Origin of the sequence: Oceanobacillus timonensis (assembly GCF_900166635.1) — a bacterium.
GTDB classification, from domain to species: domain Bacteria; phylum Bacillota; class Bacilli; order Bacillales; family Amphibacillaceae; genus Oceanobacillus; species Oceanobacillus timonensis.
The window spans coordinates 1,799,054-1,856,724 of the sequence record NZ_LT800497.1 but is presented as its reverse complement, the minus strand read 5'-3'; the positions used below and the strand labels follow the sequence as shown (position 1 = coordinate 1,856,724).

At 36.8% G+C, this 57,671-nt stretch carries 57 protein-coding genes and 1 riboswitch (1 of these 58 cut by a window edge); of the genes, 11 read left to right on the top strand and 46 right to left on the bottom strand.

What is annotated here, in order from left to right:
- The 3 genes from B7E05_RS09045 to B7E05_RS09035 all read right to left on the bottom strand — a co-directional run.
- Positions 1 to 534 carry the 5' portion of a TetR/AcrR family transcriptional regulator gene (locus B7E05_RS09045; protein ID WP_080873887.1) on the bottom strand. 93 nt of this gene lie to the left of the window's left edge, so only the first 534 of its 627 coding nucleotides appear in the window; its start codon is at positions 532 to 534; the stop codon falls past the left edge of the window.
- A gap of 171 nt (positions 535 to 705) precedes the next feature.
- Positions 706 to 1,068: a hypothetical protein gene (locus B7E05_RS09040; protein ID WP_080873886.1), complete on the bottom strand. Its 363-nt coding sequence runs from the start codon at positions 1,066 to 1,068 to the stop codon at positions 706 to 708.
- Positions 1,069 to 1,380: 312 nt separating this feature from the next.
- A complete protein-coding gene (locus tag B7E05_RS09035) occupies positions 1,381 to 2,136 on the bottom strand; it encodes an SDR family NAD(P)-dependent oxidoreductase (protein WP_080873885.1) in 756 nt (251 codons plus the stop codon).
- Positions 2,137 to 2,593: 457 nt separating this feature from the next.
- Here B7E05_RS09035 and B7E05_RS09030 point away from each other — a divergent pair, with 457 nt between their 5' ends.
- Positions 2,594 to 3,514, top strand: coding sequence for a hypothetical protein (locus tag B7E05_RS09030; RefSeq protein ID WP_080873884.1), 921 nt, complete (start codon positions 2,594 to 2,596; stop codon positions 3,512 to 3,514).
- A gap of 168 nt (positions 3,515 to 3,682) precedes the next feature.
- Here B7E05_RS09030 and B7E05_RS09025 read toward each other — a convergent pair whose 3' ends face one another.
- From B7E05_RS09025 to B7E05_RS08980, 11 genes are all read right to left on the bottom strand, one after another.
- Positions 3,683 to 4,615, bottom strand: coding sequence for a D-2-hydroxyacid dehydrogenase (locus tag B7E05_RS09025; protein WP_080873883.1), 933 nt, complete (start codon positions 4,613 to 4,615; stop codon positions 3,683 to 3,685).
- 251 nt (positions 4,616 to 4,866) lie between these two features.
- Positions 4,867 to 5,466 carry a short chain dehydrogenase gene (locus B7E05_RS09020; protein WP_080873882.1) on the bottom strand — a complete coding sequence of 200 codons (600 nt, stop codon included), beginning with the start codon at positions 5,464 to 5,466 and terminating at the stop codon, positions 4,867 to 4,869.
- Positions 5,467 to 5,760: 294 nt separating this feature from the next.
- Positions 5,761 to 7,302 carry an AbgT family transporter gene (locus B7E05_RS09015; RefSeq protein WP_080873881.1) on the bottom strand — a complete coding sequence of 514 codons (1,542 nt, stop codon included), beginning with the start codon at positions 7,300 to 7,302 and terminating at the stop codon, positions 5,761 to 5,763.
- Between the two features lie 377 nt (positions 7,303 to 7,679).
- Entirely contained in the window at positions 7,680 to 9,173 is a 1,494-nt protein-coding gene (locus tag B7E05_RS09010) for a tripartite tricarboxylate transporter permease (RefSeq protein ID WP_080873880.1), read from the bottom strand.
- Positions 9,174 to 9,188: 15 nt separating this feature from the next.
- A complete protein-coding gene (locus B7E05_RS09005; protein ID WP_080873879.1) occupies positions 9,189 to 9,644 on the bottom strand; it encodes a tripartite tricarboxylate transporter TctB family protein in 456 nt (151 codons plus the stop codon).
- A 10-nt stretch (positions 9,645 to 9,654) separates the two neighbouring features.
- Positions 9,655 to 10,629: a tripartite tricarboxylate transporter substrate binding protein gene (locus B7E05_RS09000; RefSeq protein WP_080873878.1), complete on the bottom strand. Its 975-nt coding sequence runs from the start codon at positions 10,627 to 10,629 to the stop codon at positions 9,655 to 9,657.
- A gap of 173 nt (positions 10,630 to 10,802) precedes the next feature.
- The gene (locus B7E05_RS08995; protein ID WP_080873877.1) at positions 10,803 to 11,501 is read right to left on the bottom strand and encodes a response regulator; all 699 of its coding nucleotides are present in this window, start codon (positions 11,499 to 11,501) and stop codon (positions 10,803 to 10,805) included.
- Positions 11,498 to 13,081, bottom strand: coding sequence for an ATP-binding protein (locus tag B7E05_RS08990; protein WP_080873876.1), 1,584 nt, complete (start codon positions 13,079 to 13,081; stop codon positions 11,498 to 11,500). Before B7E05_RS08990 ends, B7E05_RS08995 begins: the two co-directional genes overlap by 4 nt.
- A gap of 412 nt (positions 13,082 to 13,493) precedes the next feature.
- Positions 13,494 to 13,892, bottom strand: coding sequence for a PIN domain-containing protein (locus B7E05_RS08985; protein ID WP_245833049.1), 399 nt, complete (start codon positions 13,890 to 13,892; stop codon positions 13,494 to 13,496).
- Between the two features lie 38 nt (positions 13,893 to 13,930).
- Positions 13,931 to 14,095 carry a hypothetical protein gene (locus B7E05_RS22410; RefSeq protein ID WP_245833047.1) on the bottom strand — a complete coding sequence of 55 codons (165 nt, stop codon included), beginning with the start codon at positions 14,093 to 14,095 and terminating at the stop codon, positions 13,931 to 13,933.
- Positions 14,079 to 14,762, bottom strand: coding sequence for a helix-turn-helix domain-containing protein (locus B7E05_RS08980; protein ID WP_080873875.1), 684 nt, complete (start codon positions 14,760 to 14,762; stop codon positions 14,079 to 14,081). Before B7E05_RS08980 ends, B7E05_RS22410 begins: the two co-directional genes overlap by 17 nt.
- Before the next feature lie 429 nt (positions 14,763 to 15,191).
- On the opposite strand from B7E05_RS08980, the gene B7E05_RS08975 reads away from it, so the two are divergent.
- Complete coding sequence (locus B7E05_RS08975; protein ID WP_080873874.1) at positions 15,192 to 16,373, top strand: metal-dependent hydrolase family protein; 1,182 nt, start codon at positions 15,192 to 15,194, stop codon at positions 16,371 to 16,373.
- A 355-nt stretch (positions 16,374 to 16,728) separates the two neighbouring features.
- Here B7E05_RS08975 and B7E05_RS08965 read toward each other — a convergent pair whose 3' ends face one another.
- The 3 genes from B7E05_RS08965 to B7E05_RS08955 form a co-directional block, all read right to left on the bottom strand.
- Positions 16,729 to 17,163, bottom strand: a complete 435-nt coding sequence (locus tag B7E05_RS08965) for a hypothetical protein (protein WP_143833202.1) — start codon at positions 17,161 to 17,163, stop codon at positions 16,729 to 16,731.
- Positions 17,164 to 17,313: 150 nt separating this feature from the next.
- Positions 17,314 to 19,488: a DNA topoisomerase gene (locus B7E05_RS08960; protein ID WP_080873871.1), complete on the bottom strand. Its 2,175-nt coding sequence runs from the start codon at positions 19,486 to 19,488 to the stop codon at positions 17,314 to 17,316.
- Positions 19,489 to 19,557: 69 nt separating this feature from the next.
- On the bottom strand, positions 19,558 to 20,439 hold the full coding sequence (locus B7E05_RS08955; RefSeq protein WP_080873870.1) for a hypothetical protein: 882 nt from the start codon (positions 20,437 to 20,439) through the stop codon (positions 19,558 to 19,560).
- A 436-nt stretch (positions 20,440 to 20,875) separates the two neighbouring features.
- On the opposite strand from B7E05_RS08955, the gene B7E05_RS22120 reads away from it, so the two are divergent.
- Positions 20,876 to 21,025: a hypothetical protein gene (locus tag B7E05_RS22120; RefSeq protein ID WP_179134503.1), complete on the top strand. Its 150-nt coding sequence runs from the start codon at positions 20,876 to 20,878 to the stop codon at positions 21,023 to 21,025.
- 71 nt (positions 21,026 to 21,096) lie between these two features.
- Here B7E05_RS22120 and B7E05_RS08950 read toward each other — a convergent pair whose 3' ends face one another.
- The 4 genes from B7E05_RS08950 to B7E05_RS08935 all read right to left on the bottom strand — a co-directional run bounded on the left by B7E05_RS08950 (position 21,097) and on the right by B7E05_RS08935 (position 27,802).
- A complete protein-coding gene (locus tag B7E05_RS08950) occupies positions 21,097 to 22,329 on the bottom strand; it encodes an MFS transporter (RefSeq protein ID WP_179134502.1) in 1,233 nt (410 codons plus the stop codon).
- A 646-nt stretch (positions 22,330 to 22,975) separates the two neighbouring features.
- Entirely contained in the window at positions 22,976 to 24,232 is a 1,257-nt protein-coding gene (locus B7E05_RS08945) for an MFS transporter (protein WP_080873868.1), read from the bottom strand.
- A 230-nt stretch (positions 24,233 to 24,462) separates the two neighbouring features.
- Positions 24,463 to 25,170 carry a response regulator transcription factor gene (locus tag B7E05_RS08940; RefSeq protein WP_080873867.1) on the bottom strand — a complete coding sequence of 236 codons (708 nt, stop codon included), beginning with the start codon at positions 25,168 to 25,170 and terminating at the stop codon, positions 24,463 to 24,465.
- Complete coding sequence (locus tag B7E05_RS08935) at positions 25,142 to 27,802, bottom strand: sensor histidine kinase (RefSeq protein WP_245833044.1); 2,661 nt, start codon at positions 27,800 to 27,802, stop codon at positions 25,142 to 25,144. The genes B7E05_RS08940 and B7E05_RS08935 overlap by 29 nt, the downstream gene beginning before the upstream one ends.
- Before the next feature lie 327 nt (positions 27,803 to 28,129).
- Here B7E05_RS08935 and B7E05_RS08930 point away from each other — a divergent pair, with 327 nt between their 5' ends.
- Complete coding sequence (locus B7E05_RS08930) at positions 28,130 to 28,855, top strand: hypothetical protein (protein ID WP_080873866.1); 726 nt, start codon at positions 28,130 to 28,132, stop codon at positions 28,853 to 28,855.
- Between the two features lie 98 nt (positions 28,856 to 28,953).
- Here the strand turns inward: B7E05_RS08930 and B7E05_RS08925 are convergent, their stop codons facing one another.
- The 13 genes from B7E05_RS08925 to B7E05_RS08865 form a co-directional block, all read right to left on the bottom strand.
- Positions 28,954 to 30,306, bottom strand: a complete 1,353-nt coding sequence (locus B7E05_RS08925; protein ID WP_080873865.1) for a DUF6612 family protein — start codon at positions 30,304 to 30,306, stop codon at positions 28,954 to 28,956.
- Positions 30,307 to 30,591: 285 nt separating this feature from the next.
- The gene (locus B7E05_RS08920) at positions 30,592 to 31,500 is read right to left on the bottom strand and encodes a sensor histidine kinase (RefSeq protein ID WP_080873864.1); all 909 of its coding nucleotides are present in this window, start codon (positions 31,498 to 31,500) and stop codon (positions 30,592 to 30,594) included.
- 15 nt (positions 31,501 to 31,515) lie between these two features.
- Positions 31,516 to 32,265 carry an ABC transporter permease gene (locus tag B7E05_RS08915; RefSeq protein ID WP_080873863.1) on the bottom strand — a complete coding sequence of 250 codons (750 nt, stop codon included), beginning with the start codon at positions 32,263 to 32,265 and terminating at the stop codon, positions 31,516 to 31,518.
- Entirely contained in the window at positions 32,262 to 33,179 is a 918-nt protein-coding gene (locus tag B7E05_RS08910) for an ATP-binding cassette domain-containing protein (RefSeq protein WP_080873862.1), read from the bottom strand. Before B7E05_RS08910 ends, B7E05_RS08915 begins: the two co-directional genes overlap by 4 nt.
- A gap of 106 nt (positions 33,180 to 33,285) precedes the next feature.
- A complete protein-coding gene (locus B7E05_RS08905; protein WP_080873861.1) occupies positions 33,286 to 33,969 on the bottom strand; it encodes a response regulator transcription factor in 684 nt (227 codons plus the stop codon).
- A gap of 92 nt (positions 33,970 to 34,061) precedes the next feature.
- Positions 34,062 to 34,862, bottom strand: a complete 801-nt coding sequence (locus B7E05_RS08900; RefSeq protein WP_080873860.1) for a GNAT family N-acetyltransferase — start codon at positions 34,860 to 34,862, stop codon at positions 34,062 to 34,064.
- Between the two features lie 28 nt (positions 34,863 to 34,890).
- Positions 34,891 to 36,180: an alpha/beta fold hydrolase gene (locus tag B7E05_RS08895; RefSeq protein WP_080873859.1), complete on the bottom strand. Its 1,290-nt coding sequence runs from the start codon at positions 36,178 to 36,180 to the stop codon at positions 34,891 to 34,893.
- 70 nt (positions 36,181 to 36,250) lie between these two features.
- The gene (locus tag B7E05_RS08890) at positions 36,251 to 36,721 is read right to left on the bottom strand and encodes a GNAT family N-acetyltransferase (RefSeq protein WP_080873858.1); all 471 of its coding nucleotides are present in this window, start codon (positions 36,719 to 36,721) and stop codon (positions 36,251 to 36,253) included.
- Positions 36,722 to 36,961: 240 nt separating this feature from the next.
- Positions 36,962 to 38,077, bottom strand: a complete 1,116-nt coding sequence (locus B7E05_RS08885) for a 5-methyltetrahydropteroyltriglutamate--homocysteine S-methyltransferase (protein WP_080873857.1) — start codon at positions 38,075 to 38,077, stop codon at positions 36,962 to 36,964.
- A gap of 103 nt (positions 38,078 to 38,180) precedes the next feature.
- A riboswitch (SAM riboswitch) is annotated at positions 38,181 to 38,283 on the bottom strand.
- 264 nt (positions 38,284 to 38,547) lie between these two features.
- A complete protein-coding gene (locus B7E05_RS08880; RefSeq protein WP_080873856.1) occupies positions 38,548 to 39,873 on the bottom strand; it encodes a TcaA 3rd/4th domain-containing protein in 1,326 nt (441 codons plus the stop codon).
- Positions 39,874 to 40,398: 525 nt separating this feature from the next.
- The gene (locus B7E05_RS08875) at positions 40,399 to 40,926 is read right to left on the bottom strand and encodes a DUF6141 family protein (protein WP_080873855.1); all 528 of its coding nucleotides are present in this window, start codon (positions 40,924 to 40,926) and stop codon (positions 40,399 to 40,401) included.
- A 23-nt stretch (positions 40,927 to 40,949) separates the two neighbouring features.
- Positions 40,950 to 41,339: a hypothetical protein gene (locus B7E05_RS08870; protein ID WP_080873854.1), complete on the bottom strand. Its 390-nt coding sequence runs from the start codon at positions 41,337 to 41,339 to the stop codon at positions 40,950 to 40,952.
- A 37-nt stretch (positions 41,340 to 41,376) separates the two neighbouring features.
- A complete protein-coding gene (locus B7E05_RS08865) occupies positions 41,377 to 41,577 on the bottom strand; it encodes a helix-turn-helix transcriptional regulator (RefSeq protein ID WP_080873853.1) in 201 nt (66 codons plus the stop codon).
- Between the two features lie 234 nt (positions 41,578 to 41,811).
- On the opposite strand from B7E05_RS08865, the gene B7E05_RS08860 reads away from it, so the two are divergent.
- Positions 41,812 to 42,384, top strand: a complete 573-nt coding sequence (locus tag B7E05_RS08860; protein WP_080873852.1) for a DUF2087 domain-containing protein — start codon at positions 41,812 to 41,814, stop codon at positions 42,382 to 42,384.
- A 95-nt stretch (positions 42,385 to 42,479) separates the two neighbouring features.
- Here B7E05_RS08860 and ltrA read toward each other — a convergent pair whose 3' ends face one another.
- Positions 42,480 to 43,868: a group II intron reverse transcriptase/maturase gene (gene ltrA, locus B7E05_RS08855; RefSeq protein WP_080872025.1), complete on the bottom strand. Its 1,389-nt coding sequence runs from the start codon at positions 43,866 to 43,868 to the stop codon at positions 42,480 to 42,482.
- Between the two features lie 490 nt (positions 43,869 to 44,358).
- On the opposite strand from ltrA, the gene B7E05_RS08850 reads away from it, so the two are divergent.
- Positions 44,359 to 45,588, top strand: coding sequence for an MFS transporter (locus B7E05_RS08850; protein WP_080873851.1), 1,230 nt, complete (start codon positions 44,359 to 44,361; stop codon positions 45,586 to 45,588).
- A 485-nt stretch (positions 45,589 to 46,073) separates the two neighbouring features.
- On the opposite strand, the gene B7E05_RS08840 is transcribed toward B7E05_RS08850, so the two are convergent.
- From B7E05_RS08840 to B7E05_RS08810, 7 genes are all read right to left on the bottom strand, one after another.
- On the bottom strand, positions 46,074 to 46,394 hold the full coding sequence (locus B7E05_RS08840; protein WP_080876262.1) for a MazG nucleotide pyrophosphohydrolase domain-containing protein: 321 nt from the start codon (positions 46,392 to 46,394) through the stop codon (positions 46,074 to 46,076).
- Positions 46,395 to 46,449: 55 nt separating this feature from the next.
- Positions 46,450 to 46,707, bottom strand: coding sequence for a hypothetical protein (locus B7E05_RS08835; RefSeq protein ID WP_080873849.1), 258 nt, complete (start codon positions 46,705 to 46,707; stop codon positions 46,450 to 46,452).
- Positions 46,708 to 46,857: 150 nt separating this feature from the next.
- Entirely contained in the window at positions 46,858 to 47,859 is a 1,002-nt protein-coding gene (locus B7E05_RS08830) for an alpha/beta fold hydrolase (protein ID WP_080873848.1), read from the bottom strand.
- Positions 47,860 to 48,003: 144 nt separating this feature from the next.
- The gene (locus B7E05_RS08825) at positions 48,004 to 48,441 is read right to left on the bottom strand and encodes a GNAT family N-acetyltransferase (RefSeq protein ID WP_080873847.1); all 438 of its coding nucleotides are present in this window, start codon (positions 48,439 to 48,441) and stop codon (positions 48,004 to 48,006) included.
- A gap of 29 nt (positions 48,442 to 48,470) precedes the next feature.
- Positions 48,471 to 49,034, bottom strand: a complete 564-nt coding sequence (locus tag B7E05_RS08820) for a GNAT family N-acetyltransferase (protein WP_245833041.1) — start codon at positions 49,032 to 49,034, stop codon at positions 48,471 to 48,473.
- A gap of 159 nt (positions 49,035 to 49,193) precedes the next feature.
- Entirely contained in the window at positions 49,194 to 49,802 is a 609-nt protein-coding gene (locus tag B7E05_RS08815; protein ID WP_080873846.1) for a transglutaminase-like domain-containing protein, read from the bottom strand.
- Between the two features lie 130 nt (positions 49,803 to 49,932).
- On the bottom strand, positions 49,933 to 50,718 hold the full coding sequence (locus B7E05_RS08810) for a hypothetical protein (protein ID WP_080873845.1): 786 nt from the start codon (positions 50,716 to 50,718) through the stop codon (positions 49,933 to 49,935).
- A 310-nt stretch (positions 50,719 to 51,028) separates the two neighbouring features.
- Here B7E05_RS08810 and B7E05_RS08805 point away from each other — a divergent pair, with 310 nt between their 5' ends.
- Both B7E05_RS08805 and B7E05_RS08800 read left to right on the top strand, forming a co-directional pair.
- Entirely contained in the window at positions 51,029 to 51,238 is a 210-nt protein-coding gene (locus tag B7E05_RS08805) for a helix-turn-helix transcriptional regulator (RefSeq protein WP_080873844.1), read from the top strand.
- Positions 51,235 to 51,633: a hypothetical protein gene (locus B7E05_RS08800; protein WP_080873843.1), complete on the top strand. Its 399-nt coding sequence runs from the start codon at positions 51,235 to 51,237 to the stop codon at positions 51,631 to 51,633. Before B7E05_RS08805 ends, B7E05_RS08800 begins: the two co-directional genes overlap by 4 nt.
- Before the next feature lie 111 nt (positions 51,634 to 51,744).
- Here the strand turns inward: B7E05_RS08800 and fosM are convergent, their stop codons facing one another.
- The 3 genes from fosM to B7E05_RS08785 form a co-directional block, all read right to left on the bottom strand.
- A complete protein-coding gene (gene fosM, locus B7E05_RS08795; RefSeq protein ID WP_080873842.1) occupies positions 51,745 to 52,167 on the bottom strand; it encodes a FosM family fosfomycin resistance protein in 423 nt (140 codons plus the stop codon).
- A 61-nt stretch (positions 52,168 to 52,228) separates the two neighbouring features.
- On the bottom strand, positions 52,229 to 52,666 hold the full coding sequence (locus B7E05_RS08790; protein WP_080873841.1) for a GNAT family N-acetyltransferase: 438 nt from the start codon (positions 52,664 to 52,666) through the stop codon (positions 52,229 to 52,231).
- A 271-nt stretch (positions 52,667 to 52,937) separates the two neighbouring features.
- Positions 52,938 to 53,252 (bottom strand): YfzA family protein, encoded by a 315-nt coding sequence (locus B7E05_RS08785; RefSeq protein WP_179134501.1) that lies wholly within the window; start codon positions 53,250 to 53,252, stop codon positions 52,938 to 52,940.
- Between the two features lie 267 nt (positions 53,253 to 53,519).
- Between B7E05_RS08785 and B7E05_RS08780 the strand changes: the two genes are divergently transcribed.
- From B7E05_RS08780 to ccsB, 3 genes are all read left to right on the top strand, one after another.
- A complete protein-coding gene (locus B7E05_RS08780; RefSeq protein WP_080873839.1) occupies positions 53,520 to 54,254 on the top strand; it encodes a response regulator transcription factor in 735 nt (244 codons plus the stop codon).
- Positions 54,254 to 55,567: a sensor histidine kinase gene (locus B7E05_RS08775; protein WP_080873838.1), complete on the top strand. Its 1,314-nt coding sequence runs from the start codon at positions 54,254 to 54,256 to the stop codon at positions 55,565 to 55,567. The genes B7E05_RS08780 and B7E05_RS08775 overlap by 1 nt, the downstream gene beginning before the upstream one ends.
- Positions 55,568 to 55,781: 214 nt before the next feature.
- The gene (gene ccsB / locus B7E05_RS08770; protein WP_080873837.1) at positions 55,782 to 56,975 is read left to right on the top strand and encodes a c-type cytochrome biogenesis protein CcsB; all 1,194 of its coding nucleotides are present in this window, start codon (positions 55,782 to 55,784) and stop codon (positions 56,973 to 56,975) included.
- A gap of 238 nt (positions 56,976 to 57,213) precedes the next feature.
- On the opposite strand, the gene B7E05_RS08765 is transcribed toward ccsB, so the two are convergent.
- Positions 57,214 to 57,663, bottom strand: a complete 450-nt coding sequence (locus B7E05_RS08765; RefSeq protein ID WP_080873836.1) for an ASCH domain-containing protein — start codon at positions 57,661 to 57,663, stop codon at positions 57,214 to 57,216.
- Positions 57,664 to 57,671 lie beyond the last annotated feature (8 nt).

Genomic DNA, 57,671 nt, shown 5'->3' with positions numbered 1-57,671 from the left:
CACATAACGTGCTACAATATACGATAAAATTGATGTAGCCACGGTGCGTATAATCGTATCCGCCTTCATATCAGCCAGCTGTCCTTTGTCTTGATAATACTTGACGATTTCCCGCAGCTTATCAAAAATATCATTCCCGACATATTCAATAAACTTTTCTTTCAAATCGGGATGAAACGGAATTTCCTGAACTAAAATTTTTAACATCGGCCAATTATTATGGATAAATTCTTTTCGATTTTCGATCATGGCACGAATAAAATCTTGAAAATATTCAAATTCCTGATCAAGCACCTTATTCAGATCTTTTTTTATCATTGGTGCAAGCCATTTTATCATCATTGGTGAAACAACTGCCATCAGCAAGCCTTTTTTCGATTTAAAATGCTTAAAAATCGTTCCTTCTGCCACCTCTGCTTTATTGGCAATTTCACTCGTCGATGTTCCTGCATACCCTTTTTCTGCGAATAAATCTGTGGCTGCTTCTAATATTGCGATTTGTTTTTTCGTTAGTTTGGGTTCTTTGTTTGTCATTTTCACTCGCCTCTTATCACGTTAGACATCTCTATCTATACTATATAGGATAAGCATACGGTTTGTCATGAATAATGAGATGGCTTTATTCTTTTGCCATTACTTTAACTTTCACTTCTTGTCCAGCAGATAAAAACCTGCTGTTCAGAGTGAACTACAGGTTTTATCACTTTATTTTTTAGGTAAATTCTCTATGTCATTATAATTATCTATAAATAAACTTTTATAATAGGGGGTTGGCTCAGTTCGCCTTCTTTGGAACTCATTATAATCAAATGGTACAACTTGTTCTTCTGGCGGTGCAAAGGGATCTTTATCCAGTATCACAGGAGTATGTTTGAAATCTTTTGCAATCTCGAACATGCATAACTCGCATAAAGTAAATTCAAAAAAACAATCATCGTACGGACTTCCATATCCAAAATAGGCGCTAAAATCATGAAAGAAATTCCCCTCCATGTTGTCCATTTCGTATTCCTTATGATAACGTCCGCAACGGTTGCAGTGAAATGTACGGTTTTCTCTTTTAACCATTTAATCCCTCCACAATAGACTTTTCTTAATTATAAGAATAATACTTTTTATTGTAAAGTTTCCAGTCTACGCAATAAGTAAATTTCAATTTAGAGGAAGCGCTGGATATCTAGAAGTTTCAGGTATGCTAAAGCAAGTGCATGATTGAATCTCAAATCCGTTGCAATTATTACTGGTACAGTCTATTTCTGGATGTCGATTATTTTTATTTGAAACAAATCAAAAATGGCTCCAATTATCTCATTTGGACAATCGAAACCATTTTTTGATCAACTATATCATAGTCTCTTCTCTATCGACTGACTCATTCTCCTAAAGCGAGTTTGTAGCCCCGCCATCAATTGGAAATTCTGATCCTGTCGTATAAGAAGAATCATCCGATGCTAAGAATAGCACCGTTTTCGCTACCTCAGCCCGCTTTCCTAACCGGCCAAGCGGATACCCTTCTCCAACTTCATCTGTAGATTTTCCTTGCTGCTCTGCTCCATAATCTGCCATCTGCGTGTCAATATAACCAGGATGGATAGAGTTCACGCGAATTTGATCTCTAGCAACTTCCATCGCAACATCCTTACTCATAATGCGGACAGCGCCTTTGCTTGCGCCATATAAAGCATGTCCAGGTGCTCCGCCGAGTCCTGCAACAGAAGAAGCATTGATAATGGAACCACTTTTTTGCTTCTGCATCACTGGCAATACATGCTTCATACCTAAGAATGTACCTGTCACATTGATATTCATTAATTTATTCCATGTATCTAACTCGATTTCTGTGATTGGCTTGATGATATAAATACCGGCGTTGTTGAACAAGACGTCAATGGTACCAAACTGATCAACTGCTTTTTTAACAACTTCTTGCCAATCCGCTTCCTGACTCACATCATGCTTTATCGAAATAGCCTCTGCTCCAAGGTCTTTGACTTCCTTTTCTGTTTCTTTCACACCATCCACATTGACATCTGTCAAAATAAGCTTTGCGCCTTCTTTTGCAAATAAGTGAGCTGTCTCTTTTCCAATACCTGTTCCAGCTCCTGTGATTAATGTAACTTTATCTTGCAATCTCATCTTAACTCCTCCTTGAACTTATAAAACAAAACATGAATTTTGCTTTCTTCGTATTTATTCCCTGTATTTGCATATTTAAACAAAGAAACAATATTTTCAAATATATTCCAATGTATAATTAAATATTAGAGTGTTCCCTTTTTTCTCATTTATAACATAAACAGGATATGGTAACATGATATCTATCCATGACTACATCAAAAGCAATGGATAACAAGAAGAAACAAAGGAGGAAATCAACATCGAAAATAATCTACATAAACCGATAACAGGTTCAAATCAGCCTCCTCCAGAAACAAGGGATAAGATCCGTCAAAACATAACAATTTCTTTTATCGTTTGTCTCCTTTTTACAGGAGGAGGAATCTATTTTCTATTCTTACATCCAATTAATTGGATATTAGTAAGTATTTGCGCTATTATCAGCTTCCTATCCGGCCTGACTTTTGTTATTTTTATGGAACAGAAAAAAAACATAGAAAGATATGAAATTAACTATGAATTAAATGAGAATGGGTATTTCCAAACTATTATTGATTATAAGACAGGGGAAAAAGAAGAAATAGCCATGTTATTTGATTCTATCCGGGAAGTCATTGTAGGAAATAACATCAAAGAATCTTACTCTAATGAACATCAGCATTATGTAGGAAAACTGATGGTTTTTAAATACATAGATGATCAATATTATATAAGAGAATTTTTTAATGAAGAAGAATTTTACAATTGGGTAGCCCGTTTTCAGGATAAAGGGGTGTCATTTTTTCAAACGGATTATGATCTCCGTCCGGCCTTTTTAAAACGTCAAAAATATCAAACGGACTTTAATCAGTTAGAAGGTGAACCATGGGATGGGAAAAAATTCCCTCAAAAAATAGGAAGAAAAATAGGAAAGAATCGCTTTCTTCCCTGGAAACCTCATGAGAAACAACCTGTGATTACAGTGAAACAACGGACAAGGAAATGGGAGATTAGAATAGGTATACTCCTATTAGTTTATGCATTGATTCTTGGTGTAACTGTCCTTCCATGGCAACCTGTCGATGATGATAATGCTTATTGGGAAATAGGGATATTGTTTATTTTTGGTGTGATTGGCATCAACATACTGCTCCCTATTATCAGTGTTTTTTGGAGGGCTTATACAAAATGGTTTCTTCCGTTCTTTTATTTCCTTATTATAATGGCAGGTCACAGTATTCCAGCATGGATTATATCTTTATTTACCGAAAATCCGCCGATGATTATCTTCATTATTTCAACTAATATTATTATTTTGATTGGATGGGTTCCTGTATATATCCTTCTTAAAGCGGGAAGAGGTATTTTTATTTTGATTAGAAAGGTTATTGTGAAAAAAGATAACCAAATGGCATAAGAAATAACAAAATGGTTTTCTGCAGATTTTGAAAATAGGTTTGCACATTTATTTTCATGTTGCATCTTTTTTGTATAGCTTCCATTTTCAAACAGAGAAAGAATCGAATCATAGATTCTTTCTCTGTTGATTAAAAGGATGATTGGATTGGATATGATAAAACAGCCTTCAATATCCTTTTTGAACATCCACTTTATTTTCCAAAACGTCTCCCGCTTCCACCTTATGCAGCGTATTAACAAAACAATCCACCGCTTCTTTAGCAGTCGTCACAGCGGATATATGCGGTGTAACCGTTATATTCGGATGCTTCCAAAAAGGGTGTGTGTCCGACAACGGCTCTTCACGGAAAACATCCAACACTGCAAATCGCACCTCTTCTCTATCGATTGCTTCTATCAAGTCTTCTTCAACGACGGACTTTCCTCTGCCCACATTGATAAATCCAATATGATCAACTTGATCAAAGAATCGCTTATCAAATAAATCAGCTGTTTTATCGGTTAATGGCAATGTATTCATTACATAATCAGCTTCTTTTATCAACGAGTCATCAGAGTCAACAGCTGCAACTTGGTTAAAAGCAGGCTTCTGTTTCCCGCTTAAAGATACACCATACACCTTCATTCCAAACCCAGATAGAATTGTAGCTACCTTGCTTCCAATTTCCCCGGTTCCATAAATCACGGCGGTTTTCTGATCCAATAACGCAGGGGTCATTTCTCTCCAAACTTTTTCACCCTGCTGTGCTGAAAAAATTGGATGAGCTTGTGCATCCTTAAGAATATAACTTAAACAATATTCACCAATACGCTGTCCAAACGAACAAACGGTCCGTGTTAATAATACGTTTTCATTCCAATCCTGATGATACAAAAAGCCATCAACGCCAGCTCCCAGAGAATGTACCCATTTTACTTTACTATAGTCGGTATCTTTCTGTACTTGAAAGCCGCAAAAAGCATCAGCCCAATCCAAGTCTTCTTCGGTAAGAGCATCTTCGGTTATGTAACGAATGCTTTTGTTCAATTTATATTGTTCTATGTATTCTTTTAACTCCTTCACCATTGGGCTAACAATAACGATGTTTTGAATGTTCATAGGAATGTTCTCCCTTCTTCTTATTTTTAAAATAAAAATTCTAATTTATAATTTCTCCATTCACTTTATCAAATTCCACATGGCAACTGCCTTTTGTATGTTTTCCTGTAACTAGCAGCGAACAGTTCCTCTGTAAAGGGCGAAAGGAAAACGCCCCGTGACCTGCAAATGAACACCTCTTTTCTTAAAAAATTCACTATACTTTTGTAAATGTTTAAAGTAAAAGCACTTTTGTATATTAAACAAACCTGCTAGTAAACCTTATAAGCCTGTCCAGTCTGCGCACCAAACACACTTTTTCGATAAGCTAGGCCAATTCTTTTGGAAGAAACAGGCTCAAATCCTTGGAATAGCTTTCCATACTTTTCTTTCGATTTCTCAAGCATGGATGGACTGACATGATTAATCCGAATTCCGCGCGGCATTTCAATTGCTGCTGACTTCACAAATGCTGATACGCCGCCGTTTGCCATCGCTGAAGAGGAAGCTGTTTTTAATGGATCATCCATCAGGACACCAGTTGTCAATGTAATGCTTCCGTTATCCTTTAGATAGTGTTGGCCTATCAATACTAAATTTACCTGCCCTAGCTGCTTACTATTTACAGCAACCATATTCTGCTCCGGTGTCAATTCATCCACCGTTGCAAAGTGTGCGGAACCTGCTGCACAAATAATAGCATCTACTTGCCCCACTTTTTCAAAAAGCGATTTTATGCTCGCTTCCGACGTCATATCGATCGGGTAATCCGAAGCATTTCTGCTGGCTTGAATGATTTCTGCATCGTCCTTAAACTCTTCATACACAACTTCTCCGATGGATCCGGTTGCTCCTACTAATAGTATTTTCATGTTTAATATCCCTCTTTTCTATAAAGATATAAAGATTTTGTGACTCTCTTCTTTCTTTATTTACTTTTATGAATACTTTCAAACTATTTATATATTATGAAATCAGAATCAGCATTGAATACTGCTTCTTCAATGGAATGAAAATATTCTCTGACGATTCCTTGTTTCATGATTTTTTAAGCATCATTATGTTTGTCTACGCCGGCTGCTTTGACATCTCCATGTTATGCTAGTACCCCATCAATTAGGCCTAAACCAATAATAATAATTTCTTCTTAATCATTGCCCCTTCTTCTATTTCATATCTATATTTGTCGTAACTCCCGGGCCTATTGGAATACCAAGCCATGTAAATAAAGAAAATAAAAGTGTTAAAGAAATCAATAGACAAATGACATAAGGGATAGCATGAGAAATAATTGTACCCAGACCTGCATTTTTATCCCATTCCCTCATAAATTCAAGAATCATAACTATATATGGATTTAGCGGTGACATCATGCTTGTCGATGCATCTCCAATTCGATAAGCCATTTGTACATAAGCTGGGTGATAGCCAAGCTGCAAAAGCATGGGTACGAAAATTGGTGAGAATATGGCCCATTGCGCAGCTCCACTAGTAATCACAAAGTTAATAATCGTCGTGATAAATATTAAGCCTATGATGACAGAAAAGCCAGTAAAATCAACAGAAGTTAAAAATTCTGCCCCATTTACTGCAAACCATGTCCCAACTCGTGTCCATTCAAAATAGGCGATAAACTGTGAAATAAATAAAATCAATACGAGAAAATTCCGCATATTATAAATTGCCTCTCCCATATATCTGCCAGCATCCCGGGTATTTCGAATCCGTTTCATTTTTATTCCATAAGTAACACCAATAACCAAAAAGAACCCTATGATAAACGTAAGGATCCCATTTAAGAATGGAGAGGGCACCAGGCCTCCCGCTTCATTTCGAAGAGGAGATTCAGGTAAAATGATCGCTATTACAACAAGCGCTAGATAGATTATCCCTGCATACATAGACCATTTCAAGGCAATGGTTTCTTCTTTCGTAACTGGGTTCACTTCATAATTAATATTTTCATTATATGGACCCAATCGCGGTTCGGTTATCTTTTGTGAAATAAAACCGCCGACCAGTGTAGCTACCACTGCCCCTGCAACCATAAAATAGTAGTTATCAACTGGTGTAACAACAGGTGCATTGTCACTAATTAATGCAGAAGCTTCATTTGTTAGACTCGCAAGAATGGCCTCATTTCCTTGAATTAACACGCCAGTTCCAATACCGGAAGCAATACCTACAAACGCTGTGATAATTCCGGCGATCGGGTTTCTTCCTAACGAGTAATAGATCATACCAGCAAGAGGAGGTAAAATTAAATAGGCAGAATCAGCTGCTACTGTAGCAAGATTTCCTGTAAATATCGTCATATACGGTAACATAGCTGCTGGAAAAGAAAGCATAATCTTTTTAATACCAGCCTCTAAAAGTCCTACCCCTTCTGCAATGCCAATTCCAATACGAACACTCAATACAACACCTAATGGAGCAAAAGCTGTAAAATTGGTTACTAAACTAGTAACCATAAATTCAATACCTTCACTTGACCATAGACTTCGTATTTCTAACTCTTCCGCTGTTTTAGGGTCGATTACAGTTATTTCAAAAATAGACAGGATTACAGAGACAATCATTAAAATAATGATAAAAAACACAAATAACATATACGGTTCTGGAAGTCTATTACCAAACCATTCTATTTTAGAAAGTATATCGAACTTGCCCTTTAATCTTTTGTTTGTATTCGTTTTAGAGGATTTCATTTAGATTATTTCCTTTGTTATTTGTCCATACTGATGACTTTTCCAAAACGGTTCGTCTATTTTTAATCCTACCATTCCCAATTGTTACATGACGTATGATTGTAAATTGAAACTTCATATTTCTACCTCTTTTCTAAATATTAGTGTTATCATATCCTCTATTTAAATATCATTTTCTTCCTAAAGTCAATACATTCATTCCGATAATCCGCTGTGAAGAATCTAAGAAGATTCCCTGTCAAAAACAGCTCCTTCAGAATAGATGACCCTGCCGCTTTTCTTTTAAATCTTCCGAAGCATCTTCACACTTCATCAAATCTAAAAAAAGCAGCATCTATTTGATAATAATAGATGGCTGCTTTTTCGAATATGATATCTTATTTCGCTGCCTTTCGCTTCCTTAACAACTTCGTAATCAATGGATAACATAAGGATAGCACCGTTAATATCGCCAAGACAATTGCAATCGGAGAAGCAAATAAAATGTCCATAGGAGAATCATAAACAACCATTGCTCTCTGGAAATTCTGCTCCATGTCTCCTCCTACAATTAATGCAAGAATTAATGGGACGACAGGATAATTAAGGATACGCATAAATAATCCAACTACGCCGGCAATCAGTAAAATATAAAAATCAATTGTACTATAGCCCAGCGTATATGCTCCTAAAAAGGAGAGGATAAGGACAATCGGATACAGCACATTAGGCGGTGTTTTTAATATTTTCACAAGCATACCAACCATTAAGATATTAATAACCACCAAAATCAAATTCCCGATAAACATACTGTTGATCAGTGTCCAGATCGTATCCGGACTATTTTCAAATAATAATGGACCTGGAGTAATTCCAATCATCACAAGCGCCCCAAGCATCACTGCTGTAGTCCCTGAACCCGGTATTCCCATGGTCAGCATTGGAATCAGCGAGCCGACGGCAGATGCACTATTTGCGGATTCCGGAGCAACCAGTCCTTCCACAGCGCCTTTACCAAATTCATCTTTATTTTTGGATATCTGTTTTTCTGTACTATAGGACAACAAAGAAGCAATCGTTCCTCCTGACCCAGGTAGTACGCCTAAAAAGAAGCCAATCGGACCGCTTCGGATAATCGGAGCAAGTGACCGTTTCCACTGGTCCTTTGTAAACCATTTGCTCCCGATATTCTGTCCATTTGACGTTTCTGCGTGTTTCGGCTTTAGTAAATTATAAAGCACTTCTCCCATCGCATAGATACCAATAATAATCACAATAAAATCAATTCCATCCGTTAAATGCGGCACCCCAAATGTAAAACGATGCACGCCGGACTGCAAATCTACCCCGATGGTACTGATACCCAGCCCTAAAAACATGGTTAAAAACCCTTTAATAATATTTCCTTGCGATAAGGTAACCACCGCAGATAAAGCAAATAAAAAGAGTAGTAAGAACTCTGCCGGTCCAAAATTCAACGCAAAATTAGCAAGTGGAATCGCTAAGAAGATAAATCCAAATATGGCCATGATGCCACCGATCAAAGAAGCCATTGCAGCAATAGACATCGCTTGTCCTGCCATACCTTTCTTCGTCATCGGATAACCGTCAAACGTAGCTGCAATCGAGGAACCGTCTCCCGGTGTATTAATCAAAATGGAACTACGTGAACCTCCAAATAAAGCTCCATAATAAATAGCTGCCATTAAAATAAGCGCACTAACCGGCTCCATCCCAAACGTTAACGGAATAAGCACCGCGACTCCCGTTGCTGCTCCGAGCCCCGGCAAAATACCAACAATCGTACCCAGTACTGCCCCAAGCAAAAGCCATAACAAATTAACAGGCTGGAGCGCAGTCCACAATCCATCTAAAATAATACTTACATCCATCGTTGCACTCCTCCTTTAAGGTAAACTTATTTGTAACAGCTCTGTGAAGCTATACCAGGTCGCAACGGAAACAACCAGTGTTACAATTACATTCAAACGCCATTTCTTCATCCCGTTTAAATAAAACATAAGCGCTGCCATAAATAATAATGTTGCTATCAAATATCCTACTATCTCAAAAATAAGCGCATACACCACACAAATTCCGATAATCATTCCAATTAATTTAAATGATTTCAGCTGAGCTATCTGCTCCAAATCTTTATTCTTTGCATATATTTGTTTCCGTACATTAACTAAGTCAGCAATCGAAAATACCAATAAACCAGCACAAACAAATAAAGGAAAGAACTTTGGCCCGTTTGGATTTCCTAATGTTGCTGGATCCAATTGGATAATCATTGTGCCATATATAACGCTGCCAATAATGAACATCAACGGCATAGCGTATCGTATTGTTACCTGCATCATATTTTTCCTCCTATGGCTTTAAGCCAGAATCCTCTACTATTTCTTCAAAAAAGGCGTTCTGCTCTTCTAAAAATTCCATGGTTTCTTCACTATCCATATAAAATTCATCCAAATTATTATTCTCTAAATCTGTTTGCCACTCTTCTGTTTCTACCATTTCACTTAAATAAAGGTCCCAAGCGTCAATTTCTTCTTCACTCATCCCCGGAGGTCCCATGATTCCACGCCAATGTGGAAATTCCATATCGATGCCCTGTTCTTTCCATGTTGGAATATCCGGAAATTCGTCTAGTCTTTCAGGAGATGTGACAGCTAAAACATCTAATTCTCCTGCCGCATATTGTTCCGTCATTTCCGATAGGGAGTTACTCGTAACATCAATATGTCCGCCTAGTAATGCATTCATAATATCTCCCCCACTGCTATATACGAGAAACTGTAACTCTGTCGGATCAATACCATATTCAATCGCAGCTTGGACAAAGGCAAGATGATTTCCACTTCCTAAGGACGGGCTGACTCCGATAACCAACGACTTTGGATCTTCCTTTAACTGATCCAATAACTCTGTTCCGCTGTCAAATCCTAAATCTTCTCTAACTCCAACTGCCAACCACTCTGTAGATAACATTGCTAATGGGGTAAAATCTTCATAGGTTAATTCAGTCTGTCCAAGTAATGGGCCTGTCATTAATAGACTGGAATTTAATGCCGCAAAATGCGCATCCTGCTGCATCAAATACTGCCAGCCCACTTCGCCGCCACCACCAGGCTTGTTCACAACCGTAATATCTTCTTCTACCGTTCCATCTGCATTCATCGCACGCTGTGCAGAACGAGCTGTCATATCCCATCCTCCACCTGGACTTGCCGGAGAAATAATTTCTATATTTTTTTCAGGGAACGTCTCTTTCTCCTCGCTTGTATCTCCTGAACATCCTGCCAAGAGTATACAACCAATAAATAACAAGCATAAACGCTTCATTTTAACACCTCACAAAATTCAATGATAAAGTAACCGCTTTCAATACCGAAGTTAATTATTACAAACAAAATACCAAAAAACAATATTTCGTATTTTATTTATTTAACATTCTTTAATGCCTTTTCGTCCTTTTTATCCACCACGTCAAAAGACAGCAAAAAACACCCTGATTGTCAGGATGTTTTTTGCTGTAAAATATATCTTCTTTCCGGTCGGCCAATAACGCCATAATTTAAAATGGTTGTGGCTTCTTCATTCGATACAATATGTTCCAGATACCGTCGGGCTGTTGTTCTTGAAATGCCGACCAGCTGGCACATATTATCAATGGTGACGCCTTCATGATGTTCTGTTAAAGCAGCTTTTACTTTTTCTAAAGTAATCGAATCAATTCCCGTCGGTAAAGGCGGCGGATTCGTTCCTTTGTTCTCTGTTCTTCTACCGTTTTCTCCAGTCAATATATAACTGGCCTCGCTTGTTGTAAATTCTCCATCTTCTGCAAACCACTGTCGATCTTTGATATATTTTTTTATTGTATCTGTAAAATCATCCACCGTAACTGGTTTAATTAAGTACTGATACACACCATAACGTTTTGCCAGCTGCAAATGCCGTCTATCTGTAGAAGCTGAAACAACAATAATATCCAACTCCGGGTAATGGATTCGAAGATAGCTGAGCAGTTCCGTTCCTAATGTATCCGGAAAATAAATATCAAGTATGACGAGGTCAACAGATTCATTTTCTACCAGCTCTTTTAATTCTTTTCCATTTAATGCTCTGCCGACAACCGTTATTTCTGAAATAGCCTGTAAATACTTTTCATGCAACAGAGCTACCCGATAATCATCTTCTGCAATGACAATATTCATTTTTTCACTCCTTCCTTAGGAAAATAAAGTGAAAATACGGTTCCACCATCCGCAGGTGACGTAATTTCCATTTCTCCACGATATTTTTTCACTGTTTCATAGACATGAAACAGTCCATAGCCTCGATATTCTCCCTTGCTTGAATAACCTCTGGTAAAAATTTGTTCTGTTTGTTCCTTGGTAATACCAGATCCAGTATCTTCTATGTCCATCACGATTTCATTACCGACATCTGTAATCATGACAGTTATTCGTTTTTGCTTTGAATCTATTACCGCATCAATAGCGTTATCGAGTAAATTCCCCAGCATAATTGCCATGTCTGTTGCTGATATTTTCGTTTTATCCAGATGGCTTGCTTCATCTATCACCAGTTCGATTTTCTTCTCCGCAGCTTTTGCCATTTTTCCTAACAAGATGGCTTGCGCTCCTGGATCTTTCACATTTTCAAACATGGGAAAAGCCTGTCTTTTATCTGTTGTTTCCTCCTGTATAATTTTCACAGCCTCTTCGTATTGCTCAAGCTGTATTAACCCCATCAAAACATACATTTTGTTTTTGAACTCATGCTTTTGCGCACGGAGACTATCCGCATATCCTTCCATCTGCGTCACTGTTTCCTGAAGCTGCTTTATATCTGTTTTATCACGAAAACTGCAAATGGCCCCAACAATCTGTTTATTCTCATACAAGGGAATACGGTTGGTAATAAACGTTTTCCCATGATAGGTTTTCTCTTCATCATAGCTTGCCTTTCCAGAATGAATCGTTTCCGGCAAACCAAGTTTTTTAATCGATTCCTGCATATCTGATGATGCATTCAGCAAAGTCTTCGCAGAGGGGTTGATCATCGAAATAGACTGATTATCATCAATCACGATAATGCCTTCTTTTACTGCATTCAGCATAGCCTCCCGCTCACGAAACATGTCAGCAATAACTGCCGGTTCTATACCCAGCGTATCCTCTTGAATGCTTCTTGCTAAAAACAACGCTCCGCCGATGCATAATGCGATACCGATAAATGCCACAACAGATAATCTGGTAAGCTTCGTTATAATGGTTGCACGAATTGATTCTTCCAGATACTCGACTGTCACCGCACCAATAACTCTTTCGCCACCGTTTATATCTACTTCTTCATAGATTGGTGCAATGGTCATAATAGCAGGACCAAGTGTCCCTTCCCTGTTTTCTGTTACATAAGATCCATATAACAACGTTTGTGCAAATTGATCTGTCTCTTCCATCACGCCAATTTCACGCTCGTTCGGATGAACAATGTATTCTCCCTCTCGTGTCACAACGGTCACAACAGGATTTTCCGCCTGCAACCGTACACGGTCAATAATTCCTTGTAATTCCTCCTGATTCCCATCGATAATGGCTTCTTCTAAAGCAGGCATAAATGCTAAACCATTAGCAGTCTGTCTCGACAACTGTTTGTATGTATCCTGTGCATTTCGAATCTCAAAATATGCAAATACAGAGATAAATAAGAAAATAAGAAAAGTAGATAAAATCAGAAATATGAACACAATCCGCTTCCGAATGGTCATATTTTTAATAAATGAAAACATTTATACCTCCCTTTTAGATGAAACAATACACTTTCATGGCTTATAAATTATTACATTATCAGTTTATAGGAAATATGATTTTGGAGCAAGAGACCGTGGGTTTATTTCCTTTTTAAAGTATGGAGCGCTTGATAATCAAAATAGGCCACTAAAATTTGTAACGACATAATGAAAGAAAACTATTCAACACATAGCCCCGGATGATAGAATGAGATATTTTATTTTAAAGGTAGTTTTATAGTGAATAGAAAGAAAAAGAGAACAGCAATTATTTGGAAAGTAAGGAAAGAAAAGAGAATTTATTGTCTAGTCATCTTTGATAGCTTATCCTTATAATGAATCTATGGAGAGGTGACTTGTTTATACTTTAGAAAAATATATCATTTTAGCAAATAGATAATTTAATAGAAGATTACTGGCTTAAATACTCTTCTATATGTTGATAAAAGACTGCTGGATGAAGACATTTTATTTTTCCGATTTGGGAGGGAAATCTTCGTGTATTTGTTGTTATGATATATTGACAATTTTGTTGAATAGCTGCAGCCCATACATGAAAGTCTTCCTGATTATAATAATTCAAAGGAATTTTCATTTTCCCCGTTTGATGTATTGCCAGTTTTTTAGCTTCTTCATGATTTAAACTTGTTAATTCCATTAAAACTTTACCAATTGGTTGATTTTCTCTAAGTCTCGTTTCAATACTGTACCTCCCCACTATACTGTTAACTGGCAATTTTTCATAAATATCAAGTATTGGATATATAAAATCACATATGAATCTTTCTATTTCCCATATCTCATATTTCATTGCTTTGCTCCCTTTTTCAATACCATTAAGTGCATTTCTTATAAATTCAAACAAACTTTGGAAAGTACAGGATGATATAAATCCGCCATTCGGGCTGCTTTCAAAATTTTTCTATTTATTCCTGCTTTTCGAATCGCACCACAAATAACTGTTATATCTAAAAAAACTTGGGGAGGGTTGTCTCGATTAAAGATTGAATTCATCGACATCCTCCGCTCTCTGATTTTTCTTATCAAGATGTTCTAAAATACTATTTGCTTTATCGTCTTGCTCTTTCGTTGTAACAAAATTATCTTCATGAATTCGCCAATGTCCGCCTTCAGATCGATAAACCTTTTTGAATGTACCCTTTTCACACATTCTGCGTATGGTTTGATCACTTAATCCTAATTTATTTGCTGCTTCACTGGTAGTATAAAACTTTTTCACATTTTCTCCAGCAATAATATCTTCACCGTCTTCTTCTCGTTCATGAAGATATACTGGTTTTCTTTCCATTATATAATGAGGTTGATTTGCTTCATTTATCCATATGGAGGCCAGCATTTTTTTATAAATAACTTGTGGATTTTCCGTCATTTCACTAATTTTTTCAATATAATTTAAAATCATTTCATAGGATGATTCAGAGATATATTCGACCGTTATTTTTCTGATCTCACTGTCTAAACGTCTAACCTCTTGTATAGATTCTCCATTTTGTATTGATAGCTGTAATTCAGAAACAAATGATGTATTCATATTAAGTTGCATAAATAACCTTTCAATAGCCGCTTTTAATACTGCTTGAGCTTTTAATTTATCATATCGAATTAAATCTTCAACTGTATCCCATAGAAGCTCTTGCTCTTCGTCTCTTCTAGCGTTCATGAAAACACCTCATTCTTGATACATTACTTATATTAAAAACGTATCATCAATAATCAATAAAAACAACAAAACTCAACAAACTCAACAAATTCTATTTGAATCATTCAATGTAAGGTAATTCTTATAAAGTGAAACTTCAATCAGCGAGGTTTTTTTCATCCTCCACTGAATAAGGAACAAAGACTAAATCCGCGACGTCGTGTCTCAGGCGCCTTTATGACCTATATCCTGCAGGACGGAACGAAACGGGCCGTTATTGGCTGCCCTGTCCTCCACTTAAAAATAACACTTTTCCTTATAGCTACCATTTTTTGATGAATAAATAAAAACACTATTACACCATTCTCGCTTCTTTTATGTTATATTACTTTGTATTGTAAAAAATATTGCATACACCCTGAGAAAAAACAATCATGAGGAGAGACGAGAATGACAACCATTTTATTTACAAATGCCAAGGTATTTACCGGAAACAATACAGCGTTTGAAGCAATGGACTTTATGGTAGATACAAAATCAGGCCAATTTGTCCAACAAGAAACAATAAATGCAGAGCAAACTATCGACTTAAAAGGAAAATACGTGATGCCGGGTCTAATCAATGCACATACACATATAATGTTAGACCCCTTCTTTAAAATTGGAGGCCTTTCGTCTGTCAGTACTGCTGAAACTGGAGCAGTCGTAAACACGTATATTGCAGCAGACAATTTAAATAAACTCTTAAAACATGGTGTTACGTATTTACGAGATGTTGGTTCTTCTGACAACATCGATTTACAACTGTCTAAATTGGAAAAGGAAAACAAAATAACTGCACCCGGCATTATCGGGTCCGGTCCAGCCCTTGTGATGACTGGTGGACATGGTGTAGAACTAGGCTGGGAATCGGACGGCGTAGATGAAATTCGTAAACATGCCCGTACCAATATCAAAAACGGTGCACGAAATATCAAAGTCATGGCTACCGGCGGGGTAAGTATGGATGGAGAAACGCCTGATGATGTGCAGCTTAGCTCGGAAGAAATGCGCGCTGCAGTGGATGAAGCACATCATAAAGGCTATACGGCCTGCGCACATGCTCAAGGGACAGAAGGAATCAAAAACGCTATCCGAGCAGGCGTCGATTCGATTGAACATGGTATCTATTTAGATGATGAAGCCATGCAAATGATGCTCGATAACAACACATATCTTGTCCCAACATTAATGGCACCTTGGGCCATTAGTCAGCACTTGGAAAATCTGCCTGATTTCATGGTGAAAAAATCACTTTCGGTTCAGGAAGCGCATATTGAAAGCATCGGCAAAGCTGCCAAAGCTGGAATTCCCATTGCGATGGGAACGGATGCAGGAACAGCTTATAACGATTTTGAAAATGGCTCTGCCCAGGAGCTTGAACTGATGGTCAATGCGGGCTTAACACCTCTGCAAGCATTGCAGTCCGCTTCTGTTCGTGCGGCAGAATTGCTTAAAATCAACGACTTCGCCGGCTCCATTGAATCAGGAAAACTTGCTGATTTTATTGTGATAGAAGAAAACCCATTGGAGAATATTACAGCCATTCAAGGTGAGAAAGTGGTTTATAAAAAAGGAAGAAAAGTGGAATAATCGTTCCATAATAGCCTGGACTCGGAAGATAAATGATATCTTTCAAGTCCAGGCTGCTTTATATCTCCCATCTTTCCTTTCCCCGGAAGATCCTTTTCATAACTATAATTGTTTTTAAGCATATCACCGATGAAATCATTGTATTTCCTGTCCAAACAAATAACCGTCGTTCTTATTTGTTTTTGCAATCCAATAAACCCTTGAGACGCAGAAAAATCGAATCCTATTTTCTTCTTTTAGTATTCGCTATTTTACGCCGTCTCAAAACACGAAATGCTTTACGCTCCCTCACAAAAAAAACTGTTCCATAAAGGAAATTCACCTTATGGAACAGCTTAGCTAATGACATGACAAGTTACTGCGACATTCTTTTCTTTTCGGAGAATAACTTTCCTCTCTCCAGCCATTTTTGTTTCGCTTCTTTTCTACGCTTTACTTCTGCTTTCACGAGCTTTGGATAGGTATCTTCCGCAAAGTCCTGCACACTATCCCAATCCGGAAAAAAGAGAACTTGCATATCCCTTGAACCATCTGCATTACGACGTTTATTCAGGCAAATGCCAAAAACCCGGCTCGATTCTTCAATCATCTGCTTAAACAGAAGCGGATGTTTTTCCTGATTTCGGTACAGTTCTTCCATCATTCCCATATAATGTGAATCATAATGATGGAATGGCATATCCGTAGTAATGCTTTTACTACTCCGATATACTTTACGATTGTTTGCATAAATCCATATTAAAGTACCATAATCCAGATTTTCCTTTGTACTTACGATAACTTTTTTCATGTTTGTCATCCCGTCTAGAGGAAAATTTAGCATGGTAAATATCATTCTTCAAATCTCCGTTTATTAAATAATGCTACCTCTACTTTTCATTATACACTACTTTCTCTTGAAAAGCTTGAAAACTTCAAAATAGCACCCGTTTCATTCCCTCTATTTTTGAGAAGCTCCCTGTGAGAACGCCATTTCCCAGCTATAGTAATCATTATCTTTATTTTTTTCATAACTTAAATAGGCGTTGAATTTCTTCCCTTTTTTACTTGTCAGACCTTTCACAAAGACTTTTTTATCCTTCAATAACTTCTTCACCATTGTTTTTGTCGGTTTCTTCCGCATCGAGGCCAAATATTTATCATTTTTCCAAATTGCAAATCTACAGCCCTTCTTCCAATTGCTGCAGCCAAAGGCTTTATAGCCATCTGTTACCTTACCGCCGCATGCCGGACATGTTCCTAACACTTCATTGGTTGCCCGCGTACTCGTTACCTTATTAATTGTAACGTCCTCTCCGTGCTTGATTGTTTCCACGGAATCGGTTGTGAAGTGAAAAATAAGACGGAGAAATTCCTGCTTACTCCCTTGCCCTTTTTGAATATCAGATAATCCTTTTTCAAGCCTGCCTGTGAACTCCAAATCAAATAAATTTTTCACAGGAAAAGTTTCTACCAGACGATTGCCAAGCTCTGTACAATGCAAATGTTTACTTTCTGATGTAATGTAACCTACATCTTTTAATTTTTTAATCGTTTCTGCTCTTGTTGCAGCTGTACCAATACTGAATCCGGCTAAGATACTGTCCGGTTCCTCTTCATTTTCATCTTCCTTATAATTTTTCCCGCATGTCTCCATGACACGAAGCAACGTTCTTTCCGTATGATGCTTTGGAGGTTTGGTTACATGGGAAGTAACTTCAGCACCTGCAACATGGACGCGCTCTTCTTTGCTCACATCCGGCAACAACGTATCTTTTGACTGGATTTTCTCTACTTTTTTCCAGCCTTCAACGAGTTGGACTTTTCCTTTTGATTGGAAAACGCCAGGTAAATCCACCTCTGCAATTGTAGTAGTTAATTTTGTTTCTTCATATTCAGCAATCGGCATAAATTGCATAATAAAGCGGTTTTTAATGGCTGTGTAAACAATTCCTTCATCTGCTGACAGTCGTTTCGGCTTCATATAAGTTGGTATGATAGCACTGTGACTTTCTACTTTCGCATTGTTAAAAACACGCTTGGTTTTCATAAATTTTATTTCATCTTTATAAGGAAGGTCTTCTGAATGTACTTTTAGCACATGAGCCGTTTTCCCAACCAAACTCTCCTCTAATGCCGTACTAGGCGTACGTGGATACGTAATCAGCTTCTTCTCATAAAGGGACTGCGCTACCTTTAGTACTTTATCCGAAGTCCATCCCTTGTATTTATTCGTTATAAACCCTTGCAGATTCGATAAGTTAAATAAAAACGGGGGAAATTCCTTTTTCTTCTCCACTTGTTTATCTGTAATGACTGCTTGTTTGTTTTGTATGACTTCGTTTATTGGCTCCAACAATTCTTTTTTCTTAAATTTATCTTCTTTATTTTCCGTGTAAGTACCTTCATATTCCTGATTTTCTGCAGTCTGAAATGTTGCTGTCAGCTTAAAATAATCTTCCGGCTTGAAGTTTTTAATCTCTTGATCACGATCATAAATAATTTTTAATGTCGGAAGAAGAACTCTCCCAATATTCAAGGCCTTGCTTTTCCCTTGCTGATATTTTAATGTTGCTACCGATGTCAAATTAATACCAATAACCCAATCGGCCCATTGTCTGCTGACTCCAGCATCCCGTAATGGCTGCATCGTATCATTCGGTTTGAGGTTTTCCAAGCCTTGCAATACTTCTTTTTGTGTCCATTCGTTCAACAGCAGCCGATATACTTTGGCTTTTGGTTTCTTCCCGCCCCGGTAGATAATACTATCTGCAATCAGCTGTCCTTCCCGGTCATAATCACACGCTGAAATAATGATTTCCACGTCACTTCGCTTCATAAGAGAATGAATGATCTTTAACTGTTTGGCAGCCCCTCCGTCTGTCTGCGCCCGATTTCTGGGATTACTTTTCACTTTATATTTAAATTCAGAAGGAATAAACGGAAAATTATCCATCTTCCAACTGCGCATTTTCACGTCATAGTCCTTTGCATCATATAACTCGACAAGATGGCCAAACGCCCAGGTAATGATATAGTTATCCCCTTCAAAGTAGCCATCTTTCTTGGTTTTTATGTTTAATGCGTCTGCAATATTTTTTGCGACAGATGGTTTTTCTGCTAAAATTAATTTCATTAAATTCACCTATTTGTTGTAATGTTTTGTTCAAGAGTAACATGTTAAGATTGCTAAAGAAACAAACGTTCACTCCGTAACAGGGTCTCCATGTTTCAATTTATGAGATACTGCATTTGAAAAAGAAATAGGAGCATATTTTGCAATTAATATCCTCTCTTCTTTTGATACATGATGCTTGTCCAAAAAATGTTTGAAGGATTGAAAGTCAGGCTTTTCTATTCTTTTTGGAAAAGGTTTTTGAAAGGTTAATCTGTACTTTTTTTCCAAAAGAAGCCAGCGTTTATCAAATGCTTCTTTCTCTTCCTTCATTTGTCTTGCTGTATTTTCTATTTCCATTTGTTCCTGCAGCAGCCAATTTTTTGCTTCTGGTTCCCCAAGTTTGTATACTAAAAGCAAGTCCATTTCACTTATTTTTGTACATAAATACTCAGCATGAAGGATTGACATATCCTCGAATTCTTCCATATCATTTATCAACTCATTGATTAAATCATCTATATCGTTCTTTTCCAAGTAACCATCATTATATATTTCCATTGCTAATAGCTCCAGTTTCTCGTTCTCCAATTTATTAAAATAACCATAATGAGCATTACGATATTGTTCTTCAAACCAGTCTGAATACTTTTCTCGATAAGTTTCATGAAATAGTCCGCAATGTGATTGATACGTTGCTATTCTGTTCCCAGTGTACTCCTCTAAAAAATCTGCCACCTTCTCATAGTCGTCTAGGTTAAAATTTTCATCTGTCTGACATCTGAACAGAGTTCCAGAATAGTCCCACGGTGGATCAAATTCGTGTGAGACATAATATTTTTGGCCTCTCATGAAATCATAGGAGAGAAGCGGAGAAAATAATTGCATGATTTCGGTTTCTATCTGGTCAGCTACTTCATGTAAATCTGTTTCAATTTTTTTGATAAGCAAGGTTGAATCCATTTCCATCATTCAACAGCCTCCATATACATTTTATTATTAACCGTTTAATGAATAAATGCTTTTAATTATAACCTTGACCTTTTCCCTTGATAAAACATCCAAATATTACTGCAACTACGTCATAAACATAAGAAATTTCATTGTAATCCGCTTTCGTATCCTGTACTTTCTACTTCGCTTGATATCAGCAGGTTTATCTTTATCAAATTACCCCAAACAAAACATTTGTTCGATATACTATTCTATTATGACATAGATTACATATTTTTTCTATTGAATTTTTGAATTTGATTATGTTATAAAACTCTACCTAAATTCCAGGTCCTATAATTGCCTGATAAATATGAAATCAATAAAATGAAGAGCAGTCCATAGCTTATAATTTATTAATGGATGGTTAAACTAACTATATAAATCATCATGCATATTTAATGGAGGTGTTATCATGTCTGAAGAAAATAAAAACCGTAACAAGGATAAAGGAAAACAAAATAACCGCAATAAACATAATAAAACTGGTCATAATACAGAGTTCGCAAGTGAAAACAGTGAATTTTTGAATTTAGACAATAAGAAAAACAAGCGAAAAAGATAACCACTTTATGAAAAAGCTGTGTTCATATAAGATGCAGCTTTTTCAACATGTATATATTGATCAGTATCCATTTACTTTTGTAGTTTTTCCACCTTATCAATACTAGGCAAACTTTGAATGTTTCTATTCATTAGATAAAAAGCACCTAAAATAATTAAACCTATCCCAAACAAACATAGAACAAAAATTGGTGAAGCAATCTCTGTTAAAAAGCCTCCAATCAATGAGCCAACAGGCATGGCAAAACTGATAATGCTTTCAATAGCTGTGTTCACACGTCCCAGCATTTTTTCTTCCGGCAGCTTCTGAAAAAGAACAGTAAACAATACATTAATAGCCCCGATAAATGCATAGGACACAACCAGCAACATATAAAAAAGAAATTCTGATACCTGAATGCTGAACACCATCAAAAGCCACGTAACCCCTGATAACATAAACCCAATAGACAAGGTAATACCTAATCGCAGTTTTGTCTTGAATTTGTCTATAAACAAAGCACCCAGCATCGACCCTAGTCCTAAGAATGCAATTGTCAATCCGTATGTTGAAGGACCATTTCCATACTGATTTGCAAAAGACGGCAGTGCCACAAGAAGCATCGCAAATAAAAAATTAACCATTGTTAACGGAATTAAAAATGCTCGCAGCAAGGGGTGAATAACTACCTTTATTCCTTCCAGTAATGCTTCTTTATAGTTTTTGTTCCAAGATTGATTCTCTTCTTTTTTTATGGTTTGATTCCTTTCAAGCAATATCATTAAAAATATAGGAATAAGAAAAAAGACAATATTTATTCCATATAGTATGGGAATAGCAAAAAATCCAATTAATATTCCTGATAAACCGTTAAATACGAAATCTAAGCCCTGATAGGCAACAGACATTACAGAATTTGCTTTAACTAATTGATTTTCTTGAACAACCTTTGGTATCAGAACATTTTCAATAGGATATACAGCTTCTGAGAAAATAGTTAAAAGAAAAATAATACAAAGTAACATCCATATATTCATATCTCCAACGTTAGAAGCGAATAAAATCATTCCTAATAAAAATGCTTGTAGGAAGCTCGCAAATATATATAATTTAATAGGATTACTGCGATCAATCAACGGACCAATAAACACATTTAAAATGGAAGGCAATGTGAATAAAAATCCTGCCACTCCAGTCAGTACCGGAGAACCGCTTATTTCTGAAACCACCCACATGGAAACAATATAAAAAATACTATCACCAATATTGGAGGAAATTCTTGACCAAATTAAATATTGAAATTTTTTATTTTTAAATAACAACATCATGCTTCCTCTTTTCCGTGAAATTTACCTTTCACATATAAAGAGGGAGGAATTTTCAATCTATATTATTTTTTAGAAAACAAAAAAGACTGCTCCATTAACGAACAGTCTTCTCCCATCGGAATATGTGAAAAAGAATAGTTAATCAGCTGTGTAACATACCTATATTGCTAAAATTGGACAGACTTCTCCCGTTATCAGCAAATATAAGCATGATGACACATGTAAAAACAATAGCATATCCAAAGTTTTCACGTGTGTTCACAGCCATTATATCCATTCCTTTTCACCTCCGTTCTGAAAATTATATTTAGTATACCAATCATTTTGTTTTCCGTAAATAGTTTTACTGTTAAACATGCTTTGAATTTTGTTAGCAGCAGATGCCTCCTTTACTCCCACTATAGCGATTCTGTTTACCATATTCGGTTATTTTATTTTAAGCGGAATTATTGCCTCAGCAGTTAGTTGAGGATAGCACTGCTGTAAGAATTAGATAAAAAGCGCAAGCAATTCTCATACAGTCATCGAAAGATAGATGTTCCTTTCTTACCTGTATTCGTTCTGCTTGTGCTTTTTTATCGAGCATTTAGACACACATTAAACTTGCTTTTGCCCCAACTTCTTTTTTTATAGAAGACGAAACTTAAGCTTCAGACTGTTCAATGTTTGGACGATTGTTTTCATTAATAAACATGCTGGCAATTGTACCAATGACAAGCAATCCAGCTGCAAAGTAGAAACCAGCATTCAATGTACCGGTCACATCAGTTAAGAAACCGGTGATATATGGTGCAAGGATAGATCCACACATGCCAATAAAGTTGTAAACACCAAAAGCTGTACTGTAAGCATTTTTAGGAGCATTATCGGCTACAACTGCAACCAGAACCGGATTGGTACTGATTTTACCGAAAATACCATAACCAATCAAAGCAATATATAAAACAGTCATGCTTTCAAATGCGACGATAGATATAATAGCCAAGATGGACAATGGCAGCATCACAAGCAATACCGGACGCCGTTTTCCCATTTTATCAGCAATCCAGCTAAATAAAATAGAACCTGGAATCGCAGCCCAAGGTACCAGCGAAGATACAAAAGCAACGGATCCACCAGTAATACCGCGCGCATGTTCCAAATAATACGGGAGCCAAGTAAGAATAACGAAGAAGCCATAAATGGCACTGAAAATGGTGATATAAGCCATAATCAAGTTTTTGTTTTTAAACAAATCTCCAATTTTTAATTTATCTTCCGTTCCCTTAGCCGCTTCCCGGTCCTCTTTCGTAACCGGCTTATCCTTGATGACAATCCACATGGTAATCCCGATCAAAATAACGATTATACCAATAATGTAAAACGGAACACGCCAATCCATTCCCCACACATTAACAGTATAAGTAGAGATGTAGTAACCAAGTGATGTACCAAACGCCATTCCACTGTTAATAATCGCACTTCCGATGGTAATGCGTTTTGTCGGAATTGCTTCAGATGATAGCCCATACTGCGGACCATAGTAGAATCCCTGGAAAACCCCAACCATTATCCATGTCGCCATGAAAAGGAAAAATGTCGGCATCATACCCGTAATAACGGCAAAAGCACCAAATAGAATAACACCAGGTACTAGTACCCGTTTCTTACCAAGCTTATCGCCAAGTATTCCGGAAGGGACATTCAAACCGGCATACCCAAGGAAAAATATACTCATAATCAAGCCAAGTTGCGAGTTAGATAAACCAAAGTCTACTTGAATATTGTCCATTATCGGATTTAAAATCGTACGAGTTGCATATAAGGCAATCCAGCCCAACGTAAATACAATAACAGCCTTTACCCAATACGGAACCCGTCCTTTTGATTCATGAGAAAGTGCTTTGTTCTGTTCAGTCATGTTGCTTCCTCCTTACCTAAAATAAATTTACATATTATTCATCAAACGTTAAATAGGATAGCTATCTTCATAAATAACCATACAACATGACACGTTACAATCGAATAAAATAGGAACAGCTTACATTACAAAAACATTAAAAAATTGACCAACATACGAATATGCTGCATGCTAAAATATAAAACCGCCAATCAACCAAAAAAGAAATGGAAGATTAGCGGTTTTATATTTTATAATGAAACGCTTTGCAGCATATAACCAAGACCAGGATACGTGACAATGTATTCCTTATCTTCATTTACCTGACTTTTGATTTTACGTCTGATACGGGCAATTGCCACTCGCAAATATTCCACATCATCCCTGTATTGCGGCCCCCAAACCTCTGCGAGCAGTGTTTCATGCTGAACCACTTTATCCAAATGCAATGCTAACATTTCCATTAACGAAAATTCGGTATGTGTTAATTTTAATTCGTGATGATTTATCCAGCATCGTTTGCTTCCAATATCAATAGCAAACTCCCCAGTATGAATCACCTGACTGCAATCCGACTGCTGGTTAGCATGTTCCGGCTGACTCCGTCGCAAAACAGCATTCACTCTGGCAAACAACTCATCAAGAGAAAATGGTTTCGTCAAATAATCGTCCGCTCCCAAATTTAATCCTTGTACCTTATCTTTCGGATTACTCCGTGCTGTCAGCATGATAACCGGGACATTTGAAAACTTGCGAAGTTCTTCCAATACATAAAAGCCGTCATGACCTGGCATCATAATGTCCAACAATACCAAATCAGGTGATACAAGATCAAAGTTTTCCAGCAATGCATCTCCAGAATCAGCTGTAATCACTTCATAATGAACGGATTTCAAATTGGCAGCTATGAAACGCAATATTTTTCTTTCATCATCCACTATATAGATTTTCTGTTTCAAACGAATCACCATCTCTTTCAGAAAAATAAAGCTTAAATATACTTCCCTCGCCCGGAATACTGGACACTTCCATTCTGCCATGATGCGCTTCCATGATACCCTGACAAATAGAAAGTCCAAGTCCGGTACCGCCCGTTCGTCGAGTGGCTGTGACATCCACCTGATAAAACCGGTTGAATATTTTTTCAATATGATTATTGGAAATACCAATCCCATTATCTTCAACCGAAATGACTGTCTCTTCCCCTTCTGATTGTAACGTAACTCGAATCACTTTCTTCGCTTCATCATTATAGCGTAATGCATTGGTGAGCAAATTAATCAAAACCTGCTGTATCCGGTGTTTATCGGCGTATATATACTGGCTTTTCTCATTTTGATTGCTAAATGTTATCACAGCATCTTCCCGTAAAGATTCAGGAATCTGGTCAATGGATGCTTCAATGACATCGTCAGCCCGTATATGATTCGGTTCTACGTACATCGTACCCGATTCAATTTTGGAAATATCCATCCAGTCGTTCACCAGATGCTGAATGCGTTCAATATCCTCATGGACCCCTTCAAGCAGCTCCGTCTGAAATGCAGCATCCCATTCCACTTCCGGCCGCAACAACGTTTCCACACTGCCTTTAATATTCGTAATCGGCGTTTTAAATTCATGCGAAGCCAGAGAAATCAGGTTAGTTTTTAACGTATCAATTTCTTCTTCCTTGGTAATATCACGAAGTAAAAACCCTTCGCCTATCTTCGTTTCTTCCGACATTACCAGAAATTTATGCAGCATGTAATACTTCTTCTTACCTGCCGGCAACTCTTTTTCCAGTTTTAAATAATCTTCATCATTATCAAAAAAATGATTTAACTGTTGTTTCTTTACGTTAAATGTTGTCATAAAACAATGGTAAACATCCTGCATATGCCATAATTCTTGGCGTGAATGATTCGGCCAATTTATTTCTTTTTGGAAAAAGTCATTCACATAATGCACCTGCCGATCATTATTCAAAAGCATTAATCCTTCCGACATACTTTCCAGTATTGCATCGAATTCAGCATGCTTATTTCGATACCGTTCGAATAAAAGTTTGTTTTGCAGCATGATGGACAGCGAATTGGCAAAGGTCTGTAAAAATTCCTTATTTCCTTCATTCATTGTTTTCTTATGGTCCCACTCGACGATAAAATATCCAACCTGGCCAGGCACAATGTTTATTTTTTCGATATAGACATCCTTTTGGCTTTTCCATTCCTGTACATACTGATTCCTATTTGGCTGGATTGTAATATCATCTGCCGTAATAGAGTACCCTTGAAACAAGATACGAACTGGATAAGGAATAGCTGATTTAATCTGTGTTAAACAGAATTGGATAAAGCTCGCTATATCTTTATCGGTGGAAACAGATGTGATTAATTTATTCACGGACTTTAATTCTAAATTTTTATTTTCTAAATCTGTTGTACGGTCCTGCACACGTGATTCCAGATCCGCATTGAGTTGAATCAGTTCTAACCGGTTATTTTCAATTTCATGAATCATATGATTAAAATGACGGGACAGCTCTTCCATTTCACTCGGCCCCTCAATTTGTCTGGTAGCAAAGTGTCTGTCTTTATAGCCGCGTGTATATTCCTTGATATATTCAAGTAAGTTTCGAATTGACTTTTCTAAACGTTCCGTTAAAATAAAACTAAATCCTGTCATGACCACTGCTGTAAGGAGAATAAAGAGAATAATGGTGATAATCGCACTCACATAGGTGTTGGAAATAGCCGAAGCAGGTCTTGCAACCCAGACTCTCCAGCCGTCTAAATCTTCCATCGTTTCATATGTAATATATTCTTTACCGCTTCCTTCATCAAGCGTGAAATACGCTCCTCCCGCCGCCTTATTTTGTTCATTCATATGCTGTACTATCGGACTGTCACTCAAATTAACTACTTGTGAACGCCCGCCCATATTTGGATGAACGACAACATTATTATCCTGATCAAGTACAACTGCATAGCCTTCTGTTCCCAAATTGTGATTGGTAATATACTGATCCAGGGCGCTTAAATCTAATGCGCCGAGAATATAGCCTGATATATCTCCTTGCTCATTTAAAAGTGGCGTTGCAATCGTTACCAGCAGCTGATCCGTACCTCCCCTTCCCATAAACACACTGGAAATAACGGTTTCTTTCTGCTCAGTCAGTTTTTGATAATAGGCACGATCACTAAAATCCTGATTTTCAACAACGTTCCCTTCCTCGGTAACTTCAGGAGAAAAAACAACAGATTGCCCGTCGCTGTCCCCAACATATAAATTAACAAAGCCCGGATAGGTTTGACGAATCGAACGCAATTTGTCCTGAATTTGTTCATATTGATCGTTTTGCATATTTTCTTTTATCTCAGGTACCCTGGTTTCAATTGCTTTTTGATAATCATCAATATAAGAAGTAACATAGTTTTTCAGAAACTTGGTTGTTTGCGTTTGATTTTCCTGATTTTCATCAACAAGCGATGAAAGCTGATAAATTTGAAAAACACCTAATAATATGATTGATATTAATGAGATGGTCACAAAAGAATAAATTAATTCTTTTTTAAAAGAGCGTGAGCGTTTTTGCTTTTTTGTTCTCAAATGGACATTCTCCCCCTCTTTCATCGTGCAATCCGTGCTATTTTTATTATATCTCAAACTATTTCTCTTTTCACCATTTCTCCGTTAATTGTTGTCTATCAAAAACGGAATCATTTTCAATGACAGAAATAGAATCAGGGGGGGGGGACAACCAGATAATAGAAGTTGTCGAATCAACTATTGCGCTTATCTAAGTACATTAGAAAAAGGAAGATGCAAGTTTTACAAGTCAAAAGGAATACTTTATGATTTATTTATTACACGTTTTAATTGTGGGATTATAAGGTATTTTATCTAATTTCATCAAAAGAAAGGAAAGGTAGCCACATGAAGAAACATCTGAAAATTATCTGCTACAGTTTTCTTCTTTTCATCCTTTTGTTGCTTATCGCCTGTTCAGACAATACAAATGACGAAAATAATAATGATACAGCAAAAGATGAAACATCTGAAAACACAGACACAGCAGAAGACGAGAATGAATCACAAGATAATACAACGACAGACGAATCTTCTATAAATAACTCTGATGACCAACCAAGCGAGGAATCAGAATCAGATACATCTGAAAACAATACTACAGAAGAAGCAAAAGATGAAAGCCCCTCAGAAAAACAGGATACGGAAGATAATAACGAATTATCCAGCTACTCTTCCGAAGAAATTGAATATGCCCGTGTCTGGCTGCAGCTTGGGCCCAATCAAGATATTGACGAGCTATATGTAGAACATATCCCTGCAGGCACACCACTTGACCCCAATGATGACGAAAATGATGTCAGCTATCCCGAAGATGTTATTCAGATCTCTGGTTCCCGTATTGCAGATGGCATGGTAACATACAGCGGCAACGGAGATGGTACAATTAATGTATATGATATTCCATATGGTAATCGCTGGTACGGGGGAATGCCTCGTCCAAATGATATTGATTTAGAAGAAGTCCAGGAGGAAATGAGAGGGATTATCGAAAATACAGAATCTGTCTCCATTGAGCCTGGTGATGACGAAGAAGTTAGAAATTTGATTGAAAAAATATATATGATAGATTGATACGCATTCCCTCATTTTTTGTTCAAATAAGCAAGCACGCATTGCTTATTCTTGAAAAAGCTCCCGTCAGATCTGCCTGACCGGGAGCTTTTTATATCTTATTGGAAAAAACCTGCTAAATATTGATCCTGTGCGATAACAACATAGGTGTCATCCGGATTTTGCATGACATGTACATCAAGCTCTACCGGGGAAAGGAGTTCATCAATATCATTATACTTTTCAATTAATATCTCCATGTTTTTAGAATCAATTTCTTCATCAGCAATTTCCCCGTTTTCATAAAGTTCCAGCAATTCCTGATCCGTTTCTTGATATATAGAGGTATCATCGATTCCTTCCACAGAAATCGTAACAACGATATTATCGACCGATTCTGCATGCGCATCCATGATTTCATAGTCTGTAGTAGACAATGCATACATCACGGCATCTGCTAAATCGGTAACTTCTTCCTCTGTCACATTGGCACCTTGCATATTTTGTTCTGTATTCTGGATGTATATATCCTTAAACATATCCCGTTGTGTTTCTGCTTCTGTTTTTTTCTCCTCTTCCGAATAACTATCGGGCAAAAGATCCATAGACGCTTCCGCATCTTGGAAAACAGTTGCCTGGATAAGTGCATCCAGATAATCGGATGCTTCTGCTTCCAACGTCTCCTTTTCTTCCGCACTTAATTCATCTTGTTCCGTTGTTTCTACAGGATCTGTATCATCTGCTGCTATTGTGGCATCTGGGATTTCAATTTGCTCAGCATCATTATGGTTGGAGTACGTATACTTATACTCCTGCACATCAGATAAATCATTGAAAGTATAAGCGACTTTTTGTTCTATTTGTTGCAAATAGTGTGTTTCTTTTTCAATGATCATCTCTAGTGTGAATGCATCAATGTCTATATCAGATGGATCCATATCGTTTGTTTCCGCTCCATCCGGCACGCTTCCTGTCTGTTCAGCGATGCCTCTACCTAATTCTTCTATGTCTGCTTCATCTCCATTATATGTAAGAAGGTAATCATTGTCTCTTATCTCCATATCAAATTTGTTATGGATTTCCGGGTCAATTTCGGTGATAAAGGCGAAAGGTTTTTTTATCATTTCCAGTTGATTGTGATATATTTTTTCCATTTCCTCCTGTTCAGCAGTTGTTGCTGCCAGATCTTCTATTACCGTTCCGTCAGCATATTCAATCCAAAAGTCATTATCGTCTCTGTACAGAGCTGCATCCCCCATGTTGTAATAGTCTACATCATTCTCATAGTCAAACACGCCATTCCCTGTTGAAGTTTCTTCTTCTCTATTTTCCTCAAACTCTACATCCAATGAGGTAAGTTCCTGCTCCACCTGTTCTGTTTCTTCCAAAACTTCTGCAGCTTCCGGCTCGGAGCACCCAGCTAAGCATAATAAAATAATGAATCCTGCTCCAATAATAACGTTTTTCGTCATAAAACACGTCTCCTTTCATGGGTAATGTAAAAGTTATATATATTATACGTGGAAAGCAACTGATTGACTATAGAGTAAAAGAAAAAAGGTATAATCTCCTACGCAAAATACCACAGTGCATAATAATACTGTGGTAACATGAATTCAATACTTTTTTAAATACAAATTAGAAAATACATCATAAAAAGATACTTTCTATACCAAGCCAAAATTATGACTACTCATTCCATAAAGAACACTAAAACCTGTGGGCTGCGCTTACTCGTCCCATAAAACCGCTGCTGGTTACATCCACTTCTTAAACGATACAACAATCTGAAACTTCCCTTCTTCCACATTAGCTTCTATCTTGCCATCTAATTTATCAACCAATCGCCTGACAATATGCAGACCTAATCCAAGCTGCTCGCCAGTCCTGCTGCTATCCATTCGATACGACCGGTCAAAAATTAGATGGAGCTCTGTTTCATCAAATCGGTCGATATCATTCTCTGCCTTCAGCTTGATAGAATCCTTTTCCTCTACCAATTGGATAGTAAAATAACTTTCACCGTATCGTAACGCATTTTGAACAATATTGCTGATAATCCGATGAACTGCTTTTTTATCTGCCAAAATTGGGGATACAGCCGTATCTGCTACCTCTACCTCCAGCTTGCTCTTTTCAAAATCATGATAGAACAACAGCATTGTCTGCACAATCAACTGGTCCAAAGATACTTGTTCCAAGTTAATTTGCTGGTCTGAAGATTCTATTTGGGAAAGCTCATAAAATAAATCCACCATCATCGTTAGATGGTCAATCTTCTTTTGAATAACCGCTAAAAATTCTTTTTTCTCTCCATCTGATAAAGCAGGATCTGTCAGCAATTCGGAGAATCCTTTAATCGATGTTAACGGCGTTCTTAAATCATGCGAGAGATTGGTAACTTCCTGTTTTAATGCTTCTTCTCTCTTTTGCTTGCGCTGCTGATCCTGCTTAAACAAATGAATCAACTGATTGATATGCGTAATAAACCGAACCAGCCCTTTGCTGTGCGTATTTGTACGGATTAATTCATTTGTACCGAAGTTCTCATTAATTTCTTTGATCTGACTGGTTATTTTTCTGATATCCCAATAAAGTAACAGCAGCATGCTGATACAAACCATTAATAATATACTCAATATAACGACAATCCACCAGCTGCTCACTGTCACCCCTCCTCATTAATCCATATCCTGTTTCGTAAATCTGCCCGCTCCGATTAATAAAGCAATGACGCTGATAACAGCACCAGTCACCCAATAACGATCATCTAATTGTACAGATTGATTCATAAAGTGCATTAAATTATCTGTCAATAATGCGCCTGGAGCAAATGTATATAATTCATTCAATCCATTCACCTGACGGAAGATAAAACGCAATACATCGTCGGAGAAAACATATATAAACACGACAATAATGATATTGTATATATCGGCAATTTTCAGCATCTTTAATGCATGTATCAGAATAAAACCGCTGAGCACAATCGGCAGCATATTAAAGCTTGCAAGGAAGAAATTGCTGACGACGCCTTGGTCCTCCGCAAAAAGACTCTGCCCTAATCCAATCATCAGGAGTAAGCCTGCTGCACAAACCAACAAAAAGTAACTTAGCGTCACAAGCAATTTTGACCAGAAAATGACACTTCGAGAAATGCCAAAAGAAACAGCCTGTTTGGTCAGCGCAATATCCTTCGCCGTCAATATGGCATTATATAAATAGGAGATAATAATAATTTGTGTTCCCATTCCGATAACATTCGAATAGAAAAAACTGCTTGTTCCGTAACGAAAATCTGCATCTACCCTGCTAAAATAATTCAAACTAAATGCCGCACCTATAATTAAGAAAAAGCAGACCGCAGTTGTGAGATATAAGCTTTTCTTATGCAATATACGGTAGTTTTCACTTTTCAAATAGTTAATCATTTCTCTCCATCCCCCTCCACTAATCCTAAGAAATATTCCTCTAAATTCAACGCTTCCACGCGGAATTCCATCACCAATACATCGTTTTTGATTAAAAGGCGGTTTATTTCTCCAGCCTCTTCAATGTGATTTTGTATCATGATAACCTGATCAGGAAGGGATTTATATTGGATATCCTCATAAGTACGTTCTAATAGCTGTGCTGTCTTGGCTGTGTCATCCACCTTCAAATGGATTTGCTTCCTGCTCTTTTCATCCAGAAGCTGCTTGCTTACATCCTCGACAATCACCCCATTTTTGATAAATACAAACCGCGTTGCCAATAGCTGTAATTCCGTTAAAATATGACTGGAAACTAAAATGGTTATTTGCTTTTCTTGATTTAACCGGATCAATAACCTGCGAATTTCCATAATACCTTCCGCATCTAAACCATTAATTGGCTCATCCAGCACTAAACAATCCGGACTGCTTAAGAGAGATAGAGCGATTCCCAGCCGCTGCTTCATCCCCATAGAATATTCTCTGAATTTTTTCTTCTTTTGATTGGCCAGCCCGACAATTTCCAATACGTCATCTATCCGTTTCTTTTCCGCAACGCCCCTCTGCATCCGGAAGTACTCCAGGTTTTGAATCGCTGTAAAATCCGGGAAAAAGACCGGCGTCTCTATCATAAATCCCATTCTTTTTTTCGCTTGCTTCATTTCTTTGCCTGACTTTCCGAATAAGTAAATTTCTCCCGTTGTCGGCGTTACCTGCCCTGCAAGCATTTTAAAAATAGTCGATTTTCCAGCTCCATTTTTACCAATTAAGGCACATATCTCTCCTTTTTCCACAGAAAAATCAAGTGGTTTAATGACTTCTTCTTGCTTAAATTTCTTAGTTAATGTATACGTTTGAATCACAGCACTCATCTTCTCGGCCCCTTCACTAAATGTTCTTGCTATTTATTTTAGCGCAGGCCCTTTTAAAATCCTTTAAGCAAATCATAAAGAATTCATAAAGAAAGACAGACCGGAATCAAACCAGCATGAACCCAACTCCCCAAATGGTTCGGATATACTCTTCAGAAGTAACTTCAGCCATTTTTCTGCGCAGATTGGAGATATGGACACTAATCGTATTATCATCCCCGACATAAGTGCCTTTCCAAATTTTTTCGTAAATCTCTCTTTTAGAAAAGGCATGTTCCGGATGATGAATCAATAAGGACAAAATATCAAACTCCGCATTGGTTACCTGCAATGAGTTATTCTCTAATGTGACAGACAGCTTTTCTGGAAAGATAATCAGCCCCCGCCATACTTTTTTGTCTTCTTGCGAGGAGGGAGCAGTTGATTTTCGCAGTTGTACTTCCACACGGGCTTCTATTTCTTTCTGATGAAATGGCTTGGTTATATAATCATCTGCTCCCATTTTCAAGACTTGAACCTTTTCATCCATACCAACTTTTGCGGAAATCACCATAATAGGGATTGTACGTTTCTCTTCCCTGACCTGTGTAATAAGCTCCTCTCCACTTATTCCTGGCAACATCAAGTCCAATAAAATCAAATCGAATGGATTGTTTTTCAGCTGAAGCAGACCTTCTGTACCCGAATAAGCAGCTATTGGCGTCATTCCCATTTTAGTTAAAATAACGTGCAGCAGTTGACTGATTTCCTGATCATCTTCAATAATTAAAATTCTTTTTCCTTCATTCATGCTTTACCACTCACTTTTGTAGAATCAATGTTACTATTTTAGATGGAAAAGTACATTCATACCTTGTGCCTCATATATTTTAAAACAATAACCTACTCTGCTTCGTAACGAATCATCGTCCACATCCCGATATCTTCAAACCCTAATCGTTTATAGATATTTCCCGCTGCCGGATTATCATAAAACAGGCAAAGCGACTTTCCTTCTGCTAATAACGCTGTACATAATTTCTCCATACACTTCGTTGCGTAGCCCTGCCGCTCATATCCCGGCCTTGTTCCTACACCGACAATCATCGCGGATTGGGAATTTTCAGCAGTGGTCGATGCAGATGCAACCATTGTTCCTTGTTCATCTCGGATAATATAGGTACGCCCTGTCTTATTTTTTTCTGCATCTTCTCTCGATTCTTTCGTTAAATTACTTGTTGAAAATTCCGGTATAGAACCCAGCATATCAATATTTTCTTCATAATCCGCAGAAGTCAGATATTCTACCTGTTCTATGTGCTCTGCACTTACTGGATAGCTTAATGTTTCACAAGCTGCATAATATGTTTCTTTATGTACACGCACGTATCTATCAATATATGCTTCCAAGGGTTCAATCAAATGTTTCAGACCACTTAAATCAAACCGCTGTTTATGTGCGTTTATAATTTTCGCAAACCCTCTAATATCATATTCCCCTTCACTATACATCACAAAATAAGTACGATAACGTTGGAGGACAGCAATTAAATGTTCCTGCTCCCACTCTCCCCAAACATCTTGCATATCAGAATCATAGCCGAACGCTTCAATATTTCCAATAATAAACAAATTTTCTGCTACTTTAGGCTCGACCAATTCCATTACTTTCGCATGGTCTGCTTGTGTCAGTTTACGTATCATTCCCGTTCCTCCAATAGATATAAAATGATTACTTTCGATTGTTCGCAGCAAGAAACTCCAGTATTTTATCCAAGGAATCCTTTGCTGCATCTGCATTTGCTTCCTTTGTTCCGCCAAAGGTCATTGTCATGCCTCCCCCTACTTGCATAAATACATTAGCAGGCAGTTGAACAAAACTATAGGGAAAAGATAAAAAATGGCCGCCATGTTCATAATATAAATAACGATCTTGATACGGTTCCTGCAAATTCTTCCGCGTCTTTTCCATTCGATTTACATAGCGGCTGGACGGCCATAACTGATCATCGCCGCCAGAAATAAACATGATAGGAGCCTGAATATTTTCAACTGGAATTCTGGCTTCTGCCGTCTTCTCCTGATCTTTTAACGTATGCTCCCATATAGCTGAAAAAGATATCGGCTTTTTGGTGAGCCAATTCTTCATGGTAGAGAACATCATCGAAAGGGGATACTTAAACTTGATGGCAGGCAAAGCCTCCTGATGGAAAACCCAGGACGTTATAGGAGCAAATATCCCATTTTTCATACCTGGAGTTATGTAGGCGCTGGGGACACCGGCAATGATAGATTGATAGTCATTAAATGTTGCTCCTAAAATCAGAGCAAGTTCTCCGCCTCTGGAATAGCCAATTAAATTTACATCTCCATTGACATATTCATGATGTTTCAGCCACCTTGTTGCTTCTTGAAAATATTCTAACGGAATTTCCTCAAGTTCGTTCGGCACCCCTTCCGTTCCAAAGTAAGCAAGCGCCAATGCGGTATATCCTTTAGAAGCTAACAAAGCTGCCGCATGCTCCTGCATACCGCCATCTGATCCGCTTAAAATGACAACAGCAGGATAACTTCCCCGTTCTTCCGGGTGGAATAGGGTTCCTTTTCGTTGATGATGCTGCACAGTTTCTTTTATTACACCATCCATATAAAAATGCCGGTGAATTGTGACGGCATCTTGTTCTTCCTCATGCACTTTCAAAACCAAAGTGATGGAAACTTTATCCGAACTGCTCTTTTGATAATAATCTCCCCATTTGGAATCCGTATGGTCCATCGACCAGAACAAGCCAAAAGCATCTGCTTTATCATAAGTACCTTCCACCGGCTTTTGCGAAGATACATCCACAATGCCATTATCATCTGCTATAAATGTCGCATAAGAATGAAACTGTTTATGCGCTTCATCATAGGTGGATGCATGGATGGAAACCTTCGTATTTGATGCACAGCCAATTGCCTTTATGTAAATTGTCTCATCAATATAGGAATCTATTGAACTGATTTGCAGTTTGGGTGACATAATGTCCCTCCGATCGAATCTTGTCTTATTTTTCTCTGTTTTTTTAAAAACGTTTATCTATCATAAATATTTACCCTATCTTCTTGAATAGAACACGATCATTACCAACCCCATCATAATTTGCTTTCACAGCTATACCATCCACTGTTTTATCCCCTTGCTCAATCACAAAACCCATTTTTTGATGAAATGCAATCGATGTTTTATTTACTGGTGAAGTGATACAGCGGATAACTTTCCGGTCAGCCAATTTAACTTTGTTCAAAAAGTTATCGTAAAGTGTTTTTCCAATGTTTTTCTTTCGGTAATCCGGATGCACACCTACAAAATGAATATATGCTTCATCTAGCTGATCTTGTGATAAAAACCCAATTACAAAACCTGCAATCTTTCCTTCATCTTCCACGATAAAGCTGGTATTCTTAAAATGATTAAAAAATAATTTAGGCAGCATCCCTGCCATGTCACGTCTGCCCCACCATTCATTTATCTGTGGAATCAGGACATCATAATCAGAAATCTGTAAATTGCGAATCTCCATTTTTTACCCCCTTTCTAAACATCCTATCCATTAAAAATGGTTTTCCTATCAGTTATGTTAAAACAGGATAATCTTCTTATTGTTATTACTAATATATCAAAAAAATATCACGATTTCTTTCTTTGTTTGAAATTTTTTGGAATTTACGTTTATTTAAACATCTTTCTTTGAAATGGCCCTTTCATTTTAAAAAGGAGATTGGGAAAGATAGTCTCTCCAAATCTCCTTTGCTCATCACCCTTATTTCCAAACATCTTCCGCAATTCGAACAACATGCCGGATTTTTTCCCATTGCTGTGCTTCACTCAACAAATTTCCTTCCTCTGTGGAAGCAAATCCGCATTGAGGGCTGAGACAAAGCTGGTTCAATGGTACATAGTCCGCAGCTTCTGCAATCCTTGCCTTCACAGCTTCCGGATCTTCCAGTTCGCTGAATTTCGACGTAATCAGACCCAGCACAATATATAAGTCATCACGGTTCACATGACGAAGTGGTTCAAATCCGCCCGAACGGTCATCATCAAACTCCAGGAACAGACCATCAACTTGCAAGCTGCCAAAAATTGTTTCTGACACTGCTTCATAACCCCCGCTTGACATATAGGTAGATTGAAAATTCCCCCGGCAAATATGCATCGTTACCAGCATATCATCCGGTCTGTTTGCTATGGATTCATTGATTGCTCTTGCGCATAATTTTGCTGTTTTCTCCGGATCTCTCCCTTTTTCAATCAGAGAATTTCTGCCTTCCTCTGAGAAAAAAGTGGCCCAAGAAGTGTCGTCCAGCTGTAAGTAGCGGCAGCCTTCATCATATAATGCCTGAATCACCCCTTGATAAGCAGTGATCAAATCATCAATAATCGCTTCATCATTTTCATAGACTCCGTCTTCGAAATCCGCCCGGAAAAAGAGCATATTCGGACTTGGAATTGCAAATTTCGCCACTGCATCTCCAGCAATACCATGCAGGAATTTATAATGCTCGATCATATAATGATTACTGAAGCCAATTTGATCTGTTACTTTAATACCCCGTTTTTTCGTTTCAACTCCAGTGAACTGCAAACCTTGTTCTGCCGTATAACCTTCCACGCCATCTAAGCCTTCCAGAAAATCAAAATGCCACCAGGCACGGCGAAACTCGCCATCTGTCACTGATTGAAGCCCGGCTTCTTTCTGCTGTTCTACCAGTTTCGTAATTTCCTCATCCTCAATTTGACGCAATTGTTCTTGGCTAATCTCTCCCTTTGCCTTTTGCGTACGTGCATCTTTCAAGCGCTTTGGACGGAGAAAGCTTCCTACATGATCTGCTCTGAATGGAGCACGTGTATGTTTCGTTTCTGCTGCTGTTGTCATTAAAATACCCCTTCCTCATTCTCTTTCTCTACTGCATTCATTCAATAATCCAATTAAAAAACCCCTTCTGATAAAAGAAGAGGTTAAATATGATAAAAATCTCTTCTTATCTACAAGCAAAAATGCTCCTGGAATTAGCACAGTACAAATCAGCGTCTGCTGCTAAGGCTTCAACGGGCCAGTCCCTCCGCCTTTCTGGATAAGAATATATGGAATTATACGAATAATTATGATTTACTTTACATGGAAGCGATGCATTCGTCAAGGAGATTACTAAAATTTAGGCAATTTGCTGTAATATATTTTCAACAACATTTTGTAAAATTGAAATGGTAGATGTAGAATTCTTATTGCCTACGCTTTGAACAAAGATAAGATAGCACCATTATCCTACTATAATACATATTTCTTTTCTGATTTATCAATCAAAGAAGCACTCATTCCAATATGGAACAAGTGCTTCTAACCATTTAGAGTTCTGTTTCAACAACATCGTCTCCGGCCATCGTATCATCATTACCGGTTATACTATAATCCTCACCTTCCTCTGAAACAATCCATTTCTCTTCATCTTCCAAATATTCTAAAGTAAGGCTTTTATCAAGGTATTCTTCTTCTGGATCATCGTCACGATATTGATTATTTTCTGTATATTCTCGATGAATCTCTACCGGTAATGTTACATAATGGCGACCTCCAGAACCGAGTTCATATGAAGTCTGTCCAAAGTCAATTCTTGTCCCCAATATTTCTCCCTCATAAGACGTATCTATACTTGAATTGGTTGCACTCTTTAATGTATCATTGAGCGATTCTCGTAAATCATCCGATACATCATCTGTTAATTCATCAATATCTAAGTTAACCAGTGCAGCCATATGAGTTTCGTAATAGTTATTTATCTGTTCTGTAACTGCATCTCGGTTTTCTTCACTTGTTAGTACACCTGGCGTTATGTCATACTCTGTTTCTTCATCAACTGTAAATTCTTCACTTTGTGCTTCTCCCCACGGAAACTCTGCAACACCTTGCAGTGTATTTTCTTCACTGATAGGTCCGAAAGATACCGATGTTCCTTGCCCGTCGCCTGTTATATCTGTGGATGTTTCTTGTTCGTCGCTCGCTATTTCTGTTCCTGTTTCTTCACCATTAACGAGAAGTTTCGTATTATCTATTGAGGAGCTAATATTCACAATACTTTCTTCTAAATCTAAATCAACTGATTGGTTAAAGGAATTAGTATTCATTAAAGAAAAAGACCCTTCACTTTCTATTGTTGCGTAAGGGAATTCCCCTTCTGCTACAAACGAATAATCTCCAGGACCAAACAAGCCAATTGATTCATCCAGATTTTCTATTTCTATCGCATCCTCTTCATCAATTGTTATTGTAAGCTGCTCCGGATCAAGATCTGATGCTTCATTCGTTATCGCTACCTCGTAATTTCGTACTCTTAACTCTCCTTCATCATCAAAATAAAACAGGCCTTCTTCCCGAGGCACCATGTTACCTTCATCTAATGCAGTTACTTGCTGCTCAAGCAATTGCAGTTGTTCCTGATATTTTTCGCTGTCGTCATGAAAGAATTCGACAACTTGCTGAGCTTGCTGTTCTGTCCAATATGTACCCTCGTCCACTGTGACTAATTCTAGCAGGGCTTCTGGGTCTCTCTCATCTACTGTTTCCTTAAAGTTTTCTGAAGCATTTTCCGGACTGCTGGAGCATGCACTTAAAAAAAGTGCTGTTAAAGAAATAAAAATAAGTACGTAGGATTTGTTAAAAAAGAATTTCTGCATTTTCAGTCTCCTTTATATTTTTGTCTTTCATACTAAAGACTAATGAAGCCTTTATAAACTTTTTTTATATTAGATAATCTAGCATATTATTCTTTTGCTGTTAACAGTATTTTAGGAATTAATTAACTTTTTTCGAAAATTAATCATTTTAACATAATTTTAGAAAGCAAAATTTCAAATAATGCTATTCATTAGTATAAAGTAAACGAATCCCTCTACAGCTGCTTAAGATTCCACTATAGGATTATTATACGCCAACACCTCTCTATCATTCTGTAACAAAAAACCATTGTTCTATCTATTAATTAGATATACTAATGGTTTGAAATGATTTATTTTTTACTTTATTAAATAACAGGTCTACTTCGTTATCTTCAGAATAGTTACATTTACTTGCGTTCCAATCTCAAATTCTAGAACGTCGTATTCTATGTACTTTCTTATTGGGAAACTAATCCATTACTATTTACTGCTCTATCCTCTTTACTATGTATGTAGATGTTCCCTGCTAAAACTTTTCCAATATTATCTCTTCATCTGATTTGAAGACTGTCTATTAAACACGGATTGTATGGCAGCTTCTAATTCATCCGGTTGTTGAGTACCAATAACGACAGTTTCATACTTTAATTTTAATTTCATTCCTTTATTTCCGTAAATATTATAAGCTTTTTCACCCTTCGTATTTATATGCAATCCCCAGCCTCCAAAACGTTTTATGGAACTATAAGTGATAATGTCATAACTATAAATATCTTTAAAAAGAAATCGCTTATACGGAAACGGATAAAAGCGCACATAAATGCCATCATGACGTACTTCAACTACCAGCTTAATCCCTAATGTAAAGATTGGAATCGCCACTCCAAAAATAAACCAAGAAATAATCATAGATATATTTGAGGTTGGATTGTTTCCTACAGGTACATCAAAGATAATTTGTTGAATGAACGAATACCACATGATTCCGGCACACAATAAGATTGGCAGCCATATCCAAATTTGCCGTGGATGCTGGACTTCCCGATATACAAGGTTATATTCCTTCTTCATATTAGTATACTCCCTTAACCGTTCTAATAACGCTTCGATAGTACAACAAATGATGAAAAGACAGTTACGATAGCCAGGGCAGCTAATATACATACTGTCTGATATCCACTTAAATGAACCCATTCTAATTGAAAAAGGGGCATAAGAATAACCATATACCCTATAATAATAAAGTAACTAAACGTAATTCCCCGTTCCCGTATTTTCTTTGTTCGCTCATCATTTTCTTTAAACTGAGGATATAAATAAGCTAGACAAAAAGACATCACTGTTACGCTGAAATATATCAACTCATGTCCAGCAAAGAAACTTCCTGTTGATATACTAGCAAAACCTATTAATAGGGTATAAAAAAGAAAAATAAAGCCCCCAACCAAGAAAAAGATCCTTCCAGTTTTGCTGCTCATTTTCATAGAAAACACTCCTGTTTAAAAAATGAAATCCGCTACATTATTCTTCCTCTTCTAAAAGAAAAACATCTTCCACTATGGTATGAAAACAACGTGCAATTTGAATAGCAAGCGGCAATGAAGGGTTATAACGGCCCTTTTCAATTGAAATAATCGTCTGCCGCGATACGCCGAGCATTTTTGCCATTTTATCTTGAGAAATTCCATTTTCTTGTCTTAATTGCTTCATTCGATTCTGCATAGCAGTATACATTCCTCTCTACACTTTTAATGATATAGTAAAGGAAACTTGACTGTCAAGGAACGTTTACATTCAAATAATTCATTTTCATATTATTCATTCATTAGATACACACAGTAGAGTATACCAACTCTTAAGTAAAATCTCCCCATCAATTAATCATTCATTTTCAAAAAAAGATTTTCATATCCATCTAATTAGATTATAATCAAATCAGATGAGGAGGTAGAAATAATGCAATTAGATCGAATCGTTCATTTTCACAAAACCATTGGAGATAAAACTCGGATACGCATTATTAGCTTATTGAAATCAGGACCGCTTCATGGTCAAGCAATTGCAGGCAAGCTAGGATTAAAGCCACCAACCATTTCGCATCATTTAACAAAATTAAAAGAGATTGATGTGGTTTATCAACGACGCGATAAGAATACGATTTATTTTTATTTAAACAAAGACAAACTAGAACGTATGGCGATGGAGATTATTCGCATCGGGAGTGATGACATGTTCGGAAAGTTTGATATCACAAATGAAGAAAAAGCAATGGTTATTCGGAACTTCATCGATCATCAAGGAAGATTAAAGTCATTGCCCGCTCAAAGAAAGAAAAAGCTGATTCTCTTAGAATATATGCTGCGTGGTTTAGAAAACGGAAAAACATATCCAGAAAAAGAAATCAATGAACATATTCAGCAATATCATCCCGATTATGCAACGATTCGGCGTGAATTTGTGATGGCACATTTTATGTATCGCCAAGATAGCATGTATGAATTGAACCCGGTTGATATGTGGCCTGTTTAATCAGGCTATTTTTTTAAATAATCGAGTAGAGGGAAAAGCTAAGTAACTTCTCGCCCCTCTCACACCACCGTACGTACGGTTCCGTATACGGCGGTTCAATAGTTTGAGTGTACGAACTGGTATTGAAGAGCGATATCTTTATATCCTCTCGATGCCAGTTCTTTGTCTGTCAATGAACGGTGGAGTACATAGCTACCTGATATAATCCAGTAACCTTTTCTTGTATTCGACCATTCATAAGCTTTCCGTTTATCGATACCTAACTGAATTAGATTCTTTCGTTTCGTACGTGGATTTTTCCACTGTTTCCAGATATATTGTCTAATTCTTCGCTTCAACCACCCATTCAGATTCTTCATAAATCCTTTCATTTCTCCTATGCCATAGTAATTTATCCACCCTGTCATAAGTTGCTGGATTTCTTTTAAAATCCTATCGATACTTCGTCCACGATTACGTTTCGTGATTCGTCTGAGTTTCTGTTTAACGGTCTCTTTTGCTTTATAATGCGGACGAATCTGAACACCTTTCTTTGTGACGAGGAGACAGAAGCCTAGAAACTTTCGTTTCAGAGGGCTTCCAACCGCACTCTTCTCCCGATTCACGGTAAGACTTAAATCCATCTCGAGAAATTTCGTAATACTTTTCATTACGCGTTGACCTGCTCTTTTACTTTTTACATAAATGTTACAGTCGTCTGCGTAACGCACGAACCGGTGTCCTCGTTTCTCCAGTAAATGGTCTAACTCGTTTAAGTAAATATTACTGAGTAACGGAGACAGGTTCCCGCCTTGAGGCGTTCCTTCCTCTGATTTTTGAAAGATGCCGTCAATCATGATTCCACTTAATAAATATTGTCTTATCAAGCGTAGTACGCGTTTATCTGTGATCTGTTTTTCCACAAAATACATCAGTTTGTCATGATTGACCGTATCGAAATAGGCTTTCATATCCAAGTCCACCACATGTTTGTACCCTTGTTCGTAATGCGATTTTGCCCGTATGATGGCTTGATGTGCACTACGTTTTGGACGAAACCCAAAACTATTATCGGAGAACGTCGGTTCAAATATGGGTTGTAACACTTGGTTTATTGCTTGTTGAAGCATTCGGTCAATAACGGTAGGGATTCCAAGTTTTCTTATTCCGCCGTCTTGTTTTGGAATGTCAACCCGCATTACGGGTTGAGGTTTATACTTCCCAAGATACAACTGCGTTAATAGTTCTTCCCTGTGCTCCTTCAAGTATGGAAGCAGCTGGTCGTATGTCATACCATCCACTCCCGCTGCTCCCTTGTTTCTGACCACTTGAAGGTAAGCTTGATTTAGATTGTCCCTTGAAAGGATTCTTTCAAACAGATTGGATACACCATTTTGATTGTTCTTTTCACCATGAAAGGCACTATGCACTTCGACATACCCTTCATGTTCCACATTATCTCTCTGCCGATAGCCAGGTTCTCCTGTTTTCTGCAGTTCTCGCACCTTTCACACCTCCTAGACTTTTCAAAATTACGATTGTTCGGTCCTTCATGTTTTGGCCTTTTCACACTACTACGACCTCTGCTGACTTCTTGTGATTCACCAAGATGTCACCACCTTAGTTGTGTTGACTCGTTATTCTTCAACTTGTTCATCACCCTCACAAGACCTCCCCCGGTAAGAGTGAGAACTTTCCTCCCATATAACTGCTAGATTTACTGTATAGGTTTCGGGCAGTATTGGACTTCATCTTGTAGTGCAGATTTATCCGACCTAATCCAGCCTTCTATCTAATTTCTGTTCGTCAGTCCAGGAGTTTGCGTCTGACTTCCTTCAGCCACTATCTCACAATAGCCACCTTGTCTTTCGCTAACAGTTCCTACTGCCAAGCCTGTAGTGGACTTTCACCACCAAGTTCTCACCCATGCAGGGCGCACACTAATTAGATGAATATCTATTTAGATATTCATCTACATTCGTTGGAGAGGATAACTTGCTTGTTTTTCAAATATTAAAAAAAGAACCCAACTATCAAATTGTATTTTGGAGTTCCGTCTTAAATGGGATTGGCGGACGATTCGCTCAAGTCGGGTCCTTTGCCCTCCTTTATCTATTAACGGAATCAGGCATTGCTTTAGGGATACTTATGGCTCTGCTTGTCTTACCGACCATTCTATTTGCTCCTATTAGCGGTTACCTGGCTGATCGTTTTCACCAGGCTAAACTGTTATTTTGGACAGATCTTTTACGAGCACCGTTTGCATTGCTTCCAATTTTAGGAGCAATGACAGAGCAGCTATGGCTGTTGTATCTTAGTACATTTATTATCGCCAGCGGACAGGCTGTGTATAGACCCGTTCGTTTTTCGCTTATTCCTGATATTGTTGAAAAGAAAAACTTAGTTTCTGTTAATGGGTTAGAACAAAACGTAGTAGGGATAACACTTGTTTTCGGCTCACTGCTTGGAGGGGTAATCGCCTTTTTAGCTGATATGAAAATTTTATTTTTCCTCCATGCGGTATTTCTTATATCCGCAGCAATTTTAATCAGCCGTTTAACAAGAAGTAACATAACAAAGCATTCAAAAAAGGAAGCTAAAGAAGCTTCATGGCGTGAAAATGGATTTCTTATCGTAAAAGTTGCTTTACTACGTGTATTTTTAATGATCATGTTACTCATGCCGCTTGCGAATGGCGTGGATAATGTCATCTTTAACTTAATTGCATTAGAAGTCTTTGATAAAGGAGAGCTGGGAGTTGGTTTCATCTATGCATCCCTAGGAATAGGCTTCGTCTTAAGCTCAACGATGGCTAAGTGGATTCGGGGAAAATATATTGCAATCGGTGTATTCATGATTTTACTGGAAGGCGTAGGTCATTTATTACTTAGCCAATCATTCTTTTTTGCGCAAGCTCTAGCGCTTGCCATATGTATAACTTTTGTAGGCGGAATAAGTGACATATGCTTTGATACGGTGTTAATGAAGATACTTCCCGCTTCGAAACGAGGTTTTTTATTCGGTACTTTATCCATGTTTCAGAATAGTTCCATGGGCATTGCGATGATTGGAGCAGGATTTTTAACAGAATGGCTTCCTCCCTTACAAAGTTCTTTGCTCGTTGGTATAACGTATGTCTTTTTTGCATTTTTCTTTATGTTAGCATTTAAAAGCATACATTTCCGTGCATCCATCCAAAAATTAAAAAGATTGAATTCCAGGTAAAAACAATGGTGATAGGATACAAGACGGTTATCTATCTCCTTTGTTTTTATACATACACATTCCAGAATTAGTTAAACAAATAACCAAGTCCCAAACCTACTGAAAAGAGAAGAAAAATAGCTGGAATAGCTATCAGTATGATCAAAGAAAAAGTTTTCCAGAAACCTCGATAACTGAAGAGCCAACAAGCAAATAGGAGTATAAATACCGTTAGAAGCAATGGCATTGCTCCCGTTTCTGTTCCTTCAATGGTAGATTTATATATCCAATACGCAGCCAGTAATATTGGTATCGTAATAATACCTAAATATTTCCTGATGTAAATCGCCTCCTCTTTCACATATGTATCCTTTTCTTATTAACAAAACAGATAGTAAATTCAAATGAGATAATGAATAATACGAGCAAGACTTTTAGTTAAAACAATAGACATCAATCATAAATAAATTTTAAACTGTTCTGCTTACTATTTCTCACTTATAGGCTTATTCATGAGAATAACGCTTTAACAGCTTCTCTTTATGAGAATGAAACACTTCTTCTAAAGAGATGTTATATTTATTAGCAATGACAATGACATTTCCCAGCACATCTCCTAGTTCTTCTACTAAAGCATTTTTATTGTCCAAAAATGATTCTGTATCTTCATCCGGTCGGTCTCTGCCAATCTCCAGAGCTCTTATCGCTCTGGCTACTTCTCCAGTTTCCTCTGCTAAAAAGCCAATACGGATAAAAATGTCTAATTCAGACCAACCTCTATGCTCATAATAATTGTTTACCCATTGTTGAAATTCCGTTACATTCATTTTTACCGCTCCTTTTACTTCTATCACACAAAAAATGAAAAGATTATATTTATGATTACTCATTAATTAACCCCTCAGAAATAAACGTAACAAACTGATTCATCGTTGATTTGTAATTCGCTTCACCGATCATTTCCTTTTGTAAAGACAAAATAACCAAAGAGCGGATCATGCTGACGACAATATCCGGTTCTAATTGTTTCATAATCCCTTCAGCTTGCCATTTTTCAATATATGGAACTAAAAAATCAATATCCCCTTGATGATTCCTTTCTAATTTTTTCTGAGACGGTTTGCGTAGTAACTGCTCCATGCTTCAAAAATTGCCCAGTCATTCACTTTAAGTTCTTACTATTTTATTATATAGAGGATTGATTTGAACAGTATTCACCAGGCACTAAGATTAAGATATTAGTAGTAAATTTATTTTTTATAACCTTTCCTTAAACGTCCATCCTTTTCATTAAATAAATGTAGTTTCCGTTTCAACTACAGGCAATATATCATCTTGAATAATTTGATAAAATAATGTTTGTTCATCAATAAAAGGAGTGTGCGAAGAATTTTTAAAAGTATATATTTTCTTGAACGGTGCTTTTAATGATTCATAGAAACGTCTCGCTTGTGTAAGCGTCGTTTGATAATCATGCTGGCCTTGAAGAATAAAAACTGGAATCTCAAGTCTGGGGACAAGCTCTACTAAATCTGCCGTAGCCATCACGTGCCCCAGTGATTGCCATCCTAAAACTGCTCCCTTAAAGCTATTGATCCGTTCCTTCAACGTATAGTTTGAACAAGAAAAAACATGTTTCATCCTTTCCGGGTTAGAGTAACCCTCCCGCTTGAAGCCCCCGCCATACTTCTCGGTAAATTTACTTCTGATGGCAGCATAAGCTCGATTTTTATAAAAATTTTCATCAAAAGTCACATTTTTAATTTGTTCGAAAGCACGTTTATCATTTCTTTCCATTGCTGTTCTTAAAATATATTGATAGGCTTCTTTTTCTGATTCCAGTTGAGCTCCTATCTGTCCGACTCCAATATATGCATAGAAAAGTTCAGGACGTTTTTGCACCACCAGGCAGCCCAGGTAACTGCCCCAAGAATGACCAAGAATAAACACTTTATTTCGTGTATATTTTTTTCTGAGGTGGTTTGTTATTTTAATTGTATCGTCAACTAACTGTTCCACGGTAACCCCTTTTTTAGCTGTATTCGCATCATATGACATTCCAGTTCCTCTCTGGTCCCAATAACACACATCAAAATATTGCTCCAGCTTTACCCCTAGTGCTTTATTGATAGGGTAAGCAGGAAATCCGGGTCCGCCATGCAAGAATAAAAGTAATGGTTTGTTTTGATTCAAAGATTCTACAATAATTCCTTGTTCTACGCCGTTGATTTTTACATACTCCTTGATGGCTATTCTTTTATTTTCATTGTTTCCCGCAAACTTTGATTGCATATTGACACCTCCGCTATTTATAAAAATTTTCTTAATTTTAGGCGGGTATACATTTCAATTTTAATTCTTGGCCTTTTATCAGAATGGCTTCATTTAATTACATCTCCCATACTTAAAATGTAATAAGAAAATTTGCTTCCTGTTTCATAAAGATAACCCCATCGTAACAGTTCTTGTACTAAAACCCATGTCTTCGTAAATTTGAATTGCTTGATTATCTTTAAAGGCGCTTAAACGTACTTCAGAATACCCATTTTGCCTTAGTTGATCAATTGCAGCTTTCATTAATTTTTTTGAAATTCCTTTTCCTCTATATTCTTCTATAACAAATATTTCATAAATAAATCCATTCGGCTCATCCGTAAACTGGTCTTTACTTGAACCAAACAGAATCCATCCCATTAATTGATCTTCTTTTATAGCTATAAAATAATTACATCCCTTTTCTAGCAAGGGTTCCACAAGTTGTTTGATTTTTTCATTAGTAGGTTTTATTTCACCAAGAGTACCTTCAAATATAGCTTGTGGAGAAAGTGACAATATCTTTCTTAGTTCTAAATCATTAGGCTGTCTAATATGCATTGATTAACTCCTTCCTTACAAATATATATTTAAACCATATAGCGCAGGCACTGCAATTTATAATATGATAATATACGCCCTTCATATTCTCTATCTTCCATATACTCAAATCCAAGCTTATCAATGACTTTCTTTGACTTACGATTATTCTTTCTAACTCTTGCCATCAATTGATCAACCCCAAGGTAGTTAAAAGCGTATTGTATTACTTCCTTTCCAACTTCTGTCGCATATCCTTTCCCCCAAAACTTCGGATCAAGAAGATAAATAATTTCTATATCTTCTGTATCATCAATGAACCTCAAACCACAATGTCCCATAATTTCTTCACTATCTGTATTTATTAATGCCCACACACCAAATTGATGCTCAGTCCAATGTTTTATCATTTTATTTACATATCCTTCAGCCTCTCCCAAAGACATACCTTTCCCTAACCCAAGCCATTTTCCCACTTCATGTTTCTTCACTATCTCATAGAATTCTTTTATATCCTTCTCAGAAAATTGTCTCATAATAAGTCGTTCAGTAATAAGATTAGCATTTGATTTTTCATTACCGTTCTTTTTAAATGATGGTTCTTTCCTATTCAATTAAGCTACTCCTTTCCCTTCCATCTTATTTATATCAACTATATAATGAAATAGATTTCTTACTAACTATGTCATTAGTTAAATTTTCTAAAGCGATTTCATTTTCTGATTTGTTGTTGAACTACGATTCTCATTTGAAACAACATAAACGAGTACCCCCTATAAGTACCCCGGCAAATAATGTTTATACATTTCCAGTGCATCTGTATGTTCTTCTAAAGTTGCAATCGTTTTGGAATGCGGATTTGTATAAATCACGGGATAGTCTTTTTCGTCCAACTCTTTCTGCACAGTAAAAGCCAATTTCTCTTCCTCTATCGAAAATTGAGCATCAATCCCTTCCTTATTCCCACGAGTGTCTAATCGTATCCATGTATCAACCGATTTTAGATAAATAGCATTCAATGCATGAATACAATATCCTTTTTCAGGTGTATCAAATAGCATCAATCGTTGATAACAAAAGCCTGTCGGAATGTTTTGCGAGCGCAGTAAAGCAGCAAACAAATTGGATTTAGCGTAGCAAATTCCCTGACCATTCGCCAAGACCTCCGAAGCCTTACAAGTGACAAGGGTACTCTGTATATCCCAAGAGTGCGAAATGCTGTCTCTGACAAATTCAAATGCAGCTCTTGCTTTCTCAATTTCCGTTTGTGATGAATGAAAGAGGTCGGATATTTTATCCTGAATCAATGGGTGCGTATAATCCACTTCATTTGATTCATCTAAGTAGGCATTTAAATCATTATATTTGCAAATTAATTTCATATGCTGTTTTCTCCTTTCAGTCTGGATGGGAGCCATTTTGAAAATATCGTCAACACGATTTATTATTCTGTTCATTTTAGCATTACTGCTTCACATTGTCAGAAAAACTTTACTTATATCCTACTTGGGTTTAGTAGTTACGAATATGTAAAGCAGTAACGTATAATGCTAATAACACTTCTTGAAATGACTGATCTTGTTTGTTATCAATTTTTATTTTGTGTTTCTCCCCCCGTCTTCCAGTCTTTTCATCCTTAGATAATAAATTAAAAGATGTTCTTTTTCCAAACAATAAAGTATCCTGATTATTTTTAATATACGTAGTCATCTCAAAATAGTCATTCGTCAGATTATAAACACGATTATTATAGCTATAATCAAAGTTAATATAATTCTTTATTCCTTGCTCTTTTAACATTTTTTTAGCATTCAATTGTCCATGATAATTACCATTAAAGTAAACGGTGTATTCATAACGCAACCATTTTCTACTTTTTAGAATAACGGTATTTTCACTAGAAGATAGTTTTAAACCAGGTGGTACGCTAAACAAATCCAGCATAAAAGAAATACGGTGTAATGTTGAATTAAAATAAAGTTCGAATTCAGTATTTTTTTGACCAAGAACTTTACTGGGCATATTCTCCATGAGTTTCACGATTGGCAGTTGATAATAAAATTCACCTGGATTGATTTCGTTTTCTTTTATAGTTTCATTGGCTATTTTAATGTATTTATTTTGATTGTATTTTCTAAATAGAAGATACGCAATGAAAAATAGGATGCAACTAATATATAAAATCCAACTCATTACTAAATTTGTTCCTAAGTAAGTTTCCTCGTAATTCACATAATAGATGGTTTCAAAAATATTAATGAAGCTATAACCGATTATAATTGTAAGAATAATATGCACAGTACGTCCCTCCTCCATCTCGGAATGCACTTTCCATTAAATGTAAATGCCTCTTTACTCCTGTTCTTCATCTATTGTTTAGCTATCATTAATATTGAAAGCTCTTTGAGTGGATTGGTACGCATCATGTTGAAAATGAAAGAATATCAAAAACAGACCAAAGCTACAAGGAATTGGCATGATAATAGTGGCAAAAGAACAAATGATAAGTATCACCAATCATTTTATGTAAAGAAACACTTACATGAAAAACATTCTATGTTACAAATAACGTAAAGGTATATTTACATTTTATGAAGGTGGAGAGAAAATGCCTGTAAAAAACAACATTAAGGAAATCAGAAAACAAAGGGGCATAAAGCAATTACAATTAGCAGAAGAATTGCAAGTGACACGGCAAACGATGACAGCGATTGAAAATAATAAATACAATCCAAGTTTAGAACTTGCCCTTAAAATAGTTAAATACTTTGAACTTCCGATTGACGACATTTTTATCTTAGAGGAGGAAAAATCATGAATGGAAACTTACAGAAATGGGTATGGACTTTCATTGGGTTAATGTGTGTTATTGGGGCTTCCATCACGCATATTATCATTTACTTAACTACTGGTGAACTTAATCTTTCTGGACTGCTTGGAATCCTTGCCGGCTTTGTTATCATCTTTCTCATCAATGCGATTTATGTAAAAACAAAGAAACATAAAACACCTGCTGTCGACGAAAGAACGATAACTAATTTGAAGAAATTCTATGCTATTGCTCCCCATATTTATTTAGGAATCATTGTCGTCTGCCTTGTCGTTCTGTCAATAACGGGGGTAGACGTCATTTCAACTTCCTATCTATGGTTAGCGGTAATGATGTATATAGGACTGTGTGGAGTTGGAGCATTTATATTAAATCTGAAATAACAAAGGTTTCACTTAACTCCTTCTATTTTAGAGTTAAGTGAAACTTTTTTATTCTTCATTATATACGATAGGATTCATTATAGGATAAGCTGATTTACAGCTTAAACTCTTTTAAACATAAAAATTCATATATGGTTTATCCTGCTTATAATAAGCTATTCTATCTTGCAAAGTTCCTGTATGAAATTCAAACTTATGACCATCAGGGTCGGTAAAATAAATAGACTTTTTATCTTTATTGTCCCTGGGGCGACCAGTTAAGATCTTTACATTCCATTCTTCCAATTTGCTATACATTTTATCAAAGTCACTTTCCTCAATTGAAAAAGCAATGTGTGTGTATGACTGAAATATTTCATCTCGTGGAATATCCTTCTCCAGATTAAGTGCCAGCCATATTCCATTTAAATCAAAATAAGCGGTACTTTTCCCTTTAACTAGCAATTTCGCATCAAATACGTTTTGATAAAATGCAATAGATTTTTCCAAATCTGAAACTGAAAATAAAAAATGGTTAATTCCTTTTATTGACAACTATAATCTCCCCTTTGTAATACTACTCATCAATTAATTTTTAAAGCAATTTGATTTGCGCTTATTTCCAGTTTGTTTTAAAAACATAACTTACTCTGTCATACCCCATCTTGTCTTCATAAAATCGATGTGCATCCGTTCGCTGTATTCCCGAAGATAAAGCAACATTTTCATAATTATTTTCTTGTGCCCATTCATGAACATATTGAAGCAGTTTTTCTCCATAACCTTTTGATCGTTTATTCCTATTTGTCACTAAATCACATACCCAAACAAACCTGCCATAATACAATGTGATCATAGGTTTAAATCCAGTTACGGCTACCATTTCTCCTTCATCAATTAAGGCAAACATTTTATATCTATCTTTCTCTTTTGCTTCTAATACTAAGTCGAGGTATACCTCTTCATCAAGATGCGTTCGCAATTGTTTTATAACTGGAAATGCTTCCGTGATTTCATCTTGTGTTTGAAGTTCTTTGATGATTAGACTGTTCAAACATGATTCCCCTTAAAAAATATATATTTTCCTTACAAAACTTCAATCTTGATTAGGCGAGAGGACTCCCAACCTCAAGGAATGTGCAGGAGGAAACGCAATGAGTAGATGGGAGGTGAATCGCCTTTTTGTATTTACGAACGTAAGTTTACATGACGTAATGTTCTGGAAAGACGTTCTTTAAAAACGGAACATAGCAGGTTGTGGCGAGAATCGTTGCTTTGCTACGTAAAATGTGCAAGCCAAACCTTATGCCCTATCAAATATCCAACTATCCAATTCGTTTTTTTGATAATACGCTTGAGATAATATCTGTCATCATTTTTGCAACTAAAATAATAAAAAATAACGTCGTGACCATATTAAACCATGGAAAATGAAATGGAGTAATCCATTCTGTAAAGAGCTGCGATCCTTGGAGCCAGCCAGCTGCTTTACCTCCTAAATTATCCGCAGTATTTAAATTCGGTTCCAGAGAGGTTCCGTCAATCACATGAAAAATCAATAATCCAATGAAAAACATGCTCAGTGCCGTTACCCACCATCGTAATCGATTGAGATGTCGCTTTTGTTGTTTGTTCATCATTCGTCCCATTCTCCTCTGTCTTCATCTTTTTCATTCTAGTTCTTATTCACTTCATACGTATGGCACCTTATACCCTATGACTTATTACTTAAATATTAGCATAATTTCACCTGTATGTTAAAGGCGGAAAGTTACTTTTAATATAAACAGGAATCATCCCATCCTCCCTGTTCCCATACACCCAATGACAATTCAAACGATTTATTATTCATCATAAGATATAATCATGCTATGCTATGTACAGATTGATTTGAAATGAGTGATTCTATGAGTATTTTCATTTTAGAAGATGACGTGATTCAAGCGCAGCATTTAAAGGACTTGGTCAAAGCAATTTGTGAAAAGTATGAGCTGCCGTATAATTTTATTGAAGCAACCAGTAAAAGTACGCAGCTAATAAATAAAATTTCATCGGCTGCCTATATACCCATTTATTTTTTGGATATTGAAATTAAAAATGAGGAGCGTAAAGGGCTACAAGTAGCTCAGGAGATCCGTAAATATGATCCAGATGGCATCATTGTGTTTGTCACAACGTACTCCAAATTTGCACCAATCTCTTATCAATATATGGTCTCTGCCTTAACATTTATCGATAAGGCCTTACCCTATGAGGAACGTTACCATCTGTTTGAACAATGCTTGCTTCACTATCAAGCTCGCAATCGGAGGCATGTGCCGGCGGATGATTTTATTGTTGAGAATGAAAATGCTACGGTCAGGGTACCGTTTGAAACGATAGAATATATTAAAACAGATGAACCGCATCGTTTAGTGTTAGTTGCAGCAGATCGTTTAGTTCATTTTTATGGCACTTTAAAAGAAATGGAAGAATTAGACAGGCGTCTGCTTCGCTGTCATCAATCTTTTGTTGTCAATACAAAGCAGATATCATCCTATGACGCAACAGAAAGAATCATCATTTTAAAAAACGCCAAACAGATTCCGGTATCACGACGTTTACATAAAAGAGTTCGTCAATGGCTAAAGGGTGAAGGCTAATGTTTCTTTATGATGTTATCGCAATTATGCTCATTGGGATTAGCCATATCTTATTATACTTTCAATTAATCCGCTATCATCGTCTGTCATACACAATGGTGATTACTTTAAGTATTGTTTTTACAGTTCTGCTTGGCGTCGTTGTGACAGTAACTGGGTATCCGGAATTTAATACTATTATGCTCCTGTTATTTTTACTAAGTTTAGGACTGATGCAGGTTGAATTAACTTTTATGCAAAACCTGTACTTTGCATTAGTGAGTATGGTTAGTATCACGCTGGTGAAAATAGGACTGATCGAATTATTGTTGCACTTGTTTATATGGGCTTCCTTTCCTTTAGGAACGTGGACTGTCAGCATCGTGCATCTTGCTGTTTCTATCCTTATCCTTATTTTGATAGCCTTGTTGCGTAAAAAAGTTCAAAAGTTAGCCCAAATGATTAAAAGAAGCCCCTTTTATTACATATGTTATCCGATTCTTATTGCAGGACTGGTTGCAGCTTTAATGTTGGCAACGCCTGCCAACGATCTTTTAGCTGCTTTCCATCAACAGTATGGACAAATGGGTTACAGCGCTCTTTTCATATTATTTTTTATGTTGCTTCTAATTGTGCTGATTGGCTCTCATGTAACAAAAGAAAGAATGTTAGAAGAACAACAAACTCGCTTAGACAATGAATTATTAGATTATTTGGCAAAGGTGGAAGTGATGCATGACGATCTGGCAGCTTTCCGTCACGATTATATGAATATCTTATTAACGTTAGACGAAGGAATTCGTACTAAAAACTTGGCACAAGTTGAACAAATTTATCGTGAAGTGATCGCGCCAACCTCTGAGCTTATCAATAACCGTGAATTGGATATTAGCAAATTATCACATATTAAAGTTCCTGAAGTAAAAAGCATATTGAGTGTAAAATTAACTTCTGCCCAGCAGCAAAATATCCAAGTGATGATTGATATCCCGCAACAAATAAAGGAAATTGCTATACCTGTTGTTGATTTTATTCGAATCATTTCTATACTGCTCGATAATGGGATAGAAGAAGCAGTTCAAAGCAAGAAAAAAATAATGCAAGTTGCTTTTTTTGAATTGGAAGAGAGACAATATTTTATTGTGCGCAATAGTTACAAACAGCAAATGACTGATTTAGAGACATTATACGAAAAGCACTATTCTACAAAAGACCGTAATCGAGGATACGGATTGTACGCTTTAAAAAAGATGATTGATCAAACGAATAATGCAACGTTAGAAACCTCTAAAACTTCTTATTTCACACAAACTTTTATTTTAAAAAAACAGTGACAAAATGTCATTGTTTTTTTATGACCAGTTATGACGAAAAACATACCGAATAGGAAAGATACCTATAATGCATGATGACTATATTATACAATGCAGCTATGTGAAGCTTACAGCCAACTTTTGGATTCATGGTTATCATTGGTATTACGTCATGGATTTCCCATTTTGTAAGCACATATAATAAATAGCAGTATAAGCACATAGGAGCGTTAGTATGTCTGTTGAGTCTTTAATAAGTTTAAGCAGTACCGCACTTTTTATTTCTTTTCTAACCTATCTCATTGCAATAATTCCTTTAGGATTATCTGTAAGGTCTAAAGGGAAAGTTTTTTCAGTTATAGGAATCACATTAACCTGGTTAGGATTTATTTTGCAACTTATATATTTTGTCACTAGATGGTATGTTTCCGGACATGCTCCAGTCAGCAATCTATATGAATTCATGACATTTTTCGGAATCATGCTTGTAGGCAGTTTCCTTATCATCTATCATCTATTTCGTCAAAGTGTCATTGGCCTTTTTGCGCTTCCAGTAGCATTACTCATTCTTGGATTTGCAAATGCGTTTTCAGAGGATATTTCGCCTCTTGTCCCCTCATTACAAAGTGGATGGTTACAAATTCACGTAACGACAGTGGCATTTTCCAGTGCCATTTTATCCATCGCTTTCGTTACTGGAATCATATTTCTATTAAAAGCTATTGATCCCGAAGGCAAAGGAAAAAAGCCATTCTTTTTAGAACTCGTTATGTATTTTTTAGTCATCGTATTTGGTTTTATTTCCTTAACGAGTATCTTTAGCATGACAGGCTATCATAAAAACATTGCATTTGAAAATTACAGTGCAGAGGCTGAGGTCTATCAATACAATATGCCGCCGATTACTGTTCCAACAGATTCTGTAGTAGTGTCAAACGATTATAGCGAGGAGCTTCTAAATCAAAATAATGGATTGATCGAAATACCTCATTCTATCGATTCCAGAAAGTTAAATAGTCTCGCATGGTCATTTTTAGCGGGAAGTCTTATCTACGCGCTCATCAGGTTCGTAACAAGACATAAAATCATCTCGTTGCTTAAACCATTCACTCAAAAAGTCAGTGCAACTACAATAGATGAAGTGACTTATCGAGCGATTATCATCGGTTTTCCTTTATTCTCCCTCGGCGGGCTTATATTTGGAGCGATATGGGCACAAATGGCTTGGGGAAGATTTTGGGGCTGGGATCCAAAAGAAGTTTGGGCACTCATTACTTTTTTATTTTATGCTGTCTTGCTTCATCTCCGACTTGGAGGCGGTTTAAGAGGAGAACAAACCGCTTGGATGGCCATCATCGGTTTCAGTATTATTGTATTTAATCAGGTGTTTGTTAATTTGGTTATTGCCGGGTTACATTCCTATGCATAAATAAGTTGGTGATTTAAAGATTGTTAAAAAATGGAATTATAATATAAAACGTTTTTTCATTTAAAGAAGTTTAACTTCGTTCTATATTTATTATGAGTTAGGTTAAACTTCTTATTCTTTCACTACATATCCATTAAAAAGGAAACTGATTCAACTAAAAATTGTGTACCAGTGCATCTGCCCCACCATTTTCAAGATATTCAGCATTGATTTGATAGATCTTTTAACAAAGTAAACTTCATTCACTTTTTACATGAATCACTTCAAAACGCTCACAGACAAGAAGCATATCTTCCGAAAACTCCCGTCCGATTACAGTCAGTTCGTTTCTAAAGAATGCTTCATGGACGTCCCACCAGTATTGGTAGGTCCTGTCTCCTTCGCCCTCTGCAGCAGCAAATTCTTCACTGACCTCATTCATCGGAACAATCGTCACCTCTGTGGTCTTCGTAAAAGCTACAGGCTTATCCTCACCGTTTAATATAATATTATAATCCTCCGTTGTTGGAAGAGCTTCATTCTCCAGCCCATAAAATATATGCCCTGAGCAGGTTGCAGTTTTAATCCCATCTGTTAACAGCTTTGCAAGCATGTCAGGATCATCTCCGAATTGCCATGCACTGACAGATTCTGGCTTCATTTCATTCTTCCAATATTCATTCCAGTATGCTTCTGCTGCTTGGTTCATCATTTATA

Coding starts and splice junctions, on each gene's coding strand:
- B7E05_RS09040 (WP_080873886.1), bottom strand. CDS start 1,068: ATGGTTAAAAGAGAAAACCGTACATTTCACTGCAACCGTTGCGGACGT.
- B7E05_RS09035 (WP_080873885.1), bottom strand. CDS start 2,136: ATGAGATTGCAAGATAAAGTTACATTAATCACAGGAGCTGGAACAGGT.
- B7E05_RS09030 (WP_080873884.1), top strand. CDS start 2,594: ATGGAACAGAAAAAAAACATAGAAAGATATGAAATTAACTATGAATTA.
- B7E05_RS09025 (WP_080873883.1), bottom strand. CDS start 4,615: ATGAACATTCAAAACATCGTTATTGTTAGCCCAATGGTGAAGGAGTTA.
- B7E05_RS09020 (WP_080873882.1), bottom strand. CDS start 5,466: ATGAAAATACTATTAGTAGGAGCAACCGGATCCATCGGAGAAGTTGTG.
- B7E05_RS09015 (WP_080873881.1), bottom strand. CDS start 7,302: ATGAAATCCTCTAAAACGAATACAAACAAAAGATTAAAGGGCAAGTTC.
- B7E05_RS09010 (WP_080873880.1), bottom strand. CDS start 9,173: ATGGATGTAAGTATTATTTTAGATGGATTGTGGACTGCGCTCCAGCCT.
- B7E05_RS09005 (WP_080873879.1), bottom strand. CDS start 9,644: ATGATGCAGGTAACAATACGATACGCTATGCCGTTGATGTTCATTATT.
- B7E05_RS09000 (WP_080873878.1), bottom strand. CDS start 10,629: ATGAAGCGTTTATGCTTGTTATTTATTGGTTGTATACTCTTGGCAGGA.
- B7E05_RS08995 (WP_080873877.1), bottom strand. CDS start 11,501: ATGAATATTGTCATTGCAGAAGATGATTATCGGGTAGCTCTGTTGCAT.
- B7E05_RS08990 (WP_080873876.1), bottom strand. CDS start 13,081: ATGTTTTCATTTATTAAAAATATGACCATTCGGAAGCGGATTGTGTTC.
- B7E05_RS08985 (WP_245833049.1), bottom strand. CDS start 13,892: ATGAAATATGAGATATGGGAAATAGAAAGATTCATATGTGATTTTATA.
- B7E05_RS22410 (WP_245833047.1), bottom strand. CDS start 14,095: ATGAATTCAATCTTTAATCGAGACAACCCTCCCCAAGTTTTTTTAGAT.
- B7E05_RS08980 (WP_080873875.1), bottom strand. CDS start 14,762: ATGAACGCTAGAAGAGACGAAGAGCAAGAGCTTCTATGGGATACAGTT.
- B7E05_RS08975 (WP_080873874.1), top strand. CDS start 15,192: ATGACAACCATTTTATTTACAAATGCCAAGGTATTTACCGGAAACAAT.
- B7E05_RS08965 (WP_143833202.1), bottom strand. CDS start 17,163: ATGAAAAAAGTTATCGTAAGTACAAAGGAAAATCTGGATTATGGTACT.
- B7E05_RS08960 (WP_080873871.1), bottom strand. CDS start 19,488: ATGAAATTAATTTTAGCAGAAAAACCATCTGTCGCAAAAAATATTGCA.
- B7E05_RS08955 (WP_080873870.1), bottom strand. CDS start 20,439: ATGATGGAAATGGATTCAACCTTGCTTATCAAAAAAATTGAAACAGAT.
- B7E05_RS22120 (WP_179134503.1), top strand. CDS start 20,876: ATGTCTGAAGAAAATAAAAACCGTAACAAGGATAAAGGAAAACAAAAT.
- B7E05_RS08950 (WP_179134502.1), bottom strand. CDS start 22,329: ATGTTGTTATTTAAAAATAAAAAATTTCAATATTTAATTTGGTCAAGA.
- B7E05_RS08945 (WP_080873868.1), bottom strand. CDS start 24,232: ATGACTGAACAGAACAAAGCACTTTCTCATGAATCAAAAGGACGGGTT.
- B7E05_RS08930 (WP_080873866.1), top strand. CDS start 28,130: ATGAAGAAACATCTGAAAATTATCTGCTACAGTTTTCTTCTTTTCATC.
- B7E05_RS08925 (WP_080873865.1), bottom strand. CDS start 30,306: ATGACGAAAAACGTTATTATTGGAGCAGGATTCATTATTTTATTATGC.
- B7E05_RS08915 (WP_080873863.1), bottom strand. CDS start 32,265: ATGATTAACTATTTGAAAAGTGAAAACTACCGTATATTGCATAAGAAA.
- B7E05_RS08910 (WP_080873862.1), bottom strand. CDS start 33,179: ATGAGTGCTGTGATTCAAACGTATACATTAACTAAGAAATTTAAGCAA.
- B7E05_RS08905 (WP_080873861.1), bottom strand. CDS start 33,969: ATGAATGAAGGAAAAAGAATTTTAATTATTGAAGATGATCAGGAAATC.
- B7E05_RS08900 (WP_080873860.1), bottom strand. CDS start 34,862: ATGATACGTAAACTGACACAAGCAGACCATGCGAAAGTAATGGAATTG.
- B7E05_RS08895 (WP_080873859.1), bottom strand. CDS start 36,180: ATGTCACCCAAACTGCAAATCAGTTCAATAGATTCCTATATTGATGAG.
- B7E05_RS08890 (WP_080873858.1), bottom strand. CDS start 36,721: ATGGAGATTCGCAATTTACAGATTTCTGATTATGATGTCCTGATTCCA.
- B7E05_RS08885 (WP_080873857.1), bottom strand. CDS start 38,077: ATGACAACAGCAGCAGAAACGAAACATACACGTGCTCCATTCAGAGCA.
- B7E05_RS08880 (WP_080873856.1), bottom strand. CDS start 39,873: ATGCAGAAATTCTTTTTTAACAAATCCTACGTACTTATTTTTATTTCT.
- B7E05_RS08875 (WP_080873855.1), bottom strand. CDS start 40,926: ATGAAGAAGGAATATAACCTTGTATATCGGGAAGTCCAGCATCCACGG.
- B7E05_RS08870 (WP_080873854.1), bottom strand. CDS start 41,339: ATGAAAATGAGCAGCAAAACTGGAAGGATCTTTTTCTTGGTTGGGGGC.
- B7E05_RS08865 (WP_080873853.1), bottom strand. CDS start 41,577: ATGCAGAATCGAATGAAGCAATTAAGACAAGAAAATGGAATTTCTCAA.
- B7E05_RS08860 (WP_080873852.1), top strand. CDS start 41,812: ATGCAATTAGATCGAATCGTTCATTTTCACAAAACCATTGGAGATAAA.
- B7E05_RS08840 (WP_080876262.1), bottom strand. CDS start 46,394: ATGAATGTAACGGAATTTCAACAATGGGTAAACAATTATTATGAGCAT.
- B7E05_RS08835 (WP_080873849.1), bottom strand. CDS start 46,707: ATGGAGCAGTTACTACGCAAACCGTCTCAGAAAAAATTAGAAAGGAAT.
- B7E05_RS08830 (WP_080873848.1), bottom strand. CDS start 47,859: ATGCAATCAAAGTTTGCGGGAAACAATGAAAATAAAAGAATAGCCATC.
- B7E05_RS08825 (WP_080873847.1), bottom strand. CDS start 48,441: ATGCATATTAGACAGCCTAATGATTTAGAACTAAGAAAGATATTGTCA.
- B7E05_RS08815 (WP_080873846.1), bottom strand. CDS start 49,802: ATGAAATTAATTTGCAAATATAATGATTTAAATGCCTACTTAGATGAA.
- B7E05_RS08805 (WP_080873844.1), top strand. CDS start 51,029: ATGCCTGTAAAAAACAACATTAAGGAAATCAGAAAACAAAGGGGCATA.
- B7E05_RS08800 (WP_080873843.1), top strand. CDS start 51,235: ATGAATGGAAACTTACAGAAATGGGTATGGACTTTCATTGGGTTAATG.
- B7E05_RS08785 (WP_179134501.1), bottom strand. CDS start 53,252: ATGATGAACAAACAACAAAAGCGACATCTCAATCGATTACGATGGTGG.
- B7E05_RS08780 (WP_080873839.1), top strand. CDS start 53,520: ATGAGTATTTTCATTTTAGAAGATGACGTGATTCAAGCGCAGCATTTA.
- B7E05_RS08775 (WP_080873838.1), top strand. CDS start 54,254: ATGTTTCTTTATGATGTTATCGCAATTATGCTCATTGGGATTAGCCAT.
- ccsB (WP_080873837.1), top strand. CDS start 55,782: ATGTCTGTTGAGTCTTTAATAAGTTTAAGCAGTACCGCACTTTTTATT.
- B7E05_RS08765 (WP_080873836.1), bottom strand. CDS start 57,663: ATGAACCAAGCAGCAGAAGCATACTGGAATGAATATTGGAAGAATGAA.